Source organism: Nesterenkonia aerolata (assembly GCF_031470965.1).
GTDB classification, from domain to species: domain Bacteria; phylum Actinomycetota; class Actinomycetes; order Actinomycetales; family Micrococcaceae; genus Nesterenkonia; species Nesterenkonia aerolata.
Map to the genome: position 1 here is coordinate 173,014 of NZ_JAVKGR010000002.1, position 57,671 is coordinate 230,684.

The window sequence follows — 57,671 nt, forward strand, 5'->3', positions numbered from 1 at the left end:
CGGCTCCGGGCTCAAGAAGGGCAGCAGGTATGTGGTCCGCGTGGTCCGCGAGGGGGAGACGCTGGCCCGGCAGACCGGTCTGCTGGATGCCCGCGGCCGCCCGATCCGGGGGCTGCCCTCGACGGTGGTCAACGGGTCGGTCGCCGACGCGGTGGCCGCTTGGCGCGGTGCGTTCCTGGCCCACGGCTCGCTGACCGAGCCGGGACGTTCTTCCTCTCTGGAGGTGACCTGCCCCGGCCCCGAGGCCGCCCTGGCTCTGGTGGGTGCGGCACGGCGTCTGGACCTCACGGCCAAGGCCCGCGAGGTGCGCAGCGTCGATCGGGTGGTGCTGCGTGACGGCGACGCCATCGCCGCACTGCTGACCCGTATGGGTGCCCACCAGACGCTGCTGGTGTGGGAGGAGCGGCGGATGCGCAAGGAGGTCCGCGCCACGGCGAACCGTCTGGCGAACTTCGACGACGCCAACCTGCGCCGCTCGGCCCAGGCCGCAGTGGCCGCCGGTGCTCGGGTGGAGCGCGCCCTGGAGATCCTGGGAGAGGACGTCCCCGAGCATCTGCGGTACTCGGGGGAGTTACGCCTGCAGCATAAGCAGGCCTCTCTCGATGAGCTCGGTCGGCTGGCCGATCCGCCGATGACCAAGGATGCCATCGCCGGGCGGATCCGCCGTCTGCTGGCGATGGCGGACAAGAAGGCGGCCGAACTCGACGTCCCCGGTACGGAGGCGCACGTGACCTCGGAGATGGTCGACGACTGATGACGCGGGGTTCACCCGCCGCCTGTGCTGGACATAGGATGAACGATGAAGACACCCACGATGAGGAGGTCACTCATGGCTGAGCAGACTCAGTACACCCTGCCTGAGCTGGACTACGACTACGGCGCGCTGGAGCCGCACATCTCCGGCCGCATCATGGAGCTCCACCACTCCAAGCACCACGCCACCTACGTCAAGGGCGCCAACACCGCTCTGGAGCAGATGGCCGAGGCCCGCGAGAAGGGTGACTTCAGCACGATCCCGAAGCTGGCCAAGGACCTGGCCTTCAACCTCGGTGGTCACACCAACCACTCGATCTTCTGGAAGAACCTCTCGCCGGAGGGTGCTGAGCGCCCCGAGGGTGAGCTGGCTGCCGCCATCGACGAGCACTTCGGCTCCTTCGAGAGCTTCCGCGACCAGTTCACCAACACCGCGCTGACGATCCAGGGCTCCGGCTGGGCGATCCTGGCCTATGAGCCGATCGGCGGCAACCTGGTGATCGAGCAGTTCTACGACCAGCAGAACGGTGTGCCGGTGGCCACCACCCCGCTGCTGATGTTGGACATGTGGGAGCACGCCTTCTACCTGGACTACCTGAACGTCAAGCCGGACTACGTCAAGGCGTTCTGGAACATCGTGAACTGGGAGGACGTCGCCCAGCGTCTGGCTGCGGCACGTGCGGGAGCTTCGGCGCTCATCACTCCGTGACGTCGGCGACTCTCCGGCCCGATGAGGCCTCGTCTATGAGATGATGAGGCCAGGACAAACTTCATATCAGCGTTCTGCAGACCAACCTGAGAACAACGACGTTGTTGGGGGTCAGCGCGGGGCCCGGGCCGTGGCGGTCCGGTGTCCCGGGCTGATCCCTGACTCGTCTCTGGGGAGTTCTGTGCCCAGTGGACGGTGAACCCAGGAAGGAATGACATGGCGACGACCATCGCAATCAACGGTTTCGGACGTATCGGACGCACCGCGTTCCGCATCCTCGAGCAGCGTGACGACCTCCAGGTCGTGGCGATCAATGACCTCACGGACGCCGAGGACCTGGTGTTCCTCACGAAGTACGACTCAGTGATGGGCCGGTTCGACGGCGACATCCGCGCCGAGGGCGAGAACCTCGTCGTCAACGGTCGTTCCGTCCGCCTGACCCAGGAGAAGGACCCGAAGGATCTGCCCTGGAGCGAGCTGGGCGTGGACATCGTGCTGGAGTGCACCGGCAAGTTCAACAAGGGTCCGGCGGCCAAGGCGCACCTGGAGGCCGGAGCGAAGAAGGTCATCCTCTCGGCCCCCGGCAAGGAGGTCGACGCCACCCTGGTGATGGGCATCAACGAGAACGACTTCGACGCCTCGACGATGGACGTCGTCTCCAACGCCTCCTGCACCACCAACTGCCTGGCGCCCCTGGTGAAGGTCCTCTCCGACGAGTTCGGCATCGTCGAGGGTCTGATGACCACCGTCCACGCCTACACCGGTGACCAGCGTCTCCACGACGCCCCGCACCGTGACCGCCGCCGTGCCCGTGCCGCCGCGGTCTCCATGATCCCGACCTCCACCGGTGCCGCTGCGGCCATCGGGACCGTCATCCCGGAGGTCGCCGGCAAGCTCGACGGCTACGCGATGCGCGTGCCGGTCATCGACGGCTCGGCCACCGACCTGACCGTCACCGTGGAGTCCGAAGGCGTGACCGCTGAGCAGGTCAACGCAGCCTTCCGCCAGGCCGCCGAGGGGCCGCTGAAGGGCCTGCTGCACTACAGCGAAGACCCGATCGTCTCCCACGACATCATCGGAGACCCGCACTCCACGATCTTCGACGCCCCGCTGACGAAGGTCATCGGGCGCACGGTGAAGGTCGTGGGTTGGTATGACAACGAGTACGGCTACTCCTGCCGTCTGGTGGACCTGGCCGCCCACGTGGCTGCGGCCCTCTGAGCGGCGAGATTCACCCGAAGTTCATCACGTGGAAGGAAGGCCCCGTCCAGCCCGGATCGATACCATCGATCCAGGTCCCGGACGGGGCCTTCCGTGTTGTGCAGATTGGTAGTGTGTGACCTATGACAGCTCAGACTCTGGATTCCCTGCTGGCCGACGGTGTGGCCGGGCGGCGTGTACTGGTCCGTTCAGACCTCAATGTGCCTCTCGACGGGGATGCCGTCACCGATGACGGCCGCATCCGTGCCTCGCTTCCGGTGCTGGAGAAGCTGGCCCAGGCCGGTGCGCGGGTGCTGGTGGCCGCTCATCTGGGACGCCCCAAGGGTGCCCCGGATCCGGCGTTCTCGCTGGCTCCGGTGGCCCGGCGCATGGCTGAACTCACACAGGTGCCGGTGCAGGCCGCCTCGGACCTGGTCGGGGAGGACGCCCGGGCGCGCAGCGAGGCTCTGGCTGATGGGTCCATCCTGCTGCTGGAGAACGTGCGGTTCGATCCCCGGGAGACGTCCAAGGACGACGTGCAGCGCCGGGAGTTGGCCGGTGAGCTGGCCGGTCTGACCGGTCAGGACGGGGCCTATGTGGGGGATGCCTTCGGCGCAGTGCACCGTCGTCACGCCTCCGTCGTGGACATCACTGCGCAGCTGCCCTCGTATCAGGGTGATCTGGTACGTGATGAGCTGCAGGTGCTGCACCGGCTCACCGAGGCTCCGCAGCGGCCCTACACTGTGGTGCTGGGCGGTTCGAAGGTCTCTGACAAGCTGGCGGTCATCGAGAGCCTGATGACCCGTGCGGATACGCTGCTGATCGGCGGCGGAATGGTCTACACGTTCCTCAAGGCTCAGGGCTATGGGATCGGCCAGTCCCTGGTGGAGGATGACAAGGTCGAGACGGTCCGAGGATTCATCCAGGAGGCCGAACGGCTGGGCTGCCGCCTCATCCTGCCCACTGACATCGTGATGGCCTCGGAGTTCTCGGCGGAGGCTGAGCATACGGTGCTGCCCGTCGAGGCACTGGAGTCCGGGGCCTTTGGCGATCAGGCCTTGGGGCTGGACATCGGCCCGGAGTCGGCGCAGCGTTTCGCCAAGGAGATCGTGGACTCGAACACGGTGTTCTGGAACGGGCCGATGGGCGTGTTCGAGCTGGAGCCCTTTGCCCACGGTACTGCGGCGGTGGCCCGGGGGCTGACGGAGACTGAGGGCTTCACCGTGGTCGGCGGCGGCGATTCCGCAGCGGCAGTGCGCAGCCTCGGCTTTGACGAGTCCGGTTTCGGGCATATCTCCACCGGCGGCGGAGCCAGCTTGGAGTACCTGGAGGGCAAGAACCTGCCGGGGATCGACGCGCTGACCAGCTGAGGATGCTGACCAGCTGAGGATATCGACGACGAGGCAAGGAACTCAGATATGACTGCACAGAAGGACGGACAGTTTGTGCGCCGGCCGCTGATCGCCGGCAACTGGAAGATGAACATGGACCATATGCAGGCCGTGGCCTTGGTCCAGAAGCTGGCCTGGACGCTCGATGATGCCGGGCATGACTATGACCGTGTGCAGGTCTCTGTGTTTCCGCCGTTCACTGATCTGCGCGGAGTCCAGACTCTGGTGGCTGGTGACCGCCTGAGGATCGACTACGGCGCGCAGGATCTCTCGGATAAGGACTCCGGTGCCTACACCGGTGACATCTCGGGGCGATTCCTCCAGCGGCTGGGCTGCACGCAGGTGCTCATCGGTCATTCGGAGCGTCGTGAGGTGCACGGGGAGTCGGATGGGCTGCTGAACGCGAAGATCCGCGCCGCACTGGCCCACGAGCTGGTGCCGGTGCTCTGCGTCGGTGAGGGGCTCCAGGTGCGCAACGCCGGCGAACATGTGAGCCACACCTTGGCTCAGCTCGACGGCGCTCTGGAGGGCCTCTCGGCCGAGGAACTGGCGGAGCTCGTCGTCGCCTATGAGCCGGTCTGGGCGATCGGCACCGGTGAAGTGGCCGGTCCGGAGGATGCCCAGGAGATGGCCTCGGCGATCCGAGCGCATCTGGCCCAGCGTTACTCTGAGGAGTTCGCGGCGGGGGTGCGCGTGCTCTACGGCGGATCGGTGAAGTCGTCGAACGTCGCCGCCATCCTGCGTGGCGCCGACGTCGACGGCGCGCTGGTGGGCGGGGCGAGCTTGGAGGCCGAGGAGTTCGCCAAGATCGCGACCTTCGAGAAGCATCTGGTGACGGAGTGAATGCACGGGTGAGGGCCCCGGCGGGTGCCGTGTCTGACGGGCGCGCAGCTGACGGGGTATCCTGGATGACTGCACCTGTTCCGGACCACGGAGAAAGGCCGACGTGGACGCACTGACTCTCGCCCTTCAGATTCTTCTGGCGGGCACCAGCCTCCTGCTCATCCTGCTGATCCTGCTGCACAAGGGCCGCGGCGGCGGTATGTCGGATATGTTCGGCGGTGGAGTCACCTCCTCCCTGGGCTCTTCGGGTGTCGCGGAGCGGAACCTCAACAGGCTCACCATCACCCTGGGGATCGTCTGGGGGCTGACTGTGGTCGCTCTCGGTCTGCTGATCCAGGTCAACGTCGACATCTGATCAAGGACAGCATCTGACTCGCGCCGCGTCGGCGCTGAGATGCTCCCCGCGGAGAGGGCCGCACCCTGTGCAGGGTGCGGCCCTCTCGCATGACTGAGCACGCGAGGATGCACGCCGATGTCGCCCAGCGTTCACGTGCTGCTCATGCGTTCCTCACCCGCGCCTCACGCGGCTGAGGCACCATCGCTTCGGTGAGTGAACAGGAGAGCATCGAACGGGCGTCAGGCCCTCTAGGTCCTGTCCTTTCCATCCCCGGACTGTCCAATGCGCGGGTGGCTTCACAGGACAGCTCCGGCCGGCCGTGGCTGTGGCGTTCGGCTTCTGTGGACATGCTCGATTCAGCCGGATTCCGGCAGCTCGCCGAGGCAGGGGTACGCAGGATCCTCGATCTGCGTGAACCCTCGGAGTACAGCTCCGGCATCTGCTCTGAAGAGCGGGCCATCCCCACTCACCGGCTGCCGCTCTACGATTTTCCGGATGGGCCTCCGCGTTCGGGCAGCTTCGCCGAGGTCTACGACCTTCTGCTGCATCACCGCCCCGAGCGGGTCATCGATGCCGTCCGATACATCGCCGAGGCCCCGCGTGGTGTTCTCGTGCACTGCACACTGGGCAAAGACCGCACGGGGCTGATCATCGCACTGAGCAGACTCGCCGCCGGAGACCGGGAAGACGAGGTCATCGCCGACTACGCTGCCTCTGCCAGTCAGCTCTCCGCACAGCAACGGGACTGGGTGATCTCTCGTATCCGGGCGCAGGCGCCTGATCCCGCGACACAGCAACAAGCCCTGGACCTGCACCTGACGAGCCCGGCCGCCGCACTGGGCGCCGTCGTGAAGACCCTGAAGGAGAACTGGGGCGGAGCAGACGGGTATCTGCGTCACTACGGGATGCCCGACGAGGCGATCGCCGCACTGCGGGCTCGGGCGGAACGCCGATGAGCGCCGACCAGATCACCCTGCTGCACCTCTCGGACCTCCACGCCACCGCCTCGGGCACCCTCTTCGAGACGATCCCCGTCGCGCAGTACGTGCAGGATCTCACCGCACAGCTGCCCCGAACGGCGCCGGGGCTCGACGCCGTCGTCGTCACCGGAGATCTCGTCCACCGCCAGGATGCCGCTGCCTACCACGGCGTATTCAGTGCCCTGAGCGCACTCCGCGAGGTCTTCGACATCAGCCTGCACCTAGTGCCCGGCAACCACGACGTCTCCGACCATCCTGCGTTCTCGCACCCCGCGTGCCACCAGCACGCCGGGATTCAGCATGCCGGGACTCAGCATGCGGGGACTCAGCATGCGGGGACTCAGCATGCCGGGGCTCAGCACGCCGGGACCGGCCTGCCGTGGTCCCGGCAGCTGGGCCCGCTGCGGCTCATCGGCCTGGACAGCTCCACCGCAGAGCTCGGCGAGCAGCAGCTGCACCGGCTGCGTGAGATCCTCCGGGAGCCCGCTCCGTGGGGGAGCGTGCTGTGCCTGCACCACAGCCCAGTGGACTCGCCGCTGAAGAACCTGGCCGGACGGGGGCTGGTGGACTCGGCGGCACTGGCCGACGTCGTCCGCGGCTCGGACATCCGGCTGATCCTCACCGGGCATTACCACCATGTCCAGTCCGGCAGCTTCGCCGGGGCAGGACTCTGGACCACCCCGGCCCTGGCCTACCAACAGCCCACCGATGATCCGCAGCAGCTCAGCGGAGAGGTGGTGGACCGGCCCATGTACTCGATCATCACCCTGACTCGGCACAGCTGGTCAGCTGTGCCGCTGGAGCTGCGGCGGGCCGCCACGATCAGCTCCCAAACAGCCAGCCTCCAAACAGCCAGCTCCCAAACAGCCAGGCCCTCAGCAACCGGACACCACACGGCCAGCAGCTGAACGACCACCCCAGATAACCATGACCGAGAGGAACCGAACCGAGATGAGCACACGGCACACTGCCACACTGATCTGCACGCTGAGCATCACATCCCTGGTGCTGGCAGGCTGCGGCGGCAACGACGACTCCTCGGAGGGCGAGGGGATCGAGGCTTCCATCACGCTCTACACCTCGGAGCCGCAGGAGAAGATCGACGAGCTCATCGCCGACTTCAACGAGGTCGAACCGGACGTCGACGTCGAGGTCTACCGGGCAGGCACCGGTGACCTCACCGCCCGGATCGAGTCCGAGATGGCCGGGGGAGACCCCGGCGCCGATGTGTTCCTGGCCGCCGACGCCCCCACTTTCGAGGGGTATAAGGAACAGGATCTGCTGCTTCCTCTGGAGTCGGAGGAGGCCGAGGCCGTGCAGGAGGAGTTCCAGGACCCCGAAGGCTACTACTACGGGACACGGGTCATCCCCACGGTGATCGCGTACAACACCAACGACGTCGACACTCCGCCGGAATCCTGGGACGAGCTGACCGAGGAGGAGTACGACGGGCAGATCACCCTGCCCAACCCGGCGGTCTCCGGTGCGGCGGCCTTCAACGCCGCCGTCTGGTACCTCAATGACGATATGGGCGAGAGCTGGTTCGAGGATGTCGCGGAGAACTCGCCGGTCATCGCGGACTCCAACGGCCCGGTCGGTCAGGATGTCGCCTCCGGCACCTACCCGGTGGGGATCGTCGTGGACTTCATGATGCGGGATCTGCGCGACCAAGGCTCCCCGGTGGAGGTCAGCTACCCGGTCGAGGGTGCACCGTACATCTACCAGCCTGTCGGCATCTTCGAATCGACTGAGGAGGAAGAGGCCTCCCGCGCCTTCGTGGACTACCTCATCAGTCAGCGCGGGCAGGAGTTCGCCGTCGAGCAGAACTATATGCCGGTGCGCGACGACGCCGGCACTCCTGAGGGTGCTCCGGACCTCGACGAGGTGACCCTGATGGAGGCTGACATCGACGAGGTCTCGGAGAACCAGGAGGAGGCCATCGACCTCTTCGACTCCACCATCGGGGCGAACTGAGCAGCCTGAGGCCGATGACTCGTCTCACCACACCACAGCGCCGTCTCACTGAGGCCCCCTCCTTAGGAGTCCTCAACCTGGTGCTCTGGCTCTTCTGCCTCGTGGTCATCGTCGCCCCGCTGACGCTGGTCGTCCTCTACGGCATGCTCAGCGGCCGGTTGGGTGAGCTGGCCACCGGCGACGTCGCCCAGGCCACCTGGAACAGCATCACCAGCGCCGTGCTCTCCGGAGCTCTCGCGGTGCTCATGGCACTGGTCTTCGTGCTGCTCATCGAGCACACCGACCTGCCGGGCCGTGGAGCACTGCGTCTGCTGGCACTGAGCCCCATGCTGGTGCCCCCGTTCATCGGGGCGATCAGCTGGACGGGCCTCTTCGGGCCGGCGGGACTGATCAACCGGGCCCTGGAGGAGCGGCTCGGAGGTCCGCTGTGGGAGATCTACGGTGCTGACGGTGTGATCTTCCTGCTCGCCCTGCACTCCTATCCGGTGGCCTACCTCGTCATCGCGGCCGCGTTGGCGCGGATACCGGCCGAGCTGGAGCAGGCGGCACGCGCCAGCGGCGCCCGTACCGGGCGGATGCTGCGTGACGTCACGTTGCCGCTGCTGCGCCCAGCGATGCTCTCCTCCTTCGTGCTGGTGGCGGTGTCGAATCTCGCCGACTTCGGCATCCCCTCACTCATCGGCACCCCCGCCGGATACGAGACGTTGGCGACGGTCGCCTACCGGTTCGTCCGCTCGGGCACCGTGGAGAACCCGGTCGAGCTCGCCGCCTGCATCGGGCTGGTGCTGCTGCTTCTGGTCGCCGTGGGCATGTTCGGAGTCAACCGGCTCTCTCGCCGGGGGATCCAGGTGCGTGCGACCTCCTCGATCCCGGAACCCATCGCGCTGCGACGCCGGGGCCTGTGGTCGGCGCTGACCGCCGCAGCGGTGAGTGCGCTGACGGTGCTGCCGCTGCTCGCCCTCTGCCTGCAAGCGCTGCTTCCGGCGCCGGGCGTGGCGTTGACCTGGCAGAACATCACGCTGCAGAACTTCACCACTGTGCTGGAGTCCTCATGGACCATCACCGGTGCGCAGACCTCCACGATGCTGGCGGTGGGCGCGGCGCTGATCAGCGGGATCCTCGGCACCGCGATCGGCACGGTGCTGACCCGCACCAGGCTCCCGGGACGTCAGGGACTCCGAGCGGTCTCGATGGCTCCGCTGGCCGTACCGGGGATCATCGTCGCCGTCGGATGGCTGCTGGCCGCCCCCTATATCGGGCTCTACAACTCGCTGTGGCTGATCCTCTGCGCCTATGTGATGTCCTTCGTGGCGCTGGTCGTCCAGACCGTGGAGGCTCCGCTGCGGACAACCTCAGCTGCCCTGGAGGAGGCCGCGCGGATCAGTGGGGCCGGGCCGCTGCGCGCGTTCCGTGACGTCTCAGTGCGCCTGGCACTTCCCGCCGCCGGTGCCGGAGCGCTGCTGGTGCTGCTCACCGCGGTGCGTGAACTGACCATCTCCGCGTTGCTGCTGCCTCCGGGGGCACAGACCCTGGGGGTGGCGATCTTCAACTTGCAGCAGCAGGGGGCCTACGGCAACGCCGCCGCCCTCTCGGTGCTGGTGACCGTCCTCGGGCTGGCGGCCCTCGGGCTCATCGGCAGACGGCTGCGGGCAGGATGACGAGCCGCCGACCGTGAGCACCACAGACCTTCGACCCCACCATGACCTCCCAGGAGATGACCCATGGCAGCAGTGAGCTTCGACCGGATCGAGATCCGTTACGACGACGGCCACACCGCCTTAGAGGAGATCAGTCTCGATATCGACGACGGCGAGTTCATCGCCCTGGTCGGCCCCTCCGGCTCCGGGAAGACCACGCTGCTGCGCACCTTGGCTGGTTTCCTGACTCCCAGCGCCGGGACGATCAGCCTCGCCGGTGAACCCATCGCCTCCTCGGCCGGGGGCACCAGTGTGGAGTCCCGGGGCCTGGGCATGGTCTTCCAACAGCACGCGCTCTGGCCGCATATGAGCGTGGAGGCGAACATCAGCTATCCGCTGCGGCTGGCGAGACTCCCGCGCTCGGAACGCCGCCGCAGGGTGACCGATGTGCTGGAGCTGGTGGGGCTCTCCGGGATGGAGGCGCGTCGCCCGGATCAGCTTTCGGGGGGTCAGCAGCAGCGGGTGGCGTTGGCCCGCGCCATCGTCCATGAGCCCTCGGTGCTGCTGCTGGACGAGGCGCTCTCGGCGCTGGACGAGCCGCTGCGGGCCAGTCTGCGCTTCCAGCTGCAGTCGATGTCCCGGAGGTTGGGACTGACCGTGGTGCATGTGACCCATGACCGCAGCGAGGCCTTGGCCGTGGCGGACCGTGTGGTGGTGCTCGACGGCGGCCGGATCTGCCAGGTCGCCACACCTCAGGAGCTGGTGGCATCTCCGGCCTCGCCGTTCGTGGCCGAATTCATCAGTGACGCCGCACTGGTCCCCGGGACCTTCGGGCCGGAGGGGTTCTACGCACGTGATCTGCCGCTGAGCCTCCCGGCGGACCGGCTGACCCGCTCCGGGCGGCCCTCCGGCGGAGTCTCGACGGGGCAGTTGGCGGTGACTCCTCGGCAGCTGCAGGTCTCACCTCTCGGTGACGACGGGGCTGATGAGGGGGCCGGCGCGCCGGAAGTCGTCTCGAGTCTGTTCGGCAGTCACGCCCACTCCGTGGAACTGCAGTGGCGGGAGATGTCCCTCCGCGGGGAAGCAGCGGGCTACCGGCCCTCACCGGGGGAACGGGTCCAGGTGCACATCACCGGCGGCACGTTCTTCGAGGCGGCGGCTGGAGCTGGCCAGGACCCGGCCCAGGAGCCGGCTCAGGAGCCGGCTGAGGTCTCGACACGCCAGGACCCTGCTGAACCGGTGTAGATCACACGGGTGTGCCGACGGTCCGGCGACCCCTGCCAGAACTCCACCCGCTGGGGGAGCAGACGGTACAGCGTCCAGCCCCGAGCCTCCTCGCCGGCCTGAGCCTGCGGGCTGCGTCTGGCAAGATCAGCCGCGCTCTCCTGGGCCGAGGCCTGTTCCACCACGCCTCGGACACGGACACAGCGCATGATCGGCTGCCACCAGAAACTCAGCGCAGCAGCCGGCCGCTGCGCCAACTGATGTCCTTTGCGCTGGGATGCCGAGGAGGCGAAGGCCCACCCGCGCTCATCGAGATCCCGGAGAATCAGCGGGCGAGAATCAGGGATTCCCTCGGCATCCACAGTGGACAGTGTCATCACCTGCGGTTCCGGGACTGCCGCCGCCACCGCCTGATCGAACCAGTTCAGGAAATGGGCGGTTGGGTCCGCATGCACCGCAAGCGGGTCAGCGCCGTGTGGGGGAGTCCCGTTCAGCGCCGGAAGGCCGCGCAGCCGATCACGCAGCGTCTCAGTCACCGGTGGATTCCTCGGTCAGTGCTGAGCCGGCGGCCTGATCGATATGCCAGACGGTCTCGGCCCGGCCCAGGGCACCGACTGCGGGAATCTCCTCGACGGCCGTGCCGTCGGTGAAGGCCCGAGCCACCGCAGCGGCTTTGTCCTGCCCGGCGACGACCATCCAGACCCGCTCGGCAGTGCTGATCGCGTCGAAGGTCAGCGACACCCGGCTCGGAGGCGGCTTCGGCGAGTCTGACTCACCCACACAGCAGACCCCGCTGACCGTCAGCGAGTCCCTGCCGGGGAAGAGGCTGGCCACGTGCCCGTCCGGACCGACCCCGAGCAGCAGCACATCGAAGCGCGGGAGAAGAAGCCTCGCGCGCTGTTCGTCATCCTCTTCATCATCGGCGAAGGCCGCAAGGTCAGCCGAGTAGGCCTCCGCCCCCTGCGCCGGGGAGACCGCCAGCTCTGTGCTCGGCATCCGGTGGATGTTCTCCTCCGGCAGTCCGTATTCGGCCACCAGACGGCGCAGCAGCGCCGCATCAGCCTGCTCGTCGTTGCGCTCGGCCTCCCCACCGGCCAGCAGTCGCTCATCACCCCACCAGAAATGCACCTGCGACCACTCCGGCACCGGTGCCTGCCCTGCTGTGTGCTCAGCTAGCTGCGCGGTGTTCCGCCCGCTGTTCCGCTCAGTGTCCACAAGCCGGGCCGCAGCGTCCAAGATGCCGATGCCGGCGCCTCCGCCGGTCAGCACGGCATGGGCGCTGCCGTGGGTCTCCACCGCCTCAGCGAGGACGGCGAGGAACTCTCGAGCCACCGCTTCACACATCGCGTCTCGGTCGGCGAACCGGTGCAGCACCCGGGTCATCGTGGTCCTCCTGCTCAGTCGGCTGGTGTGGGCGGGGTGGGGGTCAGCACGCAGGCACTGAAATCGACCTGTGGCAGATCCTCGGTGAGCACTTCGCCGAAGATCTCATCGGCATCGAGCCGGCGCAGCTCCTCGGCCAGGCAGTCCTCCAGGGTGCGTACCGGCAGCGGCACCGACTGGGTGGGCCCCTCGGCCAGATGCAGCCGCGCGATGTCCCCGTCCGGCCGAGACAGCACCACCTCACCGTCAGTGGTGTGCAGGTGCACCGCGGTGAGTACCGTACCCGGGGCGATGCAGGTCAACCCGACCGGCACCTGCAGCCGACGATGCAGCCAGGCGGCCAGCAGCGCGGCACTGGGCACCTCGGCCGGGGAATCCACAGTGATCGAGGTGATGGTCGCTGGGTCCACAATGTCGAGGATGCTGGCCAGCTGAATCCGCCAGCGCGTCAGCCGCGTCCAGCAGAGATCCGTGTCTCCGGCGGTGTAGGTGGACCGCAGTCCCTCCAGCGCCGCATAGGGTTCAGCAGTCTGGGTGATGTCGGTGATGCGGCGGTGCGCCAGCCTGCCGATCGGCGTGTCGCTGACGTCCGCCGGCACCTCGTCCGCCCACCAGGCCACCACTGGGGCGTCGGGCAGCAGCAGGGAGGAGATCGTCGATTCCTGGTGGTCCACCAGCTCGCCGCCGCAGCGCAGCACCACCACCTCGGAGGCTCCGGCATCACCGCCCACCCGGATCTGAGCGTCCAACCGCGTCTCGGCCTCTCGGGAACCTACCGCCAGGACGATGATCCGGCAGGGATGCTCCCGCGAGGCCCGGTTCGCCGCGGCGATGGCCTCTTCCACACGCCCGTTGGAGGCGAGGATCACCAGAGTGAGCACCCGGGAGAGGGCGACCACACCGCCGTCTTCACGGATGACCGCCAGCCGCTTGCCCACCTGAGCCGTCGTCGTGTCTTCGATGTCGACGATCATCGGATGCTCCTCAGCTTGGTCCTGCGGTGTCCTGCACTCATGGGCGCCGCCAGGTGCGCCCGTCGCGGGCCATCAGCGCATGGGCCGAGTCGGGGCCCCAGCTGCCCGGGGCATACTGCTCGGGCTGGGTGCCCAAGGCCGCCCAATGCTCCTCGAAGGGATCCAGGATCTTCCAGGAGAGTTCGACTTCCTCATGACGTGGGAACAACGGCGGCTCACCGAGCAGCACATCGAGGATGAGCCGCTCATAGGCCTCCGGGCTGTCCTCGGTGAACGCATGTCCGTAGCCGAAGTCCATCGTGACATCCCGGACCTCCATCTGGGTGCCCGGGACCTTGGAGGCGAACCGGATCGTCGCACCCTCATCGGGTTGGATCCGGATGACCACGGCGTTCTGGCCGAACTCCGCACTGCCGTGATCCTGGAAGAGCATGTGCGGAGTGCGTTTGAACACCACGGCGATCTCGGTGACCCGGCGGCCCAGCCGTTTGCCGGTGCGCAGATAGAACGGCGCCCCGGCCCAGCGGCGATTATTGATCTCCAGTTTCAGCGCGGCGAAGGTCTCCGTGGTCGATTCGGTGTTGAAGCCCTCCTCGTCGAGGAAGCCGACCACCTGCTCACCGCCCTGCCAGCCGGAGGCGTACTGGCCCCGGGCCGAGGCCGCCTCCAGATCCTCGGGCAGTCGGACCGCCTTGAGCACCTTGGCCTTCTCCGCCCGCAGGTCAGCGGCATCGAAGGAGATCGGCTCTTCCATCGCGGTCAGCGCCAGCAGCTGCAGCAGATGGTTCTGTAGCACATCCCGGGCGGCACCGACGCCGTCGTAATAGCTCGCCCGCCCGCCGATGCCGATGTCCTCGGCCATGGTGATCTGGACATGGTCCACATAGTTCGCGTTCCACAGCGGTTCGAAGAGCTGGTTGGCGAATCGCAGGGCCAGCAGGTTCTGCACGGTCTCTTTGCCCAGATAGTGATCGATGCGGAACACCGAGTCCGAGGGGAACACCGATTCCACGATCCTATTGAGCTCCCGCGCCGACTCCAGATCATGGCCGAAGGGCTTCTCGATGACGACGCGCCGCCACCCCGCACCGCCGTGGCGCGAAGCCAGGTCATGGGAGGACAGCCGCTCACAGACCATCTCGAAGGAGTTCGGCGGGATGGAGAGATAGAAGGCGTGATGATCCCCCGTGCCTCGGGAGGTCTTCAGCTCCTCCAGGGTCTGATGCAGGCGCACATAGGCGGAGTCGTCATCGAAGCCCTCCGCCGAGACGAAACGCAGCCCCTGGCGCAGCTGATCCCACACCCGCTGGTCGAACGGAGTCCGGGCTGAGCGGCGCACATGCTCCAAGACCTCGGCGGCGAAGTCCTCGTCGTCCCAGTCACGGCGGCCGAAGCCCACCAGAGCGAAAGACGGCGGCAGCAGTCCACGGTTGGCCAAGTCATAGACCGCCGGCAGCAGCTTCTTGCGCGCCAGATCCCCGGTGACGCCGAACATGACCAGCGCGGAGGGACCGGCGATGCGGTTCAGCCGCTTATCGCGGACATCCCGGAGCGGGTTGGCGGGCATGGGCACCTTTCAGGGAGGTTCTCAGCCGACGAGCGCGTCGACGGCATCCAGGATCTGATCGATTCCGGCCGAGCGGCGCCCCAGCCGCAGGCTCAGCACGGGCATCCCCGCCTGCGCCAGGACCTCAGCATCTCCGTCGGCCTGGGCAGCGATGAGCTGCCCCACACTGAAGGGCCGTCCGGGGACATCGAGGTCAGCGGTGTCTCCGTGGTCACCGGTGCCGGCAGTGATCTGCAGGAAGACCCCGGTATGCGGCCCCCCCTTATGGAACTGGCCGGTCGAATGGAGGAACCGCGGGCCCCATCCGAAGGTGACCGGGCGGCCGGTCAGTGCGGAGAGCTGAGCGCGGATCGCCTCAAGACGCTGCTCAGCAGTGCGGTCCAGATAAGCCATGATGGCCACATAGCCGTCCTCAGGCACAGAGGTGACCAGGTTGCGCAGTGAGTCGACCAGCGAGCCGGATGCCTCAGCGCCGCCGAGGCCCCGGAGCTCGACGGCGCCGTCGAGGCTGGCCTGACCGGACTCAACCGCCGGCTCCTCCAGCAGGCCCCGGGCTGCGGCCTTGGCAGACTCCACATCAGGCTGATCGAAGGGATTGATCCCCAGCAGCGAGCCGGCCACCGCGGTGGCGACCTCCCACAGCAGGAACTGCGCACCCAGGCTGCCGCCGGTGCGCACCAGATGCTCCGAGACGATCAGCTCCTCACCGGTGCCGGCGTCGCCGCCATCCTGATCAGGGTCCACCAGCGCGACGACGAGCGCGTCATGATCCTCACGGCTCAGCTCCGGCTCACCGTCACCGACGATCACCGGAAGCACGCCGGTGGAGTCTTTGCCCGTGGACTCCGCCACCAGCTGCTCGATCCACGCGCCGAGCCCCGTCAGCGGCGAACCCTGGTCCGTGATGATCAGCTTATTGCGCAGCGGCCGGGTGCCGCCCATCGCCGCTCCCAGCTGCAGTCCGGGATTCGCGGCGTCGTCCTCGGTCAGCACGACGGCGGCGTCCTCAGCCTCCTCGATCAGCGCCTCGAGATCCGCTCCTGCCAGTCCCGAGGGGACCAGGCCGAATGCTGTCAGCGCCGAGTAGCGGCCGCCGACTGTGGGATCAGCCTCGACGACTGCACGGACGCCGTCGGCGGCAGCCGATTCCGCCAGCGGTGAGCCGGGGTCGGTCACCACCACCGTGCGCGAGGCGGGATCGATGCCCGTGCGCTCGAAGGCCGCCGAGACCAGGCGCCGCTGCGTGTCGGTCTCCACTGTGGACCCGGACTTCGACGAGACCACCAGCACGGTGCGGTCGATGTCCTCGGCGAGGACGGAGGCCACATGCTGCGGGTCAGTGGAGTCAAGCACCGTCAGCTCCACACCGTGGACGGCGCAGATGACCTCGGGAGCCAGGGACGAACCGCCCATTCCGGCGAGAACCACCCGGTCCACGCCCTCAGCAGTCAGTTCCTCCCGCAGCCGCTGTATCCGGGGGATGAGCTCACGGGAGGTCTCGAACAGCGAGACCCACCCCAGGCGTTTGGCCGCCTCGTCCTCGGCCGCAGGACCCCACAGGGTGTGGTCCTGAGCCATCAGCCGGGAGGCGAACTCGTGATCCACCAACCCGGGCACCTGGGTGTCGACGGCCTCGCGGGCGGCCCCGTGCAGGACCAGGGAGAGCGAACTCATGGCAACGGTGTCCCTTCGGGTCTGTAGTCTCGGGTCTGTGGTCTCAGGTCTGTCGTCGGCGCCTGTGGTCTCAGACTCAGCCGGCGTGGCGCCGGAGCCCGTCCTCCACGGTCTTCAGCAGTCCGTTCCAGGAGGTCTCGAACTTCTCGAGCCCTTCCTCCTCCAGCGTGTCGACCACTCCGCGGTAGCTGATCCCGGCGGCGGTGATGCCGTCGAGGACCCGGTTCGAGTCCACGTACGTGTCGGTCATCGTGTCCCCGTCGACCACACCGTGATCGGCCAGAGCCTCCAGAGTCTTCTCCGGCATGGTGTTCACGACGTTCCCGGCCACCAGCTCGGTGACGTAGATCGTGTCCGAGAGGTTCGGGTCCTTGGTGCCGGTGGAGGCCAGCAGCAGCCGCTGCGGGTGGGCACCGCGGTCGGCCAACAGCTGCCAGCGTTCGGAGCTGAAGCTCTCCGCGGCGATCTGATGAGCCAGCCGGGCATTGGCGATGGCGGTCGCCCCACGCAGCTTCTCAGTGCCCGGGCGCCCGGCCTCCGCCGCGAGCTCCAGACGCCGGTCCACCTCGGAATCGACGCGGGAGACGAAGAATGAGGCCACCGAGTGGACGGCGGAGATGTCATAGCCATCGGCGTGGGCCTTCTCCAGCCCCAGCATGAAGGCGTTGATCACCGCCCGGTAGCGCTCGAGGGAGAACACCAGGGTCACGTTGACGCTGATGCCCTCAGCCAGGACCGCGGCGATCGCCTCGATACCCTCGACGGTCGCCGGGATCTTGATCATCACATTCTCGCGGTCCACCGCGCGGTACAGCTCACGGGCCTGGGCGATCGTCGCATCGGCGTCGCGGGCCAGGCGCGGGTCGACCTCCAAGGAGACCCGGCCGTCGACTCCGCCGGTCGCGGTGTAGACCTCGGCGAAGACATCGCAGGCGCGGCGGACATCTTCGACGGTGATCGCGGAGACGGCGCGGTCGGCGTCGGCGCCCTCGGCGGCGAGCTGGCGCAGCTGCTCCTCATAGGCCGCACCGTTCTTCAGCGCGTTCTCGAAGATCGTCGGGTTCGTGGTGACGCCGACGACGTTGCGGGTGCTGATCAGCTCCTGCAGCGAGCCGGAGTCGAGGCGTTCGCGGGAGAGGTCGTCGAGCCAGATCGACACGCCGAGATCGGAGAGTGCCTGGGTGTTGGGGTTGGCTGCCATGTCAGCTCCTCCTGGTGGGTGGTTCTTCGGGGACGTCGGTCGAACAGCCGGGGTCAGCCTGCTGCCCGGACCGACTCCTGTGCGGCGGTGACCACCGCGTCGGCAGTCAGGCCGAACTCGCGGTACAGGGTCTGGTAGTCGGCGGAGGCCCCGAAGTGGTCCAGGCCCACCACGCGGCCGGCGTCGCCGACCCAGGCATGCCAGCTCATCGGGTGGGCGGCCTCCACTGCGACCCGGGCCTTCACCGAGGGCGGCAGCACCGCGGCACGGTAGTCCTCGGGCTGCTCAGCGAACCACTCCTGGCACGGCACCGAGACGACCCGGGCGGCCACCCCCTGCTCGGCCAGGCTCTCGCGGGCTTCTACCGCGAGCTGGACCTCCGAGCCGGTGGCCAGCAGCAGGACGTCGGGGGTGACGACCTCGCCGTCACGGACTGCTTCGGCCAGGACATAGGCACCGCGGGCCACCCCTTCGGCCGAGGCGAAGTCCGCGGCATCGGCATCCCCGGCACCGCGGGCGAAGGTCGGGATCCCCTGGCGGGTCAGGGCCAGCCCGGCCGGCCGATCACTGCGGCGCAGCACCTCACGCCATGCGATGGAGACCTCATTGGGGTCACCGGGACGCACCACGTCGAAGTTCGGGATGGCGCGCAGGCTCGCCAACTGCTCCACCGGCTGATGGGTGGGCCCGTCCTCACCGAGTCCGATGGAATCGTGGGTCCACACGAAGATCGACCCGACACCCATCAGCGCGGCCAGGCGCACCGCAGGGCGCTGGTAGTCGCTGAAGATCAAGAACGTTCCGGCGTACGGGCGGGTGGGTGTGGACAGCGCGATGCCGTTGATGAGGGATGCGGCGGCATGTTCACGGACGCCGAAGTGCAGATTCCGCCCGTACGGGTTCCCGGAGAACTTCGCCGTCTGGCGCTCTTCAGGCACGAACGAGGGCGAGTCCTCGATCAGCGTGTTGTTCGACCCCGCCAGGTCCGCAGAACCGCCCCACAGCTCGGGGAGCACCTCGCCGACAGCGTTGAGCACTGTGCCCGAGGCCGCGCGGGTCGCCACCGACTCTCCGGCGGGGAACTGGGGCAGCTGGTCCTCCCAGTTCTGCGGCAGCTCACCGGCCTGCAGCCGGTCCAGCAGCTGGGCCCGCTCCGGGTTGGCCGTCCGCCAGGCGCGCAGCGCCTCGTCCCACTCGGCCCGGGTCTGCCGGCAGCGCTCGAGCAGGCGGCGGGAGTGTTCAATGACCTCATCCTCGACAACGAAGTGCTGCTGTGGGTCGAAGCCCAGGATCTCTTTGACCGCGGCAAGCTCCTCGCCGCCGAGCTTCGAGCCGTGGATCGCTCCGGTGTTCTGCTTCGTCGGGGCAGGCCATCCGATGATGGTGCGCAGGTTGATCAGCGACGGCCGGTCAGTGGTCGCCTTGGCCTCGTCCAGCGCGCGGGCCAGCTCGTCGACGTCTTCGACGTACTCGCCGGTCTTGGTCCAGTCCACGTCCTGGACGTGCCATCCGTAGGAGGCGTACCGGGCCGAGACATCCTCGGAGAAGGCGATATCGGTGTCGTCTTCGATGGAGATCTTGTTGTCGTCATAGATGACCACCAGGTTGCCCAGCTGCTGATGGCCCGCCAGGGAGGAGGCCTCAGAGGTGACGCCCTCCTGGAGATCGCCGTCGGAGGCGATGACCCACACAGTGTGGTCGAAGGGGCTCTGGCCTGCCGGGGCGTCGGGGTCGAGCAGCCCGCGCATGCGCCGCTGCCCGTAGGCGAAGCCCACCGCCGAGGCCAGGCCCTGGCCCAGCGGGCCGGTGGTGATCTCCACTCCGGCGGTGTGCCCGTATTCCGGGTGCCCGGGAGTCAGCGAGTCCCAACTGCGCAGTCCGATGATGTCATCGAGCTCCAGACCGTAGCCGGAGAAGTACAGCTGCAGGTACAGGGTCAGGGAGGTGTGCCCGGGGGAGAGGATGAACCGGTCGCGGCCGATCCACTGCGGGTCGGTCGGATCGTGGCGCATCGTCCGCTGGAACAGCAGATAGGCCGCTGGTGCCAGTGCCATGGCGGTACCGGGGTGTCCGGAGCCGACCTTCTCCACGGCGTCGGCGGCGAGGACTCGAAGTGTGTCCACCGCCCGGCGGTCTGTCTCAGAGAACGTCTCGGGCGAGTGCACGGCAGAGTCGGTCACGGGGTTTCCTCCATCATCGGTTCAGCGGTGGGGTCCACAGGCGCGCACGCCGTCGTGCCGCATCTGCGACCAGACTACCGCCGCCCCGGGATCGTGTCTTGCGGGCGCCTGCTCGCCGCGGTCCTTGGACTGCGTCGGGCCGACCTCACACACCCAGCGCCCAGCTGACCAGCTGCAGCGACCGATGCCGGATGCTGAACGTCGTGTGCTCTTCCAACGCCGGCTTGGCGCAGAAGGCGACGCCGACGCCGGCGGCGGAGGTCATGTCGATGTCATTGGCGCCGTCACCGATGGCGATGACCTGCTGAGCGGTGACCCCGTAGGCCGCGGCGGTCTCGTGCAGGTAACGGGCCTTGGCCGCTCCGTCGACCACCGCCCCCTGGACGGTGCCGGTCAGCAGCCCGTCCTCCACGCCGAGCGTATTGGCGTGGTGGTCGGTCAGCCCGAGCCGAGCGGCCAGCGGGGTCAGCACCTGGCGGAATCCGCCGGATACTGCGGCGCGCGGCCAGCCGCGGTCAGCCGCGGCCGCGAGCAGCTCACCGGCCCCGCAGGTGGGGTGGACGGCGTCGAGGACCTCGTCGAACACGGACACCGGCAGGCCCTCCAGGGCGGCTACGCGCCGGTGCAGTGAGCCGGCGAAGTCCAGCTCACCGCGCATCGCCGCCTCGGTCACTGCCGCCACCTCCGCCTGACGTCCGGCCCGCCGGGCGATCAGATCGATGACCTCCTCATCGATCAGCGTGGAGTCCACGTCCATCAGGAGCATGGCCCGGGCGCCCGGGCGCCGAGAGGCCGGAAGGACGGTGGCGGTGACCGGGGCGGCCTCGGCGTCTGAGGTGAGCGGTGCTGTCGCAGCCTCGAGCGCAGCAGTGATCTCTGACACATTCTGTGCCTGCTCGCGGCCGGGGCTGCTGATCGCCCACCGCGCAGCCGGTACCGGCACGATCTGCTCTGCTCCCACCGCCCGGGTGGGGAACTGCGCAGACTGGACCTGGGTCACACTGCCGTGACGGGCGAACTCGGAGGTCAGGGACTCGATCAGGTCCGCGGAAAGCCCCGAGGCAGCCAGCGTCACGACGGTGCCGTCGGCAAGCGGGGCGTGTGGCTGACCGGCATGTGGGGAGGACGGAATCGTCGAAGACTGTGACATCACCGATTCAGCCTAGCCGGTGGGATCTGCGGCTTTCGATAGTGTGGAGCGCATGAGTGCTGTCCTGGATATGCGTGGCGTCTCGGTGCGCCGCGGACGCAAGCTTCTGCTCGACGACGTCACCTGGACGGTGCACGAGGACCAGCGGTGGGTCGTGCTCGGAGCCAACGGGGCCGGCAAGACCACACTCATGCAGCTGGCCGCAGCCAGGATGCACCCCACCACCGGCCAGGTGAGCATCCTCGACGAGGCGCTGGGCACAGTGGACGTCTTCGAACTGCGTCCGCTCATCGGTTTCAGCTCCAACGCGCTCGTCGGCTCGGTGCCGCCCCAGGAGACCGCCCTGAACATGGTGGTCACCGCCGCCTACGGGGTGACCGGCCGGTGGCGCGAGGAATACGAGCGCATGGACGAGCGCCGCGCCTTCGAACTGCTCAACGCCTGGGGTGTCGGCACGGTGTTCGATCGTCCCTTCGCCACCCTGTCCGAGGGGGAGCGGAAGCGGGTGCAGATCGCCCGGGCCCTGATGACCGACCCGGAGCTGCTGATCCTGGATGAGCCCGGCGCCGGGCTCGACCTCGGCGGACGGGAGTCCCTGGTCCGCCGCACCGATGAACTGATCACTTCGCCGACCGCGCCGACCACCATCCTGGTCACCCATCATCTCGAGGAGATCCCGCCGAGCTTCACCCACGTCCTGCTGCTGCGTGATGGCCGGGTCGTCGACGCCGGGCCGATCGAGCAGACGCTGACCTCAGAGTCGCTGACGAAGACCTTCGACGTGGAGCTGACTCTGCACCGCCGCAACGGGCGGTACTCCGCCTTCGCCGACTGATGGAGCTCCTGGGTCTCGGCCTCGACCAGGTCCTGCTCATCGCGCTCGCAGCCGTCTGGGCCGGAGCGATCAACGTCGTCGTCGGTTCCGGGACGTTGGTGACCTTCCCGGTGCTGGTGGCGGTCGGGTTCCCGCCGGTGACGGCGACGATCTCCAATGCCATGGGTCTGATCGCCGGCAACATCACCGGCACCTGGGGGTACCGTCGAGAGATCGCCCAAGTCCGCGGGACGCTGCTGCGGCTGCTGCCGCTGTCGATCCTCGGCGGCATCTGCGGTGCCATGCTGCTGCTAGTACTTCCCGAGTCCGTGTTCGAACGGGTGGCGCCGGTACTGATCGTCGTCGCGCTGGGCTTCGTGATCTTCCAGCCCCGGCTGCAACGCTGGGTGCGCGCGAAGAAGGCCGAGGAGCCGACGCCGTCTGCCTCAGCGGCTCCGCGTGTCGGTGCGCTGCTGGCTGCGCTGGTCCTCTTCGCCGGTGTCTACGGAGGGTACTTCGTCGCCGCGCAGGGGGTCCTGCTCATCGGCATCCTCGGCGTCTTCCTCACCGCCACTCTGCAGCAGGCCAACGCGGTGAAGAACGCGCTGGTGCTGGCGGTCAATCTCATCGCCGCCGTCAGCTATCTGCTGCTGGCCTTCGACCGGATCGCCTGGGCGGCGGTGCTGATCGTCGCCGTGGGCTCCACGATCGGTGGATTCGCCGGAGCATGGGCGGGGCGGCGGCTCTCACCGACTGTGCTGCGGGCCGTCATCGTGGTGCTCGGCGTGGTCGCCCTGGTGGTCATGCTGCGTAACCTGTTAGTCGGATGCTGTTAGTCGGATGATCGCGTCCGCTGCGGGAGATTCGGGCCGCCTGCCGAATCCGGTGATCCGGCTCAGCGGCCCCGAGGCCGTGGCTGATCCGCGGGTCGCCGATTATGGGCAGCTGACCGATGCGGGGCTGCGACGGCACCGCGACGCCGAGCAGGGTATGTACATGGCCGAATCCACCCGAGTGGTGGCTCGAGCCTTGGCGGCAGGTCACAGGCCGCGGTCCTTCTTCATGACCTCACGGCACCTGCCGGAGCTGGCCGGTGCCATTGCGGCACATCCGCAGGCGCCGGTGTTCCTCGGCGATGACGAAGTCCTTGAGGCGATCACCGGATTCCACCTGCACCGCGGCGCCTTGGCGGCGATGCACCGTCCTCGCCTGCCAGAGCTGGGGGAGGTCCTGGCCAGCTCGCGGACTCTTCTGGTGTTGGAGGGCATCACCGACCACACCAACGTCGGTGCGATCTTCCGCTCGGCGGCCGCTTTGGGCATCGATGGGATCCTGCTGTCACCGACCTGTGCTGACCCGCTCTACCGGCGCAGCATCAGAGTCTCGATGGGCAGCGTGTTCACCCTGCCGTGGACGAGGCTGGCGCGCGACACCTCGCAGGGAACCTGGGGCAGGGCAGCGGCGCAGATCCGTGAAGCCGGGTTTCTTCTCGGCGCCTTGGAAGTGACCGAGGGTGCGGTGGCCCTCGACGATCAGCGCATCCGGGGTGCGGAGAAAGTCGCCCTGATCCTCGGAGCTGAAGGGCCGGGCGTCACAGCCGAGGCTCTTCAGGCGGCTGATACGGCGGTGATGATACCCATGACCGGACGCGCTGGACGCCATGAGGAATCGTTGGACTCGCTGAATGTCGCTGCTGCGGCAGCGGTGGCGGCTTGGGAACTGGGTCGCCGCAGTCCAGTGGAGCAGCACGGCGTGCAGTACGGCGTGCAGTGACGCGCCTGCTGCGATATCATGACATGTTGGTCCGCCACCGGGCCGCCCTGATCCACGAGCTTCTGGCAAAATCCAGCGGCATAGACGAAGGACACCAGCGATTATGAAGTCTGACATCCACCCGACGTACCAGCCGGTCATCTTCAATGACATGGCATCCGGCCAGAAGGTGCTGACCCGCTCCACTGTGACCTCTGAGAAGACGATGGAGTGGGAGGACGGCAACACCTACCCGGTGATCGACGTCGAGATCTCCGCCGCCTCGCACCCGTTCTACACCGGAAAGCAGCGCATCATGGACTCCGCCGGCCGCGTCGAGCGCTTCAACCAGCGCTTCAAGGGCTTCGGCGGCAAGAAGTAAGGCGCCGAACCCGCAGATTCTCCGGAGCCCCCGGTCCCGCCCTCCTCGGGTGAGCGGACCGGGGGCTCTGTCATGCACAGCGTCAGTCAGTGTGGTCCTGATCGCCTCCTCTCCGGGTGTCGGTGGTGTCGTGGGTCTCTGACGTTCCCTCTCGTGGTGGGCTCTTCCTATCTTTTCCTCTTCCAGGACTATGACGACGGACTCTCGGAGGAACCCGGCGGTTGATCCGCCGACCGTAGAATGGCGTCATGTCTGCTGAGTCGCGCCACGGCCACGGCGGTTACCACGCCCACGGTGAGTACAAGGTCTCCGGCGGCAAGCTCGTCGTCGTCGATCTCTCCCATGACGGACGGCACATCACCGACGCCTCGGTCAACGGTGATTTCTTCCTCGAACCCGATGAGGCGCTGGATGATCTCAACGCCGCCCTGCGCGGCACCGACATCCGCGCCGGATACCAGGAGGTCGCCCAGCGTCTGCAGGAGGGCCTGCGGCCTGAGGCCCAGCTCATCGGTTTCAACGAACGGGCGCTGGCCTCTGCGGTGCGCCGGGCCCTCGGTCACGCCAGCACGTGGTCCGACCACGGCTGGGAGGTCCTTCCGGCGCAGAAGCTGCCCATCACAGTCAACGTCGCTCTCGACCAAGTGCTCACCGAAGAGGTGGGCCGGGGGAACCGGCCGCCGCTGATGAGACTGTGGGACTGGGACGAACGCGCGGTGGTGATCGGCTCCTTCCAGTCGCTGGCCAATGAGGTCGACGCCGAGGCCGCCACACAGCATGACGTCCAGGTGGTCCGAAGGATCTCCGGCGGAGGGGCCATGTTCATGGAACCCGGCAACTGCGTGACGTACTCGCTCTGCTTCCCTCAGTCCCTGGTCGACGGGCTCAGTTTCGCCGAGTCCTACCCCTTCCTCGACGCCTGGGCGATGGAGGCGCTGCAGCGGATCGGTGTGCGGGCAGAGTACAAGCCGCTCAACGACATCGTCTCTGCGCAGGGCAAGATCGGCGGGGCGGCGCAGAAGCGGTTGGCCTCCGGCGGGATGCTCCACCATGTGACGATGAGCTACGACATCGACGCCGAGAAGATGATGCAGGTGCTGCGCATCGGCCGCGAGAAGATCTCCGATAAGGGGATCGCCTCGGCAGTCAAACGGGTGGACCCGCTGCGCTCACAGACCGGGTTGGCCCGCGAAGAGATCCTTGAGGCGTTCGCACAGACCTTCGCCCAGCGCTACGGGGCACAGATCGCCTCCGTGCGGGACCACGAACTCGAGCGCGCACGCTCCCTGGTGGAGGAGAAGTTCGGTACGCACGAATGGACGGCGCGAGTGCCGTGAGCTCACCGTTGGCACGCTGGGGACTCATTCCCGCGGTGCTCGTTCCGCTGTGGTTCTCCGGGGCACGCCTGCTCACTGACACCGCAGGAACACTGAGCATCATCCTCGCACTGACCCTCGCCCCGGCCATGCTGGTGGTCACAGTGCTCGCGCTGCGCCTTCCCGGACGGCGGCGGGATGCTGAGACGTCACAGCCGGTGCACCCCTCTCCTCGGACGGCTGTGCTGCTGGTGCTCTCCTGGGTATGCGGAGTCGTCTTCGGTGCCACAGTGCCTGATATCGGTCAGGGAGCCTCCAGCGTGTCGGTCGCGCTGCTGGGTGAGCAGGCGGCAGGACTCTCGGCCGCGATCAGCAACCCCGTGGGGATCCTGATGCTCCTCTGTGCGGCGATGGCGCTGGGCTTCGCCGTCGTAGATGCCCGCCGGGCTGAGGCGGGGCCTCCCGGCCCCGTGGACGACGACGCCGTGCTCGCAGCCTACGGCTACACCTTCATGGACGATCCGGCGGAGACCGCACCCCGCTCACACTGAGGGAACTGAGCCAGGAGACTGAGCCAGGGAACTGTTGGAGCAGGAGGACTGAGCAGCGGCTGACCGCGGATCGAGGTACCACTTGCAGTCACAGAACGCGTGTTTTTCGGGTCCAGCGGCGCTGCCGGTGACTGAAAGAGCGACGCGGATTCTCAGAACCCGTGCTGTACATCCAGCACCGTCCTGGGCCTGACCTATAGCCCGACTCACCTGACCTATACCCCTATCACTCGAGTCCTGATCACAGAAAATCCCCGTCCGACCTGTTGTTCACGGTCGAACGGGGACTTTCCTGTCTGTGCGCGGAAGGGGACTTGAACCCCTACCCTCTTATGCGAGGACTAGCACCTCAAGCTAGCGCGTCTACCTATTCCGCCACCCGCGCAGGTGGACTCGGCACGGCTCATATGAACCCTATAGATATGAACTATATAGAGACGAGCCGCTGAGCAACGCCTGTAGACAGTAGCACGGTCTCCGCGCTGTGCTCCAATCGCCGACCGCGCCGCCTGCGGACTGGATTAGGCTGGAGGCGCATACGCCCCGACCTGCCGCAGCACAGGAGGCCCCATGACCACGCCGGAGGCAACCACCGAGCACGCCGACCAGTCCGAGAGTGAGGTGGTGGACTTCTGCCGCGACCTCATCCGCATCGACACCCAGAACTGGGGTGAGGGACGCTCCAACGGCGAACGTGAGGCCGCTGAATACTGCGCTGAGCTGATGCGCCGCGCCGGGCTCGAACCTACGATCTACGAATCCGCTGAGCGCCGTGCCTCCGTCGTGGCCCGGATGCGCGGCACTGACCCGTCCCTGGGTGCACTGGTGGTCCACGGCCATCTCGACGTCGTCCCGGCTCAGGCAGAGGACTGGCAGGTCGACCCGTTCGCCGCCGAGCTCCGCGACGGCATGATCTGGGGCCGGGGTGCCGTGGACATGAAGGACATGGACGCCATGATCCTGGCGGTCATGCTGCGCTTCGCTCGGGAGGGGCACCGTCCCCGCCGTGATCTGATCTTCGCCTTCTTCGCCGATGAGGAGGACAACGGAGCCTACGGTGCCCGGTGGCTGGTGCAGAACCACCCGGAGGTCTTCGAGGGCGCGACCGAAGCCATCAGCGAGGTCGGCGGGTTCTCCACCGATGTGGCCGGACGGCGCGCGTATCTCATCCAGACCGGTGAGAAGGGCATCCACTGGACGAAGCTGGTGGCTGAGGGAACAGCCGGTCACGGCTCGGCAGTGCAGTATGACAACCCCGTCGTCGATCTCGGGCGCGCCGTCCAGGCCATCGGTGAATACCGGTGGCCGCTGGAATACACGAAGACGACCCGGGCGCTGATGGAGCAGCTCTCCGAGCTCACCGGGATCCCCTTCGACGAGGACGATCCCCGCCCGCTGCTGGAGGCCACCGGCTCGGCGGCGAAGTTCATCGGCGCAACCCTGCAGAACACCTCGAACCCCACGGTGCTGCAGGCCGGGTATAAGCACAATGTGGTGCCGGGCTCCGCTGAAGCCCTGGTCGACGCCCGCACTCTGCCCGAGCAGGAGGAGAAGGTCGCCGCAGTGCTGCGTGAGCTCGCTGGGGAGAAGGTCCGCTTCGACCTGCTGAACTCCGGACCCGCCCTGGAAGTGCCCTTCTCCGGGACGTTGGTCGAGCAGATGGTCTCCGCCCTGCGTGAGGAGGATCCCGAGGCCGTGGTGCTGCCGTATATGCTCGGTGGCGGCACGGACAATAAGCACCTCTCGAAGCTCGGGATCACCGGTTACGGCTTCGCCCCGCTGCAGCTTCCCGCAGATCTGGACTTCACCGGCATGTTCCACGGTGTGGATGAACGGGTTCCGGTGGACGCCCTGCAGTTCGGCGTCCGCGTGCTCTACCGCTTCCTCGCCGACCAGTGACCCACCTACCGGACAGAGCTGAGGATAACGATGACTGCTGACCGCATCGACCGTGCGGCGATGGACGCCGTGCTCACCACACCGCTGCTGGAGCGTATCCGGGACCGCGCCCCCGGATACGACGAGGCCAACGCCTTCTGCCACGAAGACCTCGCCGAACTCGCCGAGGCCGGCTACCTGCGCGCCCACGTGCCGCAGGACGACGGCGGACTCGGATGGAATCTGCCCACGCTCTCGGCGGCTCAGCGCCTGTTGGCGTCCTACGCACCGGCCACGGCGCTGGCGGTGAACATGCACCACGTGTGGGTGGCCACAGCGGTGCAGATGGTCGCCGGCGGGCACGAGACCTTCGGACAGGTCCTCCGCGAGGCGGCGGCCGGGGAGATCTTCGCCTTCGGCATCTCCGAGCCGGGTAACGACGCCGTGCTCTTCGACTCCACCACTGAGGCCACGGTCCGCCAGGACGGCTCGGTCAGCTACACCGGGATCAAGATCTTCACGACCCTGACGCCGGTGTGGACTCGTCTGGGCATCTTCGGCAAGGATGTCGCAGGTGGTGAGCAGCCGCTCGTCTTCGGTTTCCTGCCCCGTGAAGCCTCCGGCTGGTCCACGCTCGGTGAATGGGACGTGCTGGGTATGCGGGCCACCCATTCCTATGCCACGCAGCTCCAGGACGCCGTCGTCCCCGCCGAACGGGTCGTGCGTCGTCTGCCCACCGGACCGAACCCGGACCCGTTGATCTTTTCGATCTTCTCCTCGTTCCTCAGCCTCATCGCCTCGGTGTACACCGGAGTGGGGGACCGGGCGCTGCAGCTCGGCGTGGAGGACGCTGCGCGACGGACCGCGTTGACCACCGGGACGTCGATGGATCAGGACGCCGATGTCAGGTACCGGCTCGCCGAGGCCAAGATGGACCAGCTGGCATTGGATGCCCATCTGCGCGGGCTCCTCGTCGATATCGACGCCGGCGCCGCGCACGGCTCCGAATGGTTCCCGCGCCTGGTGACTCTGCGCACCCAGGCCACACGGACTGCGCGCCGGGTGCTGGAGGCGGCCCTGCACATCGGTGGGGGATCCGGCTATGCGCGAGGCTCTGAGCTGAGCCGTCTCTACCGTGACGCCTTGGCCGGGCTGCACCACCCCTCGAAGGACGATTCGGCGCATCGGACTGTGGCCAACGCCCTGCTGGGACCGCTGCAGTGAGCTCGTTGTGACTGCGCACTGAACGGCCGCGGCTCGTTGTGCCCGCCGCAGAGGACCTGTGCCGGCAGGAAAGGATCTGTGCCGGCAGAGAAGATCTACAGCGTCCGGTGGACCTTCATCACACGCCGACGGAGCCAGTAGCGGCGCAGCCCGCCCGAGTAGATCCGTGTGCGGCGCAGTTCCCATTTGCCGTACTCCGCGTGGTCCATCAGACGTCGCCTGACCTCGCCCAGCGATTCCCGCGGCTGGCAGGTGAGCACGATGTACTCCCAGGTCGAGCCGGAGACGGACTCTTCGGTGAAGTGCTGCGCTGTGCGGAGCGGACCGCCTGAGGGGAGCTGCTGATCCATGTGTGCACCCTAACGCACCCCAGCAGGCCTCGTCCCGTCTCATCCCGTCCCGTCCTGTCCTGCCGCGTCCCGTTCCGCCTCCTGCCTCTCGCTGCGGCGGACGGGGGCTTACCCGGCGCCCTCGGCGTTGATACCGTGAAGCCATGAACATCGATCCGCGTATCGCGCTCGCTTCGCTGACCAACGCCCTGGAAGAGCATCTGAACGCGGCCCTTAACCGGCGCTCAGAGGAGGACCCCGCCGTAGAGTCTGCGTTCTATGGCGTGGCCGATGCCTTCGAAGCCTATGAGGATGCGCTGTTCGCCGCCTCCGGAGAGGTCACCCCGCTCGACCTCTATGACGAAGAGGAGGACGAGGGCTTCGACGTCGAATCTGACGGTGACGATTCCGACGACGGTGAGAGCCCGGCCTGATTTTCGCCGATGACTTCCGGCAACGATGTCTGACTTCCGGCAATGATGTCGAACAGATGGGCGAGGCGGTCCGGAACCGGTGTGCCGATGGCTTAGGCTCGAGCAGGTGCAGTGGTTCGAAGCGATCATCCTCGGCCTGGTTCAGGGCCTGACCGAATTCCTCCCGGTCTCCTCCTCCGCGCATCTGCGCATCGTCGGAGAGTTCCTGCCCGGAGCAGCAGACCCCGGAGCCGCGTTCACCGCGATCACCCAGCTGGGCACCGAAGCAGCCGTCCTGGTCTATTTCTGGCGGGACATCGTGCGCATCCTCACCGCCTGGTTCGGCTCGCTGTTCGGCCGGGTGCCGCGCAGCGATCCCGATGTGCGGATGGGGTGGCTGATCATCGTCGGCTCCATCCCCATCGTCGTGCTGGGCCTGCTGCTCGAGGACTACATCACCACCGCTTTCCGCACACTGTGGCTGGTGGCCACGATGCTCATCGTCTTCGGTGTGCTGCTGGCCGTCGCGGATTCCTACGGCCGCCAGCGCAAGCCGCTGGACCAGCTCACCGTTCGTGACGGCATCCTCTATGGTCTCGCCCAGTCGCTGGCGCTGATCCCAGGGGTCTCCCGCTCCGGGGGGACGATCACCGCCGGGCTGCTGATGGGCTACACTCGTGAGGCCGCGGCCCGATATTCCTTCCTGCTGGCGATCCCGGCGGTCTTCGGCTCCGGGTTCTATAAGCTCATCGGTGCCATCGGGGAGACCGATGCTCCGTACACGATGGGCCAGACCCTGGTGGCCACGCTGATCGGTTTCGTCGTCGCCTATGTGATCATCGGGTGGTTCCTGCGGTTCGTCTCCACCAACACCTACACGCTGTTCGTCAACTACCGCATCCTGCTGGGGCTGTTCGTCTTCGTGATGTTGGGGCTCGGCGTCATCAACCCCTGACCTGCGTCATCTGCGTCATTTTTCGAAAGGACTCCCTGTGCGCTCGTGGACCCCTCCCGAAGTACCTGAGATCCCCGCCTTCGAACGGCCGCTGCACCTGCACGACACCTCCCGCGATGAGCTGGTCGAGGTGCCGCTGCGTCAGGGACGCGGCACCCTGTACGTCTGCGGCATCACCCCCTATGATGCGACGCACCTGGGCCACGCCAACACCTATGTGCACTTCGACGTCCTGGTCCGCCACTGGCTCGGCGCCGGCCGCGAGGTCACCTATGTGCAGAACGTGACCGACGTCGACGATCCGCTGATCGAACGCGCAGAGGCCACCGGCGTCGACTGGCGAGAGCTGGCCGAGGAGCAGACCGAGCTCTTCCGTGAAGACATGGCAGCTCTGGGCGTGATCCCGCCGGGGACGTATCTGGGCGCAGTGGAGACGGTGCCGCAGGTCGTCGAGGACGTCGAGCGGCTGCTCGCTGCCGGTACCGCCTACCGGGTGCCGGTGGCGACGCAGGAACTGCCCGAGGGCATCGAGGCCGCCGAGGACATCTACTTCGACAACTCCGCCGCCGAGGCGCACACACCGTGGCGTCTCGGGTCCGTGGGCGGCTACGACCGGGCCACGATGGAGGAGCTGTTCCCCGCACGCGGCGGTGACCCGCAGCGCGCCGGCAAACGTGACCCGTTGGATCCGCTGCTCTGGCGAGCCCGGCGCACCGGTGAGCCCTTCTGGGAGGGGCGCAGCCTGGGACAGGGCAGGCCCGGCTGGCATATCGAATGCTCCGTGATCGCCCGGCGTCACCTGCCGGCCCCCTTCGCCGTGCAGGGCGGGGGGTCTGACCTGCGGTTCCCGCACCACGAGTTCTCCGCCGCCCATGCCACCGCCGCCGACGGCGTGCCCTTGGCCGAGACCTACTTCCACACCGGGATGGTCGGCCTGGAGGGGGAGAAGATGTCGAAGTCCAAGGGGAACCTGGTGCTGGTCTCCTCGCTGCGCGCCGAGGGAGTCGACCCCCGGGTGATCCGTGTCCTTCTGCTGAGCCACACCCCTCGCTCGGACTGGGACTTCTCCCATGACGATCTCCGCGCTGCTGAGCAGCGGATCGGCCGCTGGGAACAGGCCCTGGCCGCAGCCCCGAGCGGTGAGAGCCCGGATCAGGCGGCCCCAGATGGTCACCAGCACGAGGCGCTGCAGCGTGCCATCCACACCGCGCTGGCTGACGGGCTCAATACCCCGGCTGCGCTGGAGGCGGTGGACCGCTGGGCCGCAGGTGACTCCGCGGCGGACACACCGGCCCGGCGTGTCCGCGATGTGGTGCTCGCGCTGCTGGGAATCGACCTGACCCGCCCCTGATACCCGCCCCTGAGACCCGTCCCGGGTGGGCCGACTTGGGTCAGCGCGCCCTGGGCCAGCTGATCCTGGGTCGGTTCACTCTGGGCCACTTCACCCTGGGCCGCTTCACTCCGGTGGGCGGCGCCGTCGCAGATAGCGTTCGAACTCTCGGGCGATCGCCTCACCGCTGGCCTGAGGCAGCTCCGAGGTGTCCGTGGCCTCTTCCAGGCGCTGGACGTACTCGGCGATGTCCGAATCCTCTTTGGCGAGATCATCGACCCCGCGCTCCCACGCATCGGCTTCCTCGGCGACCTCTTCGACGTCCAAGGAGACACCGAGGAGATCCTCCAGTTCGCGCATCAGCCGCAGCTGCGCCTTCGGGGAGGGTGCCTGCCCGACGTAGTGCGGCACGGCCGCCCACAGGGACACCGCCGGGATACCCGCCTGATAAGCCGTATGAGCCAGGACCCCGACGATCCCGGTGGGGCCTTCATAAGAGGGTTCGTCGACGTCGAGCAGATCGGCCAGGGCGGGGTCTTGGGCAGACAACGACGCGGGAATCGGCCTGCTGTGCGGCACATCGGCCAGCAGCGCACCCACCAGGACGATGCCGGCGACTTCCTGCTCGGCCGCCCGGGTGAGGATATCGGCGGTGAAGGCCTGCCAGCGGAAGCTCGGCTCCACCCCGGTGACCAGCAGCAGATCCAGCTCGGCATCGGTGACGGAGGTGCGGTAGAGCTTGGTCGCCGGCCAGACGATCTCCCGGTGCGATTCTGTGCTGCGGGTCCGCGGCCGGGTGAACTGATAGTCGTAATAGTCCTCGTCCTCCAGCCGCCCGACGAGCTCGGCGTCGAAGGCAGAGCCCAGGGCACGCACGGCAGAGGATGCCGCCCCGCCGGCGTCGTTCCACCCTTCGAAGGCGATGACCATCACTGTGGGACGTCCGGCGGCCGAGCCCGCATCCTCACGCAGATGCGCGGCGAACCGCTCTGCGCGGGATGATCCTTCGGACGCGCAAGATGATCCTTCGGACTCGGACAGCTGCTCATCACTCACGTCCCTCACCCTAGCCCCGGGCCCGGGTCAGGGGAAGCAGCATCGGCAGGCGGCGAGCGCCTAGGATGGAGCCATGCCTGGCAGCCTGCAGGCCGTCTTCTGGGATATGGACGGCACCCTCGTCGACACTGAGCCGCACTGGATCCGAGAGGAGACCGCACTGGTCGAGTCCTTCGGCGCCCGATGGACCGACTCCCACGCCGAAGACTGCGTCGGCCAGGCCCTGCCGTATACCGCCGCGAGGATGCAGGAGGCCGGAGTACAGATGTCGGTGCGGGAGATCATCGATCATCTCATCACCCGGGTGGCCGCCAGCGCGCGCGAACAGATGCCCTGGCGTCCCGGAGCCCGTGAGGCCCTGAGCGTGCTGCAGCAGGCCGGTGTGCGCTCGGCGCTGGTGACGATGAGCGAACCGACCCTGGCCGGCGCGGTGGTCGAGGCCCTGCCGCCGGGCCAGCTGGAGTTCATGGTTACCGGCGACGCCGTCTCCCGCGGCAAGCCGGACCCGGAGGCTTATCTCAGCGCCTTCGAGACGATGGCTCGCACACATCCGGAACCGTTGGATCCCCGCCGCTGCCTGGCCTTCGAGGACTCAGTGCCCGGGGTGACTGCCGCCGTCGACGCCGGGCTGGTCACCGTCGCCGTCCCGCACTGGATGCCGATCCCGGAATCTGACCGCTATCAGCAGATCCCCGGTCTGCAGGGACTCGATCTCGCCGCGATGCAACGGCTGCTGCCTGCATGAGCCCAGCCGCGCTGCCCTTGGGTCGGGTCGCCGGGGTGCCGGTCCGGCTGCGCCCGAGCTGGTTCCTCGTCGCCGGGGCGCTGGTGCTGCTCTTCGGCCCGCAGGTGGCCCGGATCTTCCCCGAACTGGGCGCGCTGGCCTATCTGGTGGCGCTGGGCTACGCCGGAGCCCTGCTGCTCAGCGTGCTGATCCACGAGCTGGCCCATGCGCTGGTGGCCGCCGGGCTCGGCTGGCCGCCCACGGCCGTGGAACTCACCCTCTGGGGCGGGCACACCGAGTTCATGGTCCGCGGTGCCACACCGGGCCGCTCCGTGGCCGTGGCCATGGCGGGTCCGGCGACGAACCTGCTCGCCGCCGGGGCCGGGTGGTTGCTCTTCGAGCTGGCTGGCCTCACCGGTGTGGCCGCGCTGCTGCTCTGGGCCGTCATCGTGCTGAACCTTCTGGTCGGGCTGTTCAACGCCCTGCCCGGACTTCCGCTCGACGGCGGACGGCTCGTGGAGTCCGCGGTCTGGGCGGCCACCGGAGATCAGGACCGCGGCACACTGGCAGCGGGCTGGGCCGGCCGGATCCTCGCGATCCTGCTGCTGGTCGCCCTCGCTATCTGGAGCGCAGCGGTCCCGGAGCGTTCGCTGCTGCTGGTCGTGCTGGCGGTGATGATGGCCTTCGTGCTGTGGCAGGGAGCCTCCGCCGCCGTCCGCGGGGCGCGGCTGCGGCTGGCCCGGCGTGAGCACCGGGAGTCTGAGGACCAGGACGGACAGCGATAGGCTCGAATCCCAGAGACCCACGGATGAGCACGGATGACCACAGAGAGCGAGGCAGGGTGGCCGAGACCGAGAGCGACACCACCTCCCCGGATGAGGCAGTCACCTCTGCCCCGCAGGGGAAGGGACCTTCGGGGCCGATCGGCGTGCACATGCGCCGCGGCCCGCTGCTGCCCGGCCAGCGCGTGCAGCTGATCGATCGGCGGGGCAAGCCGAGCACGATCACCTTGCGCGAGGGCGGAGAGTGGCACACGCATAAGGGTGTGCTGCGCCACGAGGCCCTGATCGGTCAGCATGAGGGCATCGTCGTCGCCAACGAAGCCGGGGAGCGGTACCAGGTGCTGCGGCCGCTGCTCAATGACTTCGTCCTCTCCATGCCCCGCGGCGCCACAGTAGTGTACCCGAAGGACTCCGCGCAGATCGTCCAGATCGCCGATATCTTCCCCGGGGCGCGCGTGGTCGAAGCCGGTGTCGGCTCCGGTGCGCTGTCGCTGTCGCTGTTGCGCGCCGTCGGCGAACACGGCACCCTGCACTCCTTCGAACGGCGGGAGGACTTCGCCGAGATCGCGAAGGCCAATGTGGAGGCCTTCTTCGGCGAGCCGCATCCGGGGTGGGAGGTCTTCGTCGGAGATCTTCAGGATCGGCTTCCCGAGGTTCAGGCGCCGGGCTCAGCCGACCGTGTGGTGCTCGATATGCTCGCCCCGTGGGAATGCCTGGACGCAGTCTCCCACGCGCTGGCACCCGGCGGTGTCTGGGTCAGCTACGTTGCCACCGTCACCCAACTCTCTCGCCTGACCGAGGCGATCCGTTCCTCTGAGCTGTTCACCGAGCCCGCCTCACATGAGACGATGCTGCGCACATGGCATCTCGACGGCCTGGCGGTGCGTCCCGACCACCGGATGGTGGCACATACCGGGTTCCTGCTGGCCACCCGGCGGCTCGCCGACGAGCAGACCCCGCTTCAGCTGCGACGCCGGGAGAAGCAGTCCGAGGTCACCGAGGAGGATCTTCAGTCCTGGCTGCCCGCCGACGACGGCGCCTGGACCGAGGAGACGCTGAAGGCCCGCCCGGTGACCGGACGCAAAGCCCGTCGTGCCGCCGCCCACGCCCGTCAGATCGCCGATGAGGCCCGTACCGCCCATCCCGACGCTCAGGAGGTCACCGATGACCGATGAGACACCGATGACACCGCAGCGCCCCGAGCCGGGGGAGACCGAGGACCTGCGCCAGCAGCTGAGGCAGTCCGCCGGTCAGATCGACTCGCTGCGCAGTCGGGCCCGGGACCTCGAGCGCCAGCTGAGTACTGCCGGGCGGAACAACAAGCGTATGGCCGAGCTGCTGGAGGTCACCCGCAATGAGATGACCCAGCTGCGCACCGCCCTGCACGCCGACGGTCAGGCTCCCTTCACCTTCGGCACGGTGGTCGGCTACCGCCCGGGCCACGAGCCGGTCGAGGGCCGTGAGATCGAGGCGGCGGCGATCGCCGGTGTCGACATCCTGCACTCGGGCCGGAAGATGCGGGTCAGCGTCTCCCCGCTGCTGGAGGTCGAACACCTCCACGCCGGGGCTGAGGTGCTGCTCAATGAGAACCTCACCGTGGTGGCCGTGCTGGGCTCGGAGCGCACCGGTGAGATCGCTCGGGTGCGGGAGGTCCTCGGAGACGATCGCCTGCTCGTGCTCACCCGCGGTGAGGATGAGCGCCTGGTGCGGCTCTCCTCAGCAGCCCAGGGGCAGGGCCGACCGGTGCGGGTGGGCGACGCCGTCACGGTGGATCTGCGCACCGGCACCGCGATCGAGGTCATCCGGCTCTCCGAGGTCGACGACGTCGTGCTGGAGGAGACCCCGGATGTCTCCTACGCCGATATCGGTGGTCTCTCCGGGCAGATCGAACAGATCCGCGACGCGGTGGAGCTTCCCTTCCTCCACGCGGACCTCTACCGTGAGCACGGGCTCCGGGCCCCGAAGGGAATCCTGCTCTACGGCCCTCCCGGCTGCGGGAAGACGATGATCGCCAAAGCCGTCGCTGCCTCTTTGGAGGCCCGGCGTGGCGAACGCGCCGAGGCGCAGGGCGAGGTCGGTCCGCGCAGCTTCTTCCTCAACATCAAGGGCCCGGAGCTGCTGAACAAATACGTCGGGGAGACCGAACGGCATATCCGGCTGATCTTCGCCCACGCGCGGGAGCGGGCCTCCGCGGGTCACCCTGTCGTGGTGTTCTTCGATGAGATGGAAGCCCTGTTCCGCACCCGCGGTTCCGGGGTGTCCTCAGATGTGGAGACCACGATCGTCCCGCAGCTGCTGGCTGAGATCGACGGGGTGGAGTCGCTGGACAACGTCATCGTCATCGGTGCCTCGAACCGTGAGGACATGATCGACCCGGCGATCCTGCGGCCCGGGCGCCTCGACGTGAAGATCCGTGTCCAGCGGCCGGGTCCCGAGGGGGCTCGGGAGATCCTGGGCATCCACCTGGGGGAGCAGCTTCCTCTGCTCGCCGCCGACGTCACCGCTGTCGGCCGTGCGCAGGCCCGGCAGCAGCTGATCGATGCCGCAGTGGACGCGGTGTTCCCCCGCGACGGGCGGGCCCGGCTGCGGCTGCGTCACGCCGACGGCTCCACCACGGACTTCCGCGCCTCGGACTTCGTCTCCGGTGCGGTGCTCTCGAACGTGGTGGACCGGGCGAAGAAGGCCGCGATCAAGGATTTCCTGGCCGCTGGGCAGGCTGCGGAGGCGAAGGGCGTGACCGTGGAGCACGTCCGGCGTGCCGTGGAATCGGAGATGCGCGATCAGGAGGACCTGGTCAACACCGCCGATCCGCAGGAATGGGCGAGGGTCATCGGAGCCTCCGCGGCCCCGGTGGTCTCTGTGGAGCACCTGGCACGTCAGGAGGAGTCCGGATGAGTGTGCGGCGGCTGATCGGCATGGAGACCGAATACGGCATCCACGCCCCGGCGAACCCCCGGGCCAGTCATGTGGCGTTGTCCATCGAACTGGTCAACGCCTATGCGGCCGCGGTCACCGAGGACGGCGGCTCCGTGGCCGGTGCGGAATGGGACTACCAGTCCGAATCGCCGCTGGTCGACGCCCGTGGCTGGGTGCTGCCCCGTTCGGCGGCCCATCCCAGCCAGCTGACCGACACCGCCGCCGGCCTCGACGGCGTCTCCGGCCCGGACACCTCCGCCCCCGACGTCGCGGCGGAGGAACCCGAGTTCCATTCTCCCGGCAGTGCGGACTGGCGCGGTGACTTCTTCACCCTGCGGGAGGGGCAACCGCGGCTGCTGACCAACCTGGTGCTGACCAACGGCGCCCGGTTCTACGTCGACCACGCGCACCCGGAGTATTCCGCACCGGAGACGCTCGGGGCGCGCCGGGCGGTGCTCTATGACGTCGCCGGGGACCTGGTGGTCCGCCGAGCCGCGGCGCGTCTGGCCCAGGAGGAGGGCAGCCCGGAGCTGCTGCTCTATAAGAACAACACCGATTCCAAATCTGTCTCCTACGGCGCGCATGAGAACTACCTGGTGCCCCGGTCGGTGGACTTCGACGACCTCGTCGCCGGGCTGATCCCGTTCTTCGTGGTCCGTCAGGTGATCTGCGGGGCCGGGCGCGTCGGGATCGGACCGACCAGCGCCCGTGCCGGTTTCCAGATCTCCCAGCGGGCCGACTTCTTCGAAGAGCAGGTCGGACTGGAGACCACGGTGCGTCGGCCGATCGTCAACACCCGCGACGAGCCCCACGCCGACATCGACCGGTACCGCCGGCTGCACGTGATCATCGGTGACGCGAATATGAGCGAGTACTCCGCGTGGCTGCGGGTGGGCACCACCGCCTTGGTGCTGGATCTCATCGAATCCGGTGCGGCACCGTCGCTGCGGATCCTTGAGCCGGTGAAGGCGCTGAAGGCCATCTCCCACGATCCGAGTCTGCAGGTCACCGTGGCCACGGACCGGGGGGAGCTGACGGCTGTGCAGATCCTCCGCCTGTACTTGGAGGCTGCGCAGGCTCAGGCCGCGGCAGAAGCCGGTCCGGAGGCCGCAGGGCTCGCCCCCGACACGGAGACCGCCGAGGTGCTGGCAGCGTGGTCGGAGCTGCTCGACGATCTCGAGGCCGATGTCTCACGCGCCGCCGACCGGCTCGATTGGGTGGCGAAGCTGCAGCTGCTGGAGTCCTACCGGCGGCGCGACGGCCTGGACTGGGACGCGCCGATGCTGGGCATGATCGACCTGCAGTACGCCGATATCCGCCCGGAGAAGGGCCTCTACCATCGGTTGGTCCGGGCCGGGCGGATGCGCCGACTGTTCACCGACGAGGAGGTCCGGCGCGCCAGCGAGCACCCACCGGAGGAGACCCGGGCCTGGCTGCGCGGGACTCTGGTGGCCCGTCGGCCGGAGCTGTTGGCCGGAGCCAGCTGGGATCAGATTCTGCTGCGCCCGGAGCCGCAAGCTCCGATCACGCGGCTGACCCTGCCGGAGCCGACCTCGGGAACACGGGCGCAGACTGAGGGCCCGGTCACCGCGGCAGAGGATCCTCGTGCCCTGATCGCTGGTCTGCGTGAGATCCTCGAAGCCCCGAGGGATTCCGCGCAGCCCGGTGCCGGGCCCTGACAGCTCTGAACGCCCATCCCTGAACCAGGAGGAGACACGATGTCCACACAGCCGCAGAAGCGCAGCAGCTCCCACGGCCCCGGCGACGAGGAACCCGTTGAGCAGTCCGTGCCCGGTGCGGGCAACGTCCAGGCGAGCCATCAGGCCCAGGAGCTGGACAGCCTGCTCGATGAGATCGACTCCGTGTTGGAGACCAACGCGGAGGAGTTCGTCCGCGGTTTCGTCCAGAAGGGCGGCCAGTGACCCATGGAGCGTCGTGTCTTCGGTGTGGAGACCGAGTTCGGGATCACTCATCGCGGGGTGGCCGTCGACGGCGCCCCGCGGCCGGGCCTGGCGCCGGATGAGACCGCCCGCTACCTCTTCCGACCGGTGGTGGAGTGGGGGCGCAGCTCCAACGTCTTCATCCCCAACGGTTCGCGTCTCTACCTCGACGTCGGCTCACACCCGGAATATGCCACCGCTGAGTGCTCGGACATCGAGGAGCTGATCGCCGCCGATCGGGCCGGTGAGCGCATCATGGATGACCTCGCCCGTCGGGCCGAGGAGGCGATGGCCGCCGATGGGATCGACGGCACGATCTACCTGCTGAAGAACAACGTCGACTCCCAGGGCAACTCCTACGGCTCGCACGAGAACTACCTGATCCCGCGCACCACGCATTTCCGGCGGCTCTCCACAGTGCTGCTGCCGTTCTTGGTCACCCGTCAGATCCTCTGTGGAGCCGGTCATCTGGTGACCGAGCAGGAAGAGGCCGGACGCGAACTGGGGCCGCACTACGCCTTTTCGCAGCGTGCCGACCACATGTGGGAGGGGGTGTCCTCGGCGACCACCCGGGCCCGGCCCATCATCAATACTCGGGATGAGCCGCATGCCGATGCCTCGGCCCACCGCCGCCTCCACGTCATCGTGGGGGACTCGAATATGTCCGAGACGACCCAGCTGCTGCGCTACGGCACCACGGATCTGGTGCTGCGCATGATCGAATCCGGAGTGCCGCTGGGCGACTACGAGCTGCAGAATCCGATCCGCGCGATCCGTGAGATCTCCCATGACCTCACCGGCACGGCCACAGTGCTCACCCGCGACGGCGAGGAAATGACCGCTGTGGACATCCAGGCCGGGCTGCTGGACCGAGCCCGGCGTTTCGTCAGCGAGGAGGGCGCCCACCACGGGCATCTGGAGCAGGTGCTCCAGCTGTGGGAGCGGACCCTGCAGGCCGTGGCATCCGGGGATCATTCCAACATCGACACTGAGATCGACTGGGCGATCAAGAAGCGACTGATCGACGAGGTGGCCGCACGCGGCAGCCTGGCGCTGGATGACCCGCGTCTGGGGCAGATCGATATGGCCTATCACGACATCCGGCCCGAGCGCGGACTGCACCATGTCCTGGTCCGCAAGGGGCGTGCTGCGACCCTGCTCGGCCAGGAGCAGATCGACCAGGCGGTGCTGCTGCCGCCGGCGACGACCAGAGCCGCCCTGCGCGGGCATTTCCTCTCCACGGCACGGGCATTCGGCGCCGGGCACTCGGTGGATTGGGTGCACCACAAACTGGTGGACCGGCCGCTGGAGGCCATCATGCTCAAAGACCCCTTCGAGACTGCCGCGGAGCGTGTGGAGACGCTACTCGACACCCTCGGGGATCGTCGCGCCGTTGTGCGTGAACTCAGCGCCGAGGAACGCCTCGACCAGCCGGTGCCCCCTGCCCTGAGCGAACGCTACCTCGTCACCGGCGGCACGGTCCCGCCGCCGCCGGTGATCTGAGGGGTATCGCCCTGCTGGTGATCCGGGCGCGGCGATCAGCCGTGCCTCAGCCTGAACCGGTACAGTCTCTGTCGGTGCATGACCCCGCCATGACCATGACACAACACCGTCCCTCTCGGAGGTTCCCCGTGCGCACGAAGCATCTCGCCCTCTCCCTGCCCGCCGTCCTGGTGCTCGCCGGCTGCGGAGCTGAGGGGATCGGTGACGTCGACGCCCTCGATGGTATGGACGTGCACTACACCGATGAGGGCGCTCCTGAAGTCATGCTCAACAACCCGGTGGAGGCCGATGAGGAGTCTGCGCGCATCATCAGCGCCGGCGACGGCGAGGAGATCGACCCGGAGCAGATCCTCGAAGTCTCCTCGGCGATGGTCGATCCGCAGACCGGGGAAGTGCAGAACGAGACGTTCACCGCGGGTCAGGAGTCTCTGCTGCACCTGCCCAGCATCCGTGAGCAGAACGAGTTCATCTTCGAGGCGCTGACCGAACCGGACCTCAACGTCGGCGGTGAGGTGGTGCTCTATGAGCCTGGTGACGAGGAGGCGATGGCCGCGGACTCGCTCATCGTGCTGCGCGTCGAGGGGCAGATGCCGGCCTACGCCCACGGTGAAGAGCTCGAGCAGAGCGGGGATCTTCCGGAGATCGACTCGGTTGAGGGCGAAGCCCCGGAACTGGTCGAGGCACCCGGTGAAGACGAGGACCCGCCGGAGGAGACCGTCACCGAGGTCATCATCGAAGGTGAGGGTGATGAGGTCGAGGCCGAGGATCAGCTCGCCGTCCAGTACACCGGGTGGACCTGGTCCGAGGGGACGGTCTTCGACTCCTCCTGGCCGTTGGGTCAGGAACAGGCCCAGCAGGCCCAGGGCTCTGAGGAAGACTCAGAGGAGGACCCGGAGGAAGACTCAGAGGAAGATGCAGGGGAATCCTCGGAGGACGAGGACGCTGAGAGCACTGAGGACGCTGAGGAGGAGGACCAGAGCGAGCGCAGCGACGTCGGCCAGCCGATGCCGTTCATGCTCGATCAGGTGATCGAGGGATGGACCACCGGGCTCGAGGGCAAGCACGTCGGTGACCGCGTCGTGCTGGTGATCCCGCCCTCCGAGGCCTACGGTGAGAGCGATGGCAGTGACTTGCAGGAGGAGACGCTGATCTTCGTCGTCGACATCGTCGCCGCCGTGGAGGCCCCCGAGCAGCCCGAACAGCAGGCCCCGGAGCAGCCGGAGCTCAGTGAGGAAGAGCTCGAGCAGCTGCAGGAGCAGCTCGAGCAGCAGGAGGGCGGCGAAGCCGAGGAGGACACCGACGAGCAGTAACCGCTCCTGGGTTCGTCAGGTCCCCTATCCACACCGCTAGTCAGAACCCCATATTCAGAGCCTCATATTCAGATCCCTATATCGTGAGACGTTCTTGAGAAGGAGCACACCGTATGTCATTCGGACAGCGCAGCTATGACCGCAGCCGCCCCGAGGTGGAGTTCCCCGGTGAGACCCCGCCCGAGGAGCTGGTCATCGAGGAGATCATCGCTGGTTCCGGCCCCGCTGTGGAGCCCGGCGACCAGGTCTCCTGCCACTACGTCGGAGTCAGCTGGTCCACCGGTGAGGAGTTCGACGCCTCCTGGAACCGCGGTCAGACGCTGGACTTCACCGCCGGCATCGGCCAGGTCATCACCGGCTGGGACCAGGGGCTGATCGGGATGCAGGAGGGCGCGCGTCGTCGCTTCGAGATTCCGCCGCACCTGGCCTACGGAGAGCAGGGCGCCGGCGCGGCCATCGGCCCGAACGAGACGCTGATCTTCGTCGTGGACTTGGTCGGCGTGCGCAAGTCCCGCTGATGTCCACCGGTGAGGCCGCGCAGGACGTCTCCGCGGACCTGGGGGTCAGCCGCGCCCTCTCGTTGGCGGCCACTCTGCTCGACGCCGCGCCCAGCGGCCTCACCAAGGCTGAGATCCGCTCTCGGGTGGACCTGTACGACTCCTCCGCAGGGTCTTCTGTAGATGCCTTCGAGCAGATGTTCAGCCGTGATAAGCGCTACCTGCGGCGCAACGGCATCGAGATCGACGAGCGGCTGCCCCATGACGCCTCCCGCCGGGGGGATCACGATCACCGGTATCTGATCGACCCGGAGAGCTATGGTCTGCCCGGGATCGAACTCACCGCCGAGGAGGCTGCCGTTCTGCGGCGAGTGACCCTGCTGTGGTCCGGCAGCCGCGCCCAGCAGAGCATTCGGGAGGTCGTCGGCGCGTTGGACGACCGCAGTCGGCTCAGCCGAGGGGCAGGGGAGTCGCCGGAGCCCTCATCGAGTGAGCAGACGTCGCTGTCAGGCGGCGTCGCTCCGCCTCACCGTGTGCGCTGGGGTGAGGACCAGGAGATCGACCACGTCCAAGCGCTGCTGACCCAAGGGATCGGTGCACCGGTCACCTTCGACTACGCAGCCCGCGGAACCCGGCGCACCCAGACCCGGCGAGTGCTCAGCTGGGGGTGGGGCGTGCGCGGACGCTGGTACCTGGTCGGCTATGACCTGGACCGCCAGGCGGTGCGGATCTTCCGGCTGGACCGTATCCGCGGGGAGATCAGCGCACTGGCCGCACCTGACGAAGGGTGGACCGAGCAGGACCGTGCCGCGCAGCAGCAGACGGCGAACGCTGGCACCGAGGAGCTCCACCGGAAGGCCACCGCATATCTCGACGCGCTCGGTGACAGTGCCGAGCCTGCGCTCGTCCCCCTGGAAGCCGCCGTCACCGCGTCCGCTGTGGGGCTCGAAGAGATCCGCAGACTCTCCGACCGCCGACTCCGTGACCTGCTGCGCGCGCGTCTCGACGCCGTGGCGCGGGCCCACCAGCAGCTGCCGAGCCCGCCTGCGGCACTTCCTGCGGTGAGGGCCGCCAAGACCCCAGACGCCGCCCCGCGGAAGATCGCCCGGCTGCTGAACATGGCCGCGCATCTGGAGTCCACCGGTGGGGCCCGGCTGTCCACGCTGCTTGAGCGGTTCGCGCTCACCCCGCAACAGCTGCACCGCGACCTGATTTCCCTGCAGCAGGCCGGCAGCTTCGACGCCGACCGCTTCGGCGAGTTCATCGACCTCACCCCGGAGATCCCGCTGAGTCGACGCGACTTCACCCAGCAGCTGATCCCGCAGGATCCCGTGATCAGCATCCGGCTTCCCGCCGGGCGGATGAGCGCAGTGATGGCCCGTCCGCTGCACCTGAGCACACCGGGGGCGCTGTCGCTGCTCATCGGCCTCGAGGGGCTCCTCGCCGCCGAGGACTCGGCCGAGCAGAGCGCCGCCGCCCGGAGCCTGCGGGAGAAGGTCCGCGGCATCGTGCCGGAGGCAGTCGCCGATGCCGCGGCCTCGCTGAGCGTGGCCTGGACCGTGGAGAACGATCCCGCCGTGCAGCGCACACTGCAGATACTGGGCGCCGCGGTGCCTGACGGCCACAGCGTGGAGATCGACTACGAAGACCGGCAGGGACGCGCCAGCACCCGGCGCGTCGACCCGGTGCACCTGATCCATGACGGCCGCGGCAGCTACCTGCAGGCCTGGTGCCATGACGCGCAGGCCGAGAGGCACTTCCGGATCAGCCGGATTCGCCGCGCCCGGCCGCTTCCGCAGACCCGGATCGGCGCCGAGGCCCTGGCCCTGGCCGCACAGGAACCCCGTCCGCCCGCGGTGCCCGCCGAGGGAGACCTGCGCGCGGTGGTCTGGGCTGCACCCTCCGCGGTCGCCACAGTGCGGGGCTGGGCGCCGGAACGGGCCGCGGACTCCGCGGAGGGCGGACTCTTCGCCGAGATCCGGCTGCCCTCCCAGGAGACCCTGGAGCGTATGATCATAGATGCTGAGGGCGAGATCATCCTGTGCGCACCGCAGAACGCGGTGGACTCCCTGCGGGACAGGTTGGTGCGCGGACAGCGGCGCCTCCGGCGCATCCAGGAGCAGTCCCGTATGCTGGAGGCCGATGACGAAAGGACCGCACCATGAACATCACCGGCTGGCAACTGGCCATCGTCGCCCTGCTGATCCTGCTGCTCTTCGGTGCGCCCAAGCTCCCCGGCCTGGCGAAATCCGTGGGTCAGTCCATGCGGATCTTCAAATCGGAAGTACGTTCCCTCAATGAGGAGGACGACCGCGGCGAAGCCGGGCAGCACGGCGACCGCCAGCAGCAGGGCCGTGACGGTGAGGCCGGCGGATCCCGCCACCGCACCGTCGAGGGCCCGGTGGTCAACGGCGAGCCGTCCCCGGCTGAGCCCACTGAGGCTGAGCAGCACCCCCGGCACAGCTGAGGCTGATGTCGAGCACAGAACTGTCAGCGGAGTCTGCTCCGCTGAGATCGGGACGGCGGCGGCGCAGACGGCGTGACCCTGAGGGGAACATGCCGCTGAAGGAGCACATCCGGGAGCTGCGCAACCGGTTCATCATCGCGGCACTCGGAATCCTGGCCGGTGCCGTGGTGGGCTTCCTCTTCTATGACCAGCTCTTCGGGCTGATCACCGAACCCGTCCTCGAATACGGGGACGTCGGCGGCGGCCGCAATACCGCCATCGCTTTCAACACCATCGGCCAGCCGCTGGACCTGATGATCCGCATCTCCATCTTCGTCGGGATCGTGGTGTCCTCCCCGGTGTGGCTGTATCAGCTGTGGGCGTTCATCATGCCCGGGCTGAAGAAGACGGAGAAGCGCTACGCCATCGGCTTCATCGCCGCTGCGGTGCCGCTGTTCGTCGGGGGAGTGGTGCTCTCCTACGTGGTGCTGCCGCGGGCGGTGCAGTTCCTCTTCAGCCTGAACCCCGAGGGCACGGACAACATCATCGCCCCGGACGTGTACTTCACCTTCGTCCTGAACTTCGCTCTGGCCTTCGGTGTGGCCATGATCATCCCGGTGGTGCTGGTCGGGGTGAACATGATGGGCCTGATCACCGGCAAACGGGTGCTCAAGAGCTGGCGCGGCACGGTGATGTTCATCGCCGTGGTCTCCGCGCTGGCGGCCCCAGGCGGCGAGGCGATGACCATGTTCTTCATCATGGGTCCGCTGACGCTGCTCTTCGTGATCGCCATCGGCATCTGTCTGCTCAACGATCGTCGTCGCGAGAAGCGCCAACGCCGCCGCGAGGAGGAGAACGAGGCCCTCATCCGCGGTGCGGGCAGATGAGGGCCTGAGTGCCCTGCTCCTCGGTTCGAGAGCTCAGCGCAAGGCCCAGTGCAAGGGCCAGCGCAAGGATCAGCTCTGGGCGGCCTGCTGGGCGCGCAGCGAGCGCAGCAGGGCATCCTCGGACTCGATGAGCAGTCGGCGCAGTGCGGCCGGGGCGTCCGGGTTCTCCGTCAACCACCGGGCGGTGCGCCGGGCCATCGGATGATCCTCTGGCGCCGTACCGGTCGGCAGCTTCTGCTCCATCGGGAACAGCCCGTCGATCACCCGGGTGGCCTGCCCCTGGCTCATCTGTGACCACACCGGCCGCAACGCGGCGAAATAGTCCTCGTCGTAGCCCGCGGTCAGCTCCCCGGTGCCGCAGCGGAAGCCCTCGACCACGGCGGTGAGGTGATCATTGGACAGTTCCTCACCCTCAGCATCGACTCCGCTGATCGCCTGGGCGAAGGCCTCCCGCTTCACCCGCGGCTCCGGACGTGCCGCCAGAGCCAGACGGTGCGCGATCCGCGTGCGAGCCGTCGTCCGGCGCCGCAGCTGAGCATCCAGCTGATCCGCGCCGAGACGTCCGTGTGCGGCCAGGGCCTGCAGGAAGGCCCAGCGCAGCTCGTCGTCGACCTCCAGCCCGCTGATCCCCGAGGCCGCGGCGTCGCCGTCGAGCAGGACACCGAGCAGGTCCAGCCGGGAGTCGGTGCGCCGGGACAGTGAGGCCAGCACACGGGCGGCAGCACGCTGAGCGTCCCCGCCGTCGACCTCAGTGAGGAACGCCGCAAGCCGGGCAGCCAGCCGGTCGGTGAGCTCACCGCGTTCCTGCGGGGCGGCGAAGCGCGCCACGGCGGTATCGGCCTGGCGCAGCAGCGACTGTACGACGACGACCTCCTCGATCTGCAGTCCCAGCGTCATCACCGCCTCCACGAAGGTCCGTGCCGGCAGCTCCCCGTCTCGGACCATGGACCACACCGCAGCCCAGACCGTGGCGCGGGCCAGGGGATCGGCGATGGGATGACGCAGCACCGCGGCCACAGAACCGACGTCCAGACTGAGCTTGGCATAGGTGAGGTCCTGCTCATTGGGCAGCAGCAGCCGCGTCACATTCTCCGCCGGGAGGCTCAGGCCGTCCACGGTCGTTCGCCCCTGAGCGGCCTCGGCGGTCAGCCTCAGCCGCACCGCATCATGCCGATGCAGTGCTCCGGTCTGCTCGTCGAGCACGTGGACACCGACCTCGACCACATGCGGCCGGTTGACCACCTCTCCGGTGGCGGGGTCCACGCCGTGCTGGGTGATCACCACCTGCGGGCCCTCGGGCTGGTCGCCGGGGTGGCCGTCGCCCGGGCCTACGGTGTCCGCGGTGAGCACCGGCACCCCGGCGGTCTGCAGCCAGGCCCGGGACCATGCCCGCATATCCCGGCCGGAGACCTCCTCGAGCACATCGAGGAAGTCCCCGAGGGAGGCATTGGCGAAGGCATGGCGCCGGAAGTACCGGCGCGCCGATTCACGGAACGCCTCGCGGCCGACGAAAGCGGCCAGCTGTTTGAGCACGGAGGCGCCCTTGGCGTAGGTGATGCCGTCGAAGTTCTGATCCGCCGCCTCGAGGTCTGTGATGTCCGCGACGATCGGATGGGTCGTGGGCAGCTGGTCCTGGACATAGGCCCAGGCCTTGCGGGCATTGGCGAAGCTGATCCAGGAGGTCTCCCATCCGGTGGCCTCATCCACGGCCAAGGAGCCCATGTAATCGGCGAAGGACTCCTTCAGCCACAGGTCGTCCCACCAGTGCATCGTCACCAGGTCGCCGAACCACATATGCGCCATCTCGTGCATCAACGTGTTCGCCCGGGTCTCCCGCTGGGCGTCCGTGGCGGCGGTGTCGAAGACATAGGCCTCGGTGAAGGTGACCAGCCCCGGGTTCTCCATCGCCCCGAGGTTGTACTCCGGGACGAAGACCTGATCGTACTTGCCCCACGGATAGGGGTAGTCGAACTCCGCGTGGAAGAAGTCCAGCCCGGCGCGGGTGAGGTCCAGGATCTCCTCGGCGTCGAAGTGTTCGGCCATGGACTCGCGGCACAGCACGGTCAGTGCGACCGGCCCCGTCATGCCCTCGGAGGTCTGCGCACCGGCCCAGCTGCTCTGCACCAGGTGGTATGGCCCGGCCAGCAGGGCGGTGATGTAGCTGGACATCGGCGCTGTCTCGGCGAAGCGTACCCGGACCAGCTCGGCCTCGCTCCCTGCCGCTGTGCCCTCCACCGGCTCACGGGAGATCTCCGCACCGTTGGAGCGCAGCTGCCACTGCGCCGGGCCGATCAGGCAGAAGCGGAACCGGGCCTTGAGGTCCGGCTGTTCGAAGACGGGGAACACGCGGCGCGAATCGGCCGGTTCGTACTGCGTGTAGAGGTAGACCTGCCCGTCGGAGGGGTCGACGAAGCGGTGCATCCCCTCTCCGGAGCGGGAGAACCGGGAGGTTGAGTGGATCTCCACGGTATTCTCCGCCTCCAGGTCCGGCAGCAGGATTCGTGCCGCTCCCACGTGGGAGGCGATGTCGAGGCTGCGCCCGTTGAGCTGCAGATGCTCCACAGACTCCCCGAGGTAGTCCAGGAAGGTGCTGCCGCCGGGCTGGCGGCTGTGGAAAAAGATGCGCGTGGTCACCGGGTAGCTCAACGCGCCCTCGGCGGCGGCGTCCGAGAGATCGACCTCGACCTCGTAGTCGGTGACGCTCAGCTCAGCCGATCGTGAGGCGGCCTCATCCCGGCGGAGATTCTCCTCGTCAGCGCGGGGGAACGGCTCTGGGGGAGTCTCGGCACCGGGATCGGTGCGGGGTGGGGCGCTGGGTTCGATGCTGGGGTCGGCGCTGTGCTGGGTGGTGGACTCTGGCGTGGCATCGCTGGTGGGCATGATCACCATTGAAGCCTCCGCCCGGTGCTGGGGCCAAACCCTGCTCCGACACGCAGCGCTGGGCAGCGGTGCCCGCATGACATCGCCCCGCAGAGATGGAAAGGTGAACGCATGGGAGATCTCTTCGCTGACTATTCGGCCGGTATGGCCAGGTCCACGGCCTATGACGAGATGTTCACCCGTGAGGGCACCCTGCGGGAGGACTACCGCCGGGTGGACGACGTGCTGGCCACGCTGAGCCTCTCCGACGTCGAAGCGCGGATGGAGACCATGGCCCGCAGCTTCCTCGACCGCGGCGTCACCTTCGACTTCGCCGGAGAGGAGCGCGCCTGGCCGCTGGATATCGTCCCCCGCGTGATCCCCGCCGCCGAATGGTCGACCCTCTCCGTGGGCGTGGCCCAGCGGGTCCGGGCGCTGGAGGCCTTCCTCAACGATGTCTACGGACGGATGGAGATCGTCCGCGACGGGGTCGTCCCGCGCACTCTGATCACCTCCTCCGCGCATTTCCACCGCGAGGTCCACGGGTTCTCGACCCCGGCCGGTGTGCGGGTGCATATCTCCGGCATCGACCTGGTGCGCGATGACGCCGGGAACTTCCGGGTGCTCGAGGACAATGTACGGGTGCCCTCCGGAGTCTCCTACGTGTTGGAGAACCGCACCGCCATCGCCAAAGGGCTGCCCGAGGTGTTCTCCGGCACCGGGATCCGCCCGGTGGAGGAGTACCCGCGCCGCCTGCTCTGGGCCCTGCGGCGCACCGCACCGGAAGGTGTGCATGACCCCACAGTGGTGGTGCTGACCCCCGGGGTCTACAACTCCGCCTACTTCGAGCACACGCTGCTGGCCGGGATGATGGGTGTGGAGCTGGTCGAGGGCCGTGACCTGGTCTGCCGGGGAAACCGGGTCTATATGCGCACCACAGCGGGCGAACAACGGGTCGATGTGATCTATAAGCGCCTCGACGATGACTTCCTCGACCCCCTGCAGTTCCGTGCCGATTCCATGCTCGGAGTCCCCGGGCTGGTCAACGTCGCCCGCGCCGGGAACGTGACCATCGCCAACGCGGTGGGCAACGGGGTGGCCGATGACAAGCTGGTCTACACCTATGTCCCCGACATCATCCGCTACTACCTCGGTGAAGAGCCGATCATCCCCAATGTGGAGACCTTCCGCCTAGAGGAGCCCGAGGCGCGGGAGGAGGTCATGGACCGCCTGGATGAGCTGGTGCTCAAACCCGTGGACGGCTCCGGCGGCAAAGGCCTGGTCATCGGCCCGCAGGCCAGTGCCGAAGAGCTCGCCGAGCTGCGCAGCAAAGTCCTCCAGGACCCCCGCGGCTGGATCGCCCAACCGGTGCTGCAGCTCTCCACGGTCCCCACGCTCGCCGAATCGGCCATCGGCCCGCGGCATGTGGACCTGCGTCCCTTCGCGGTCAACGACGGCGATGACGTCTGGGTGCTGCCCGGCGGGCTGACCCGGGTGGCCCTGGAGGAGGGCAGCCTGGTGGTCAACTCCTCGCAGGGCGGCGGCTCCAAAGACACCTGGGTGCTCGCCGGAGACTCCGACGAGGACAGCACCCCGGATTCCGCCGTGCCCTGGACGCCGCGGCCGGTCAGCAGCGTGCCCCGGGTCTGGCCCTCGGCCTATCAGGCGGTGGACCGCGGCGCAGACCCCTTCGCAGATCCCCATGATGAGCAGCAGCAACAGCAGACCGTCTCGCCGGCCCATGAGGCCTGCGAGCCGGACGAGGAGCACACAGGAGGGGCCCAGACATGCTGAGCCGCATCGCCGAGTCACTCTTCTGGATCGGTCGTTACGTCGAGCGCGCCGACGGCACCGCCCGGATCCTCGACGTCCACCTGGAGCGGCTGAACCAGCTGCCCCCGCACGAACGGGCCACCGTCTCCGGGAACCTGATGGCCGTGATGGGAGCGGCACCGGAGGACGGCGGCGAGCCCAGCGGTGATCTGCGTGAGGTCCTCCATCGCCTGGCCTTCGACCGCACTCGCATCAGCTCGATCGCCGGCAGCCTCGGAGCGGCCCGGGAGAACGCGCGGCGGGCTCGCGAGACAGTCTCCTCGCCGGTGTGGGAGGCGCTGAACACCACCTGGAACGGTCTCAGCGGCCACCGCCAGGACGTCGTCGGGGCCTACCGGCTGTGCACCTGGGTGGTGGAACGCACCGCTACCGTGCGGGGCATGGCCGATTCGACGATGAGCCGGGATGACTCCTGGCAGTTCCTGTCCCTGGGGCGGTGCCTGGAGCGGGCGGATATGACGGCCCGCATGCTGGCCACCGGTGATGAGCGGTCCTTCCGGCTGTCCTGGGCGAATATGCTGCGCTGCGCCGGTGCCTATGAGTCCTTCCTGCGCAGCCGCCCGGCCGGGTTCGACGAATCCCACGCCGCGGAGTTCCTGCTGCTGGACCGGCTCTTCCCGCGGTCCATCGTCTCCTCACTGCGCGGGGCGGAGAAGTCGCTGAGCTCTCTGGACCCGGTCTCCAGCCGGCTGGGACATATGGACGATTCTCTGCGGATGATCGGCCAGGCCCGCTCGTTCCTCGAATTCCACCGCACCGAGGATCTGCTCGGCGAGCTTCCTGAGCATCTGGACCGGGTGCGCGCCGCCTGTGCGGGCGCCTCGGACGCGATCACCTCAAAGTACTTCTCCCACGATGTGGCCCAAGCCTGGACAGGAGAGCTGATCTGATGGCACGGATCTCTGTGGAACACCGCACCCTGTACACCTACGATCCCGCGGTCTCGGTCACCTACAGCGAGGCCCGGATGACCCCGCGCTCCGATGCCGAGCAGAAGGTGCTCGAGTCCTCTCTGCGGGTCGATCCGCATCCGCCCGGCGTCGAGGTCCACCGGGACTACTGGGGCACCCAGGTCCATACCTTCGACCTGCACATTCCCCATGCCCACCTGGAAGTGGTCTCCACGGCGTTGGTGGAGGTCTCACGCCGTGAGGGCGAGGCGGAGGGCACCCTCGATGCCGAGGCGCTGGCCTCCGCGGAGATCGTCGACCGATTCAGCGACTACCTGCCGCAGACCCGGCTCTCCGAGCCCGGGGAGGAGGTGCGCCGGGCTGCGCAGGAGCTCTCGGGCCGCCGCAGGCCGACGGAGACGGCACACGCCCGCAGGCCGGCGGAGACGGCCCACGCCGTCTTCGGGTGGCTGCGCGAGCAGATGACCTATGAGCGCGGAGCCACCGGAGTCCACCACAGCGCTGAAGCCGCCTTCGCCGAACGCCGCGGTGTCTGCCAGGACCTCTCCCACCTGGGGATCGGCGCCCTGCGCAGCCTGGGCATCCCGGCACGATACGTCTCCGGATACATCCATCCCCAGCCGCAGGCCGAACTGGGCACCACCGTCTCCGGGGAGTCCCATGCCTGGTTGGAATGGTGGGACGGCCGGTGGCACAGCTGGGACCCGACGAACCACAGCCGGGCCACCGACCATCACGTGATCGTCGGACGAGGACGGGACTACGCCGACGTCACGCCGTTCAAAGGCATCCTCGCCGGGGCCGGCAGCCGGGCCCAGCTGACCGCTGAGGTCAAGGTCACCCGGCATGCCTGAGGGCCCTGTGAGCGCTCACCGGCGGCTTCGCCGCTCCTTCTGCCGACGGCGCTGCAGCACCTTCTCATCCACCGGTGCCTCAGCTGAGGCCCGCAGCCTCCGGTAGTACTCCGCGGCCTCCTGCTGACGCTGCTGCTCAGCGCCGGAGGAGACCTCCATCCGCACATGCTCATCCTGGGAGTACCCGAAGGACTCCACCAGATCCTGGGCATGCGGGCGCAGGCGCTCCAGCAGCCGGTTGATGTAAGGGCTCAGCGTCTTCGCCCGCTGGGTGGAGATCCGGCCGTGCAGCAGATACCAGTCGAGGCTGGCCTCGATCCTGGTCAGCGCGTAGAGATCGCGCAGCCGGGTCAGGATGTCCCGTGTGCCCTCGTGCTCGACCTTCTGCAGCCCCTCATCGAAGGCCTCCCAGATCAGCAGGTCCGCATGGGACTTGGCCGCGTCGATCATCTCGGCCTGGTGCTGGTTGAACACGGCGGCCTGCTCGGCCTGGGGAAGCTTCGCCGCGCTGCGCAGCTCGGCGGCCACATCGGCCACGGACTGACGCACCCGGTCGGCCAGCAGCCCACGCTGGACATCGGCCTGCTTGAACCAGTTGGCGCTGCGCCGCTCATCGCCGGTGTCCTGCACCGACTGCAGGGCCCGGCGCAGCCCGAAGCGGTGCATCATGGTCGACTGCGCCTGCGAGGCCACATAGCGGGAGAGCACGCCGAAGTCGGCGTCCTTGAACTCCGCGGCGTAGTCCTGCAGAAGACGCTTCGCAACCAGCTGCAGGAGCACATTATTGTCACCTTCGAACGTGACGTAGATGTCGAGATCGGCATAGAGCGAGGTGAACCGGTTCTCGGAGATGAACCCGGCCCCGCCGCAGGCCTCCCGGCACTCCTGCAGCACGTGCAGCGCGTGGTGGGTGGCCGTGGGCTTCAGCGCCGCGGCCAGGGTCTCGAGCTCCTGACGGTTCTCATCACTGGCGTCAGCGCCGGAGAACACGTCGTCGAACTTGGCCAGCAGCTCCTCATGGGCGAAGTTCAGCGCGATGGTCGTGGCCAGATGCGGCAGCAGCCGGCGCTGGTGCAGCTGGTAGTCCATCAGCACCTCCTCCTCGATGGGCGAGGAGGCAGTGAACTGACGTCGCTGGTTGCCGTAGGTGATCGCCCCGTAGAGCCCCACTTTGGCGGCGGCCACGGCAGCGCCGGTCAGCGAGACACGACCCTGGACCAGCGTGCCGATCATCGTGAAGAAGCGGCGGCCGGGGGATTCGATGGGGGAGGAGTAGCTGCCGTCGGCCGCGACGTCACCGTAGCGGTTGAGCAGATAGCTGCGCGGGATGCGGATGCTCTCGAAGGTCAGCCGGCCGTTGTCGATGCCGTTGAGCCCGCCCTTCTGGCCGTCATCGCTGATGGTGATCCCGGGAAGCGGGTTGCCCTCCTCATCGCGCAGATGCACGTAGAAGGCGTGCACACCGTGGTTGACCCCACCGGTGATCAGCTGCGCGAAGACCACCGCATCCTTGCCGTGCAGGGCGGCATTGCCCAGGTAGCGCTTCGTCGCCGCCGAGAAGGGCGTGTCGATGATGAACTCCTCGGTGGCGGGTTCGTAGGTGGCCGTGGTGCCCAGCGAGGCCACATCGGAGCCGTGGCCGATCTCAGTCATCGCGAAGGCACCGGGCACTGAGAGGTCCATGATCCCGGGGAGGAACCGGCGGTGATGCTCCTCTGTACCCAGATGCAGCACCGCCGAGCCGAACAGGCCCCACTGCACACCGGACTTGATCTGCAGGGAAGGGTCCGCGGTCACCAGCTCCTCGAAGGCGGCGATATTGCCCCCGTGGTTGTCCTGACCGCCGAACTCCTGCGGGAAGGCCCGGTGCACCGCTCCCTCGGCGACGAGCTCGAAGAGCTGACCGAGTACGCGCTCGCGGTGGTCCTCCTTGGTCTGCCCCTCGATCTTGTGGAAGCGCTCCTGCCCGGCGAGCTTGCGCGAGGCCCGCCGGTCCTCGGCCCATCGGCCCAGCAGCAGCTCTTCGAGGACGGCGACGTCGGGACCGTCGATGCGCGGGGGGACCTCCTCGGCGCTGAGCGCGGGGCGGGGGTCGGCGCCGGTCGGTGCAGTGGTCGATGCAGTGGTCGATGCAGTGGACTGGGTCATGGCCGGAGGCTCCTTCGGTGCTCGGGAGTTCGCCTCGTGGCTGGTGCTCGCAGCGTTCTGGATGTTCTGCAGTGCGCAGCCGCCGGGGGAAGTCGTCCAGGGTGTGAATTCTCGGGCTGCGACATGTCAGGATGACAGTGACGGCAGCCACAGCTACTCTAATATACTGACGAGTAATAAATCTACGACTCCGTCCCCGACACTGCCCCAGGAGGGTCACCCATGGCTCAGGCCACCGACCGCTCCGCCGTGATCATCGGCGGGAACCGCATCCCCTTCGCCAAGGCGCACACCGCCTACACCGAGGTGTCCAATCAGGACATGCTCACCTCTGCACTCAACGGCCTCGTGGCCCGCTTCGGCCTCCAGGGCGAGCAGCTCGGCGCCGTCGCCGGCGGTGCGGTGCAGAAGCACTCCAAACACTTCAACCTGGTCCGTGAGTCCGTCCTCGGAACCCCGCTGGACCCGCAGACCCCGGCCTATGACGTCCAGATGGCCTGTGCCACCGGAATGGAGGCCATCGGCTCACTCGCGGACAAGATCCGCTTCGGCCGCATCGATTCGGCGATCGGCGGTGGGGTGGACTCCATCTCCGACGCTCCCATCGTCGTCACCGATGCGCTGCGCGGGATCCTCATGGAGGCCAACCGGGCCAAGACCACCGGCCAGCGGCTGAAGGCGCTGGCGAAGATCCGCCCCGGTCACCTGGTGCCCCAGGCACCCGGTGTCGCCGAGCCGCGCACGGGACTGTCGATGGGTGACCACATGGCCCTCACCGCCCACGCCTGGGGGATCACCCGGCAGGAGCAGGACGAGCTGGCCGCCGCCTCCCATCAGCACCTCGCCGCCGCCTATGACCGCGGCTTCTTCGACGACCTGGTCACCCCGTTCCGCGGGGTCTCCCGGGACAACATCATGCGCCCGGACACCACCGTGGAGAAGCTGGCCAAGCTCAAGCCGGTCTTCGGGCGGGATCTCGGTGAGGAGGCGACGATGACGGCGGCCAACTCGACGGCGCTCACCGACGGGGCCTCCGCCGTGCTGCTGGGCTCCGAGGAATGGGCCGACGCGCACGACCTGCCCAAGCTGGCCAACTTCGTCGACTACGAGCTGGCCGCTGTGGACTTCGTCGACGGCGCCGAGGGGCTCCTCATGGCCCCGGCCTACGCCGCAGCCCGGATGCTCGCCCGCAACGGGCTGACCTTCGAGGACTTCGAGTACTTCGAGATCCACGAGGCCTTCGCCTCCACTGTGCTCGCGCAGATGCGGGCCTGGGAGGACAGCGCGTTCTGCCGCGACAAGCTGGGGCTCGACCGCCCGCTGGGCCGCATCGACCGTACCAAGCTCAACGTCAACGGCTCCTCGTTGGCCGCCGGGCACCCCTTCGCCGCCACTGGCGGGCGCATCGTCGCCTCCCTGGCGAAGATGCTCCACGGCAAGCCCGGAAAGCTCGGCTTCATCTCCGTCTGCGCGGCCGGCGGGCAGGGCATCACCGCGATCGTGGAAGGACGGTGACCGCTGCGCCCATGGCACGCGACACCTATACCGAACTGGTCAACACCCCGCTGGGCCGCCGGGTCTCCGGCGCGTTGGGGCTGCCCCAGCCGGCGCGGCTGCGACGGCACCGCCCCGGTGCTGCCGTCATCGACGGGCCGGTGGCCCTGGTAGGGGACACCGTGGTCGCCGATCGCCTCGCCGAGGTCATGCTTGCCTGGGGGCTCGATGTCCGCAGGCACCCCGACCCCGGGGAGCGGCTGGCCGCCGTCGTGGTCTGCCTGGATGAGGTGAGCACGCCGGCCGCTCTGTCGACACCGGTGCTGGGGCTCTCCGCCCTGCTGAAGCAGGTCGGCCGCTCCGGGCGTGTGGTCACCGTCTTCCGGGATCCGGCCGGAAGCTCGGATCCTGCGGTGCGTGCGGCACGGCAGGGGATCCAGGGGATCACCCGCTCGCTGGCCCATGAGATGCGCCGCGGGGCCACCGCCAACGGCATCATCCTGGCCGATGACCTCGACGCCGACGCCCCGGGGGTCGCCGGAGCACTGCGTTTCCTGCTCTCCGGCCGCTCGGCCTATGTCGACGGACAGTTCCTCACCGTGGATACCGTCAACGGCGAACTGCCCCGCAGCCCCGAGGGATGGGAACGGCCGCTGACCGGGCAGGTAGCGGTGGTCACCGGCGCTGCACGCGGGATCGGAGCCTCCATCGCCGAAGTGCTGCACCGCGACGGCGCTGAGATCATCGCCGTCGACGTCCCGGCGGCCGGTGAACAGCTCGCTGAGACGGCGAACCGGGTGCGCGGCACCGCACTGCAGCTCGATGTCACCTCCGAGGACGCCGGGGAGAAGATCCTCACCCACGCTGCTCAACATCACGGCCGGCTCGACATCGTGGTCCACAACGCCGGGATCACCCGGGACAAGCTGCTGGCCAATATGACCCAGGACCGCTGGGACTCGGTCATCGCGGTGAACATCGAGTCCCAGCTGCGGATCAACCGTGCGCTGCTGGCCTCCGACCTCTTCTCGCACAGTCCGCGGATCGTCTCCCTGGCCTCGACCTCGGGCATCGCCGGAAACCGCGGTCAGACCAACTACGCCGCCTCCAAGGCCGGTGTGATCGGGATGGTCTCGGCGTCGAAGGATCTGCTGGGATCCCGGCACGGGACGATCAACGCCGTGGCACCGGGATTCATCGAGACCGAGATGACCGCGAAGATCCCCCTGGTGACTCGTGAGGTCGCCCGGCGGCTCAGCTCGCTGAACCAGGGCGGTCTGCCGGTCGACGTCGCGGAGACCATCGCCTTCCTGGCCTCGCCCTCTGCCGGGGGCACTTCCGGGCTGACCCTGCGGGTGTGCGGCCAGAACCTCATCGGAGCCTGAGTAAG

At 68.0% G+C, this 57,671-nt stretch carries 51 protein-coding genes and 1 tRNA gene (1 of these 52 running past the window's edge); 39 read left to right on the forward strand and 13 right to left on the reverse strand.

Annotated features, from left to right (window positions below; translation table 11 throughout):
- From whiA to RIL96_RS03355, 11 genes are all read left to right on the forward strand, one after another.
- Positions 1-754: the 3' portion of a DNA-binding protein WhiA gene (gene whiA, locus RIL96_RS03305; protein WP_310547575.1), read on the forward strand. The gene continues 227 nt to the left of window position 1, outside the view; 754 of the gene's 981 nt are visible here — the last part of the coding sequence; the start codon falls outside the window, past its left edge; it ends in the stop codon at positions 752-754.
- Positions 755-829: 75 nt separating this feature from the next.
- Positions 830-1,462, forward strand: a complete 633-nt coding sequence (locus RIL96_RS03310) for a superoxide dismutase (RefSeq protein ID WP_310547576.1) — start codon at positions 830-832, stop codon at positions 1,460-1,462.
- A 216-nt stretch (positions 1,463-1,678) separates the two neighbouring features.
- A complete protein-coding gene (gene gap / locus RIL96_RS03315; protein WP_310547577.1) occupies positions 1,679-2,683 on the forward strand; it encodes a type I glyceraldehyde-3-phosphate dehydrogenase in 1,005 nt (334 codons plus the stop codon).
- A 122-nt stretch (positions 2,684-2,805) separates the two neighbouring features.
- Entirely contained in the window at positions 2,806-4,032 is a 1,227-nt protein-coding gene (locus RIL96_RS03320; protein WP_310547578.1) for a phosphoglycerate kinase, read from the forward strand.
- Positions 4,033-4,080: 48 nt separating this feature from the next.
- Positions 4,081-4,896 carry a triose-phosphate isomerase gene (gene tpiA / locus RIL96_RS03325; RefSeq protein WP_310547579.1) on the forward strand — a complete coding sequence of 272 codons (816 nt, stop codon included), beginning with the start codon at positions 4,081-4,083 and terminating at the stop codon, positions 4,894-4,896.
- Between the two features lie 103 nt (positions 4,897-4,999).
- A complete protein-coding gene (gene secG / locus RIL96_RS03330; protein WP_310547580.1) occupies positions 5,000-5,251 on the forward strand; it encodes a preprotein translocase subunit SecG in 252 nt (83 codons plus the stop codon).
- 272 nt (positions 5,252-5,523) lie between these two features.
- Positions 5,524-6,189 carry a tyrosine-protein phosphatase gene (locus RIL96_RS03335; RefSeq protein ID WP_310547581.1) on the forward strand — a complete coding sequence of 222 codons (666 nt, stop codon included), beginning with the start codon at positions 5,524-5,526 and terminating at the stop codon, positions 6,187-6,189.
- Positions 6,186-7,121 carry a metallophosphoesterase family protein gene (locus tag RIL96_RS03340; RefSeq protein ID WP_310547582.1) on the forward strand — a complete coding sequence of 312 codons (936 nt, stop codon included), beginning with the start codon at positions 6,186-6,188 and terminating at the stop codon, positions 7,119-7,121. Before RIL96_RS03335 ends, RIL96_RS03340 begins: the two co-directional genes overlap by 4 nt.
- 43 nt (positions 7,122-7,164) lie before the next feature.
- Positions 7,165-8,187 carry an ABC transporter substrate-binding protein gene (locus RIL96_RS03345; protein ID WP_310547583.1) on the forward strand — a complete coding sequence of 341 codons (1,023 nt, stop codon included), beginning with the start codon at positions 7,165-7,167 and terminating at the stop codon, positions 8,185-8,187.
- A 14-nt stretch (positions 8,188-8,201) separates the two neighbouring features.
- A complete protein-coding gene (locus tag RIL96_RS03350) occupies positions 8,202-9,845 on the forward strand; it encodes an ABC transporter permease (RefSeq protein WP_310547584.1) in 1,644 nt (547 codons plus the stop codon).
- 63 nt (positions 9,846-9,908) lie between these two features.
- Positions 9,909-11,069, forward strand: a complete 1,161-nt coding sequence (locus tag RIL96_RS03355) for an ABC transporter ATP-binding protein (RefSeq protein WP_310547585.1) — start codon at positions 9,909-9,911, stop codon at positions 11,067-11,069.
- Here the strand turns inward: RIL96_RS03355 and RIL96_RS03360 are convergent.
- From RIL96_RS03360 to serB, 8 genes are all read right to left on the reverse strand, one after another.
- Positions 11,018-11,584: a pyridoxine/pyridoxamine 5'-phosphate oxidase gene (locus tag RIL96_RS03360; protein WP_310547586.1), complete on the reverse strand. Its 567-nt coding sequence runs from the start codon at positions 11,582-11,584 to the stop codon at positions 11,018-11,020. The genes RIL96_RS03355 and RIL96_RS03360 overlap by 52 nt on opposite strands.
- Positions 11,577-12,431: a 6-phosphogluconolactonase gene (gene pgl / locus RIL96_RS03365; protein WP_310547587.1), complete on the reverse strand. Its 855-nt coding sequence runs from the start codon at positions 12,429-12,431 to the stop codon at positions 11,577-11,579. Before pgl ends, RIL96_RS03360 begins: the two co-directional genes overlap by 8 nt.
- Positions 12,432-12,445: 14 nt before the next feature.
- Complete coding sequence (locus RIL96_RS03370; RefSeq protein WP_310547588.1) at positions 12,446-13,405, reverse strand: glucose-6-phosphate dehydrogenase assembly protein OpcA; 960 nt, start codon at positions 13,403-13,405, stop codon at positions 12,446-12,448.
- Positions 13,406-13,442: 37 nt separating this feature from the next.
- Positions 13,443-14,972 carry a glucose-6-phosphate dehydrogenase gene (gene zwf, locus RIL96_RS03375; protein ID WP_310547589.1) on the reverse strand — a complete coding sequence of 510 codons (1,530 nt, stop codon included), beginning with the start codon at positions 14,970-14,972 and terminating at the stop codon, positions 13,443-13,445.
- A 21-nt stretch (positions 14,973-14,993) separates the two neighbouring features.
- On the reverse strand, positions 14,994-16,646 hold the full coding sequence (locus RIL96_RS03380) for a phosphoglucose isomerase-related protein (RefSeq protein WP_310547590.1): 1,653 nt from the start codon (positions 16,644-16,646) through the stop codon (positions 14,994-14,996).
- A gap of 76 nt (positions 16,647-16,722) precedes the next feature.
- Positions 16,723-17,847, reverse strand: coding sequence for a transaldolase (gene tal / locus RIL96_RS03385; protein WP_310547591.1), 1,125 nt, complete (start codon positions 17,845-17,847; stop codon positions 16,723-16,725).
- A gap of 53 nt (positions 17,848-17,900) precedes the next feature.
- Entirely contained in the window at positions 17,901-20,027 is a 2,127-nt protein-coding gene (gene tkt / locus RIL96_RS03390; RefSeq protein ID WP_310547592.1) for a transketolase, read from the reverse strand.
- 145 nt (positions 20,028-20,172) lie between these two features.
- Entirely contained in the window at positions 20,173-21,177 is a 1,005-nt protein-coding gene (gene serB / locus RIL96_RS03395; RefSeq protein WP_310547713.1) for a phosphoserine phosphatase SerB, read from the reverse strand.
- A gap of 52 nt (positions 21,178-21,229) precedes the next feature.
- On the opposite strand from serB, the gene RIL96_RS03400 reads away from it, so the two are divergent.
- The 6 genes from RIL96_RS03400 (at position 21,230) to RIL96_RS03425 (ending at position 25,992) form a co-directional block, all read left to right on the forward strand.
- A complete protein-coding gene (locus RIL96_RS03400) occupies positions 21,230-22,012 on the forward strand; it encodes an ABC transporter ATP-binding protein (protein ID WP_310547593.1) in 783 nt (260 codons plus the stop codon).
- The gene (locus tag RIL96_RS03405) at positions 22,012-22,827 is read left to right on the forward strand and encodes a sulfite exporter TauE/SafE family protein (RefSeq protein WP_310547594.1); all 816 of its coding nucleotides are present in this window, start codon (positions 22,012-22,014) and stop codon (positions 22,825-22,827) included. The genes RIL96_RS03400 and RIL96_RS03405 overlap by 1 nt, the downstream gene beginning before the upstream one ends.
- A gap of 4 nt (positions 22,828-22,831) precedes the next feature.
- Positions 22,832-23,764 carry a TrmH family RNA methyltransferase gene (locus tag RIL96_RS03410; protein ID WP_310547595.1) on the forward strand — a complete coding sequence of 311 codons (933 nt, stop codon included), beginning with the start codon at positions 22,832-22,834 and terminating at the stop codon, positions 23,762-23,764.
- Between the two features lie 103 nt (positions 23,765-23,867).
- Positions 23,868-24,125: a type B 50S ribosomal protein L31 gene (locus tag RIL96_RS03415; protein ID WP_310547596.1), complete on the forward strand. Its 258-nt coding sequence runs from the start codon at positions 23,868-23,870 to the stop codon at positions 24,123-24,125.
- 248 nt (positions 24,126-24,373) lie between these two features.
- Entirely contained in the window at positions 24,374-25,462 is a 1,089-nt protein-coding gene (gene lplAB / locus RIL96_RS03420; RefSeq protein ID WP_310547597.1) for a lipoate-protein ligase LplAB, read from the forward strand.
- Complete coding sequence (locus RIL96_RS03425; RefSeq protein ID WP_310547598.1) at positions 25,459-25,992, forward strand: hypothetical protein; 534 nt, start codon at positions 25,459-25,461, stop codon at positions 25,990-25,992. Before lplAB ends, RIL96_RS03425 begins: the two co-directional genes overlap by 4 nt.
- 299 nt (positions 25,993-26,291) lie before the next feature.
- Here the strand turns inward: RIL96_RS03425 and RIL96_RS03430 are convergent.
- Positions 26,292-26,377 (reverse strand) — tRNA-Leu (locus RIL96_RS03430).
- Positions 26,378-26,562: 185 nt separating this feature from the next.
- Between RIL96_RS03430 and RIL96_RS03435 the strand changes: the two genes are divergently transcribed.
- Together RIL96_RS03435 and RIL96_RS03440 are read left to right on the forward strand one after the other, a co-directional pair.
- On the forward strand, positions 26,563-27,891 hold the full coding sequence (locus tag RIL96_RS03435) for a M20/M25/M40 family metallo-hydrolase (protein WP_310547599.1): 1,329 nt from the start codon (positions 26,563-26,565) through the stop codon (positions 27,889-27,891).
- A 30-nt stretch (positions 27,892-27,921) separates the two neighbouring features.
- Positions 27,922-29,094 (forward strand): acyl-CoA dehydrogenase family protein, encoded by a 1,173-nt coding sequence (locus RIL96_RS03440; RefSeq protein ID WP_310547600.1) that lies wholly within the window; start codon positions 27,922-27,924, stop codon positions 29,092-29,094.
- Positions 29,095-29,189: 95 nt separating this feature from the next.
- Here RIL96_RS03440 and RIL96_RS03445 read toward each other — a convergent pair whose 3' ends face one another.
- Positions 29,190-29,444: a DUF5703 family protein gene (locus RIL96_RS03445; RefSeq protein WP_310547601.1), complete on the reverse strand. Its 255-nt coding sequence runs from the start codon at positions 29,442-29,444 to the stop codon at positions 29,190-29,192.
- Between the two features lie 143 nt (positions 29,445-29,587).
- Between RIL96_RS03445 and RIL96_RS03450 the strand changes: the two genes are divergently transcribed.
- The 3 genes from RIL96_RS03450 (at position 29,588) to mshC (ending at position 32,142) form a co-directional block, all read left to right on the forward strand.
- Positions 29,588-29,857, forward strand: coding sequence for a hypothetical protein (locus RIL96_RS03450; RefSeq protein ID WP_310547602.1), 270 nt, complete (start codon positions 29,588-29,590; stop codon positions 29,855-29,857).
- Positions 29,858-29,963: 106 nt separating this feature from the next.
- Positions 29,964-30,791, forward strand: coding sequence for an undecaprenyl-diphosphate phosphatase (locus RIL96_RS03455; protein ID WP_310547603.1), 828 nt, complete (start codon positions 29,964-29,966; stop codon positions 30,789-30,791).
- 37 nt (positions 30,792-30,828) lie between these two features.
- Complete coding sequence (gene mshC / locus RIL96_RS03460) at positions 30,829-32,142, forward strand: cysteine--1-D-myo-inosityl 2-amino-2-deoxy-alpha-D-glucopyranoside ligase (protein ID WP_310547604.1); 1,314 nt, start codon at positions 30,829-30,831, stop codon at positions 32,140-32,142.
- Between the two features lie 105 nt (positions 32,143-32,247).
- Here mshC and RIL96_RS03465 read toward each other — a convergent pair whose 3' ends face one another.
- Positions 32,248-33,162, reverse strand: a complete 915-nt coding sequence (locus RIL96_RS03465; protein WP_374761843.1) for a proteasome assembly chaperone family protein — start codon at positions 33,160-33,162, stop codon at positions 32,248-32,250.
- An 88-nt stretch (positions 33,163-33,250) separates the two neighbouring features.
- Between RIL96_RS03465 and RIL96_RS03470 the strand changes: the two genes are divergently transcribed.
- The 12 genes from RIL96_RS03470 (at position 33,251) to tatC (ending at position 46,182) form a co-directional block, all read left to right on the forward strand.
- The gene (locus RIL96_RS03470) at positions 33,251-33,922 is read left to right on the forward strand and encodes an HAD family hydrolase (RefSeq protein ID WP_310547606.1); all 672 of its coding nucleotides are present in this window, start codon (positions 33,251-33,253) and stop codon (positions 33,920-33,922) included.
- Entirely contained in the window at positions 33,919-34,686 is a 768-nt protein-coding gene (locus tag RIL96_RS03475) for a site-2 protease family protein (RefSeq protein ID WP_310547607.1), read from the forward strand. The genes RIL96_RS03470 and RIL96_RS03475 overlap by 4 nt, the downstream gene beginning before the upstream one ends.
- Before the next feature lie 23 nt (positions 34,687-34,709).
- Complete coding sequence (locus RIL96_RS03480; protein ID WP_374761834.1) at positions 34,710-35,858, forward strand: tRNA (adenine-N1)-methyltransferase; 1,149 nt, start codon at positions 34,710-34,712, stop codon at positions 35,856-35,858.
- On the forward strand, positions 35,848-37,578 hold the full coding sequence (gene arc / locus RIL96_RS03485) for a proteasome ATPase (protein ID WP_310547608.1): 1,731 nt from the start codon (positions 35,848-35,850) through the stop codon (positions 37,576-37,578). Before RIL96_RS03480 ends, arc begins: the two co-directional genes overlap by 11 nt.
- Positions 37,575-39,278: a depupylase/deamidase Dop gene (dop, locus tag RIL96_RS03490; protein ID WP_310547609.1), complete on the forward strand. Its 1,704-nt coding sequence runs from the start codon at positions 37,575-37,577 to the stop codon at positions 39,276-39,278. The genes arc and dop overlap by 4 nt, the downstream gene beginning before the upstream one ends.
- A gap of 39 nt (positions 39,279-39,317) precedes the next feature.
- Positions 39,318-39,521 carry a ubiquitin-like protein Pup gene (locus RIL96_RS03495; RefSeq protein WP_310547610.1) on the forward strand — a complete coding sequence of 68 codons (204 nt, stop codon included), beginning with the start codon at positions 39,318-39,320 and terminating at the stop codon, positions 39,519-39,521.
- 3 nt (positions 39,522-39,524) lie between these two features.
- A complete protein-coding gene (pafA, locus tag RIL96_RS03500) occupies positions 39,525-41,042 on the forward strand; it encodes a Pup--protein ligase (RefSeq protein ID WP_310547611.1) in 1,518 nt (505 codons plus the stop codon).
- A 128-nt stretch (positions 41,043-41,170) separates the two neighbouring features.
- Positions 41,171-42,352, forward strand: coding sequence for an FKBP-type peptidyl-prolyl cis-trans isomerase (locus RIL96_RS03505; protein ID WP_310547612.1), 1,182 nt, complete (start codon positions 41,171-41,173; stop codon positions 42,350-42,352).
- A gap of 113 nt (positions 42,353-42,465) precedes the next feature.
- The gene (locus tag RIL96_RS03510) at positions 42,466-42,870 is read left to right on the forward strand and encodes an FKBP-type peptidyl-prolyl cis-trans isomerase (RefSeq protein ID WP_310547613.1); all 405 of its coding nucleotides are present in this window, start codon (positions 42,466-42,468) and stop codon (positions 42,868-42,870) included.
- Positions 42,870-45,014, forward strand: a complete 2,145-nt coding sequence (locus RIL96_RS03515; RefSeq protein ID WP_310547614.1) for a WYL domain-containing protein — start codon at positions 42,870-42,872, stop codon at positions 45,012-45,014. The genes RIL96_RS03510 and RIL96_RS03515 overlap by 1 nt, the downstream gene beginning before the upstream one ends.
- On the forward strand, positions 45,011-45,316 hold the full coding sequence (locus tag RIL96_RS03520; RefSeq protein WP_310547615.1) for a twin-arginine translocase TatA/TatE family subunit: 306 nt from the start codon (positions 45,011-45,013) through the stop codon (positions 45,314-45,316). Before RIL96_RS03515 ends, RIL96_RS03520 begins: the two co-directional genes overlap by 4 nt.
- A gap of 5 nt (positions 45,317-45,321) precedes the next feature.
- Entirely contained in the window at positions 45,322-46,182 is an 861-nt protein-coding gene (tatC, locus tag RIL96_RS03525; RefSeq protein WP_310547616.1) for a twin-arginine translocase subunit TatC, read from the forward strand.
- A gap of 69 nt (positions 46,183-46,251) precedes the next feature.
- Here tatC and pepN read toward each other — a convergent pair whose 3' ends face one another.
- Positions 46,252-49,062 (reverse strand): aminopeptidase N, encoded by a 2,811-nt coding sequence (gene pepN, locus RIL96_RS03530; protein ID WP_310547617.1) that lies wholly within the window; start codon positions 49,060-49,062, stop codon positions 46,252-46,254.
- A gap of 111 nt (positions 49,063-49,173) precedes the next feature.
- Here pepN and RIL96_RS03535 point away from each other — a divergent pair, with 111 nt between their 5' ends.
- From RIL96_RS03535 to RIL96_RS03545, 3 genes are read left to right on the forward strand one after another with little or no spacing between them, the layout of a single operon-like run.
- Positions 49,174-50,835 (forward strand): circularly permuted type 2 ATP-grasp protein, encoded by a 1,662-nt coding sequence (locus tag RIL96_RS03535; protein WP_310547618.1) that lies wholly within the window; start codon positions 49,174-49,176, stop codon positions 50,833-50,835.
- Positions 50,829-51,764: an alpha-E domain-containing protein gene (locus RIL96_RS03540; RefSeq protein ID WP_310547619.1), complete on the forward strand. Its 936-nt coding sequence runs from the start codon at positions 50,829-50,831 to the stop codon at positions 51,762-51,764. The genes RIL96_RS03535 and RIL96_RS03540 overlap by 7 nt, the downstream gene beginning before the upstream one ends.
- Positions 51,764-52,639 (forward strand): transglutaminase family protein, encoded by an 876-nt coding sequence (locus RIL96_RS03545; protein ID WP_310547620.1) that lies wholly within the window; start codon positions 51,764-51,766, stop codon positions 52,637-52,639. Before RIL96_RS03540 ends, RIL96_RS03545 begins: the two co-directional genes overlap by 1 nt.
- A gap of 15 nt (positions 52,640-52,654) precedes the next feature.
- On the opposite strand, the gene RIL96_RS03550 is transcribed toward RIL96_RS03545, so the two are convergent.
- Positions 52,655-54,787: an acyl-CoA dehydrogenase family protein gene (locus RIL96_RS03550; RefSeq protein ID WP_310547621.1), complete on the reverse strand. Its 2,133-nt coding sequence runs from the start codon at positions 54,785-54,787 to the stop codon at positions 52,655-52,657.
- Between the two features lie 222 nt (positions 54,788-55,009).
- On the opposite strand from RIL96_RS03550, the gene RIL96_RS03555 reads away from it, so the two are divergent.
- Both RIL96_RS03555 and RIL96_RS03560 read left to right on the forward strand, forming a co-directional pair.
- Positions 55,010-56,302, forward strand: a complete 1,293-nt coding sequence (locus tag RIL96_RS03555; protein WP_310547622.1) for an acetyl-CoA C-acetyltransferase — start codon at positions 55,010-55,012, stop codon at positions 56,300-56,302.
- An 11-nt stretch (positions 56,303-56,313) separates the two neighbouring features.
- Entirely contained in the window at positions 56,314-57,666 is a 1,353-nt protein-coding gene (locus tag RIL96_RS03560; protein ID WP_310547715.1) for a 3-oxoacyl-ACP reductase, read from the forward strand.
- The last annotated feature ends 5 nt before the right edge of the window (positions 57,667-57,671 follow it).

Coding starts and splice junctions, on each gene's coding strand:
- RIL96_RS03310 (WP_310547576.1), top strand. CDS start 830: ATGGCTGAGCAGACTCAGTACACCCTGCCTGAGCTGGACTACGACTAC.
- gap (WP_310547577.1), top strand. CDS start 1,679: ATGGCGACGACCATCGCAATCAACGGTTTCGGACGTATCGGACGCACC.
- RIL96_RS03320 (WP_310547578.1), top strand. CDS start 2,806: ATGACAGCTCAGACTCTGGATTCCCTGCTGGCCGACGGTGTGGCCGGG.
- tpiA (WP_310547579.1), top strand. CDS start 4,081: ATGACTGCACAGAAGGACGGACAGTTTGTGCGCCGGCCGCTGATCGCC.
- RIL96_RS03340 (WP_310547582.1), top strand. CDS start 6,186: ATGAGCGCCGACCAGATCACCCTGCTGCACCTCTCGGACCTCCACGCC.
- RIL96_RS03345 (WP_310547583.1), top strand. CDS start 7,165: ATGAGCACACGGCACACTGCCACACTGATCTGCACGCTGAGCATCACA.
- RIL96_RS03350 (WP_310547584.1), top strand. CDS start 8,202: ATGACTCGTCTCACCACACCACAGCGCCGTCTCACTGAGGCCCCCTCC.
- RIL96_RS03355 (WP_310547585.1), top strand. CDS start 9,909: ATGGCAGCAGTGAGCTTCGACCGGATCGAGATCCGTTACGACGACGGC.
- pgl (WP_310547587.1), bottom strand. CDS start 12,431: ATGACCCGGGTGCTGCACCGGTTCGCCGACCGAGACGCGATGTGTGAA.
- RIL96_RS03370 (WP_310547588.1), bottom strand. CDS start 13,405: ATGATCGTCGACATCGAAGACACGACGACGGCTCAGGTGGGCAAGCGG.
- zwf (WP_310547589.1), bottom strand. CDS start 14,972: ATGCCCGCCAACCCGCTCCGGGATGTCCGCGATAAGCGGCTGAACCGC.
- RIL96_RS03380 (WP_310547590.1), bottom strand. CDS start 16,646: ATGAGTTCGCTCTCCCTGGTCCTGCACGGGGCCGCCCGCGAGGCCGTC.
- tal (WP_310547591.1), bottom strand. CDS start 17,847: ATGGCAGCCAACCCCAACACCCAGGCACTCTCCGATCTCGGCGTGTCG.
- serB (WP_310547713.1), bottom strand. CDS start 21,177: ATGTCACAGTCTTCGACGATTCCGTCCTCCCCACATGCCGGTCAGCCA.
- RIL96_RS03400 (WP_310547593.1), top strand. CDS start 21,230: ATGAGTGCTGTCCTGGATATGCGTGGCGTCTCGGTGCGCCGCGGACGC.
- RIL96_RS03405 (WP_310547594.1), top strand. CDS start 22,012: ATGGAGCTCCTGGGTCTCGGCCTCGACCAGGTCCTGCTCATCGCGCTC.
- RIL96_RS03410 (WP_310547595.1), top strand. CDS start 22,832: ATGATCGCGTCCGCTGCGGGAGATTCGGGCCGCCTGCCGAATCCGGTG.
- RIL96_RS03415 (WP_310547596.1), top strand. CDS start 23,868: ATGAAGTCTGACATCCACCCGACGTACCAGCCGGTCATCTTCAATGAC.
- lplAB (WP_310547597.1), top strand. CDS start 24,374: ATGTCTGCTGAGTCGCGCCACGGCCACGGCGGTTACCACGCCCACGGT.
- RIL96_RS03435 (WP_310547599.1), top strand. CDS start 26,563: ATGACCACGCCGGAGGCAACCACCGAGCACGCCGACCAGTCCGAGAGT.
- RIL96_RS03440 (WP_310547600.1), top strand. CDS start 27,922: ATGACTGCTGACCGCATCGACCGTGCGGCGATGGACGCCGTGCTCACC.
- RIL96_RS03445 (WP_310547601.1), bottom strand. CDS start 29,444: ATGGATCAGCAGCTCCCCTCAGGCGGTCCGCTCCGCACAGCGCAGCAC.
- RIL96_RS03450 (WP_310547602.1), top strand. CDS start 29,588: ATGAACATCGATCCGCGTATCGCGCTCGCTTCGCTGACCAACGCCCTG.
- RIL96_RS03470 (WP_310547606.1), top strand. CDS start 33,251: ATGCCTGGCAGCCTGCAGGCCGTCTTCTGGGATATGGACGGCACCCTC.
- RIL96_RS03475 (WP_310547607.1), top strand. CDS start 33,919: ATGAGCCCAGCCGCGCTGCCCTTGGGTCGGGTCGCCGGGGTGCCGGTC.
- RIL96_RS03480 (WP_374761834.1), top strand. CDS start 34,710: ATGAGCACGGATGACCACAGAGAGCGAGGCAGGGTGGCCGAGACCGAG.
- arc (WP_310547608.1), top strand. CDS start 35,848: ATGACCGATGAGACACCGATGACACCGCAGCGCCCCGAGCCGGGGGAG.
- dop (WP_310547609.1), top strand. CDS start 37,575: ATGAGTGTGCGGCGGCTGATCGGCATGGAGACCGAATACGGCATCCAC.
- RIL96_RS03495 (WP_310547610.1), top strand. CDS start 39,318: ATGTCCACACAGCCGCAGAAGCGCAGCAGCTCCCACGGCCCCGGCGAC.
- pafA (WP_310547611.1), top strand. CDS start 39,525: ATGGAGCGTCGTGTCTTCGGTGTGGAGACCGAGTTCGGGATCACTCAT.
- RIL96_RS03510 (WP_310547613.1), top strand. CDS start 42,466: ATGTCATTCGGACAGCGCAGCTATGACCGCAGCCGCCCCGAGGTGGAG.
- RIL96_RS03515 (WP_310547614.1), top strand. CDS start 42,870: ATGTCCACCGGTGAGGCCGCGCAGGACGTCTCCGCGGACCTGGGGGTC.
- RIL96_RS03520 (WP_310547615.1), top strand. CDS start 45,011: ATGAACATCACCGGCTGGCAACTGGCCATCGTCGCCCTGCTGATCCTG.
- tatC (WP_310547616.1), top strand. CDS start 45,322: ATGTCGAGCACAGAACTGTCAGCGGAGTCTGCTCCGCTGAGATCGGGA.
- pepN (WP_310547617.1), bottom strand. CDS start 49,062: ATGCCCACCAGCGATGCCACGCCAGAGTCCACCACCCAGCACAGCGCC.
- RIL96_RS03535 (WP_310547618.1), top strand. CDS start 49,174: ATGGGAGATCTCTTCGCTGACTATTCGGCCGGTATGGCCAGGTCCACG.
- RIL96_RS03540 (WP_310547619.1), top strand. CDS start 50,829: ATGCTGAGCCGCATCGCCGAGTCACTCTTCTGGATCGGTCGTTACGTC.
- RIL96_RS03545 (WP_310547620.1), top strand. CDS start 51,764: ATGGCACGGATCTCTGTGGAACACCGCACCCTGTACACCTACGATCCC.
- RIL96_RS03550 (WP_310547621.1), bottom strand. CDS start 54,787: ATGACCCAGTCCACTGCATCGACCACTGCATCGACCACTGCACCGACC.
- RIL96_RS03555 (WP_310547622.1), top strand. CDS start 55,010: ATGGCTCAGGCCACCGACCGCTCCGCCGTGATCATCGGCGGGAACCGC.
- RIL96_RS03560 (WP_310547715.1), top strand. CDS start 56,314: ATGGCACGCGACACCTATACCGAACTGGTCAACACCCCGCTGGGCCGC.